The organism is Enterobacter cloacae complex sp. I1M, from assembly GCF_014982425.1.
Lineage (GTDB): Bacteria > Pseudomonadota > Gammaproteobacteria > Enterobacterales > Enterobacteriaceae > Enterobacter > Enterobacter intestinihominis.
Map to the genome: position 1 here is coordinate 114,591 of NZ_JADCLG010000019.1, position 56,869 is coordinate 171,459.

A 56,869-nucleotide genomic window follows, 5' to 3' on the forward strand; every position below is an offset into this window, starting at 1 on the left:
TCTCTTCCATGCCCGGCCTCCTTCTGTTTGCCATTATGCTGCCACAGGCAAATTCGGGGCTCGACGCTGGCGTTTCGTTCTTGCGTAGCGCCTCGCAAAGTGAATTAAGGACATCATCACCCCGTTTTAGGGATTGTGATAAAATGCCCGCTCTCTGGTGAAACCCAACAGGAAAGAATCATGATGAGCCTGGCCGGTAAAAAAATCGTTCTTGGCGTCAGCGGCGGTATTGCTGCCTATAAAACGCCAGACCTGGTGCGCCGTTTGCGCGAGCGCGGGGCCGACGTACGGGTCGCGATCACCGAAGGCGGCAAAGCCTTTATCACCCCGCTGAGCCTGCAAGCCGTCTCGGGATACCCGGTATCCGACAGCCTTCTCGACCCGGCAGCCGAAGCCGCAATGGGCCATATTGAGCTGGGGAAATGGGCCGATCTGGTTATCCTTGCCCCCGCCACGGCAGATGTAATTGCCCGCGTGGCGGCCGGGATGGCGAACGATTTGGTAACGACCATTTGCCTCGCCACGCCTGCGCCCGTCGCGGTTGTACCCGCAATGAACCAGCAGATGTATCGCAACGCCGCTACCCAGCATAATCTGGATACGCTGGCCTCGCGCGGCCTGCTAATTTGGGGACCGGAGAGCGGCAGCCAGGCCTGTGGCGACGTGGGGCCAGGGCGTATGCTCGACCCATTGACGATTGTTGATATGGCCGCCGCCCATTTCTCGCCTGTCAACGATCTGCAACATCTCAACATCATGATTACCGCGGGCCCCACGCGCGAGCCGCTGGATCCGGTGCGATACATCACCAACCACAGCTCCGGCAAAATGGGCTTTGCGATTGCTGCCGCGGCAGCCAAACGCGGCGCGAACGTGACGCTGGTGAGCGGCCCGGTGTCGCTTACCACCCCTGCGTTTGTGCGGCGTATTGATGTAACTACCGCGCTGGAAATGGAAGCCGCCGTACAGGCGCATGCTCAACAACAGCATATTTTTATCGGCTGTGCGGCCGTCGCTGATTACCGCGCCGAAACCATTGCCGACGCCAAAATTAAAAAGCAAGGTGATGAATTAACAATAAAAATGGTGAAGAACCCGGATATCGTTGCCGGTGTCGCCGCATTGAAAACTCATCGTCCTTACGTTGTTGGGTTTGCCGCAGAAACGAATAATGTGGAAGAATATGCCCGGCAAAAACGTACCCGCAAAAACCTCGATTTGATTTGCGCGAACGACGTATCGCTGTCCACGCAAGGATTTAACAGCGACAGCAACGCATTGCACCTTTTCTGGCAGGATGGAGATAAAGTCTTACCGCTTGAGCGCAAAGAACTCCTGGGCCAACAATTACTGGACGAGATCGTTACCCGTTATGATGAAAAAAATCGACGTTAAGATTCTGGACCCGCGCGTTGGCGAGCAATTTCCGCTGCCAACGTATGCCACCTCCGGCTCTGCCGGTCTTGACCTGCGCGCCTGTCTCGATGACGCCGTAGAACTGGCGCCGGGTGCAACGACCCTGATCCCGACCGGGCTGGCGATTCACATTGCTGACCCGTCACTGGCAGCGGTGATCCTGCCGCGCTCTGGCCTGGGCCATAAGCATGGCGTCGTACTGGGTAACCTGGTCGGCCTGATCGACTCTGACTATCAGGGTCAGCTGATGGTATCCGTCTGGAACCGTGGCCAGGACAGCTTCACCATTGAACCGGGCGAGCGTATCGCGCAGATGGTGTTTGTACCGGTGGTGCAGGCAGAATTTAACCTGGTGGCAGACTTCGACGCTACCGACCGTGGCGAAGGCGGCTTCGGCCATTCCGGGCGCAAATAACCGCCCGACAAACACGCATCTCACAGCGCCATAATGCAATAACAAACCGCAAACGTCAGTTTGCGGGTCGCTGTGTGGTTGCCAGCCTGACAAGTGCTTATTTTCAGGGGTATTTTGTAACATGGCAGAAAAACAAACCGCGAAAAGGAATCGTCGCGAAGAAATACTTCAATCTCTGGCTCTGATGCTTGAATCCAGCGACGGCAGTCAACGCATCACCACCGCCAAGCTGGCGGCCTCTGTGGGCGTGTCAGAGGCGGCGCTGTATCGTCATTTCCCGAGCAAAACCCGGATGTTCGACAGCCTGATCGAGTTTATCGAAGATAGCCTGATCACGCGCATCAACCTGATTCTTAAGGATGAAAAAGACACCAGCACGCGTCTGCGTCTGATTGTGCTGCTGATTCTGGGCTTTGGTGAACGTAACCCGGGTCTGACCCGTATTCTGACTGGCCACGCGCTGATGTTTGAACAGGATCGTCTGCAAGGCCGTATAAACCAGCTTTTTGAGCGTATCGAAGCCCAGCTTCGTCAGGTTCTGCGCGAGAAGAAAATGCGGGAAGGCGAGGGATATAATACGGATGAGACGCTGCTGGCAAGCCAGATCCTGGCATTTTGCGAAGGGATGCTCTCCCGGTTTGTGCGCAGCGAGTTTAAATATCGACCAACGGACGATTTTGACGCCCGCTGGCCGTTAGTGGCAGCACAATTACAGTAACGCCATCGCCGGATGGCGGCTTCGCCTTATCCGGCCTACGAACAGGTAGGCCCGGTAAGCGTAGCGCCACCGGGCAACGCAATTAAACCCCGAACTCTTCGCGATACGCTTTTACCGCCGCCAGGTGATCCGCCATCTCAGGCTTCTCTTCCAGATATGCAATCAGGTCTGTCAGCGTGATGATAGAGATCACTTTGCAGCCATAATCGCGTTCCACTTCCTGAATAGCAGAGATGTCGCCACGCCCGCGTTCCTGACGATCAAGCGAAATCAGCACACCCGCAAGCGTTGCACCGTTAGCCTGGATAATCTCCATCGATTCACGGATCGCGGTGCCTGCGGTGATCACGTCATCCACCAGCATCACGCGGCCCTGCAACGCACTGCCGACCAGATTGCCGCCTTCACCGTGGGTTTTGGCCTCTTTACGGTTAAAGCAGTACGGTACGTCGCGGTCATGGTGCTCCGCCAGCGCCACCGCCGTGGTGGTTGCAATTGGAATGCCTTTGTACGCGGGGCCAAACAGCAGATCGAAATCAATCCCGGAATCTACCAGCGCTTCGGCATAGAAGCGGCCTAACAGTGCCAGGTCGCGCCCGGTATTAAACAGCCCGGCGTTGAAGAAATACGGGCTTTTACGCCCGGATTTCAGCGTGAACTCGCCAAACTTAAGTACCTGCTTGTTAAGCGCAAACTCAATAAACTGGCGCTGATACGATTTCATGGATTTGCTCCTTTGTCTTTTCAGTCTTACAGGCAAAAAAAAGGCGACTCATTGGTCGCCTTAAAATCAATTTTCTAACGCCGCTTTCTGCGTCGCTACAATAGATTCAATACCCCCTCGGGCCAACGCCAGCAAGGTGAGCAGTTCTTCGTGAGTGAATGGCTCGCCTTCTGCCGTGCCCTGCACTTCAATGATGCGACCATCTTCGGTCATCACCACGTTCATGTCGGTTTCTGCGGCAGAATCTTCAACGTATTCCAGATCGCAAAGCGCTTCGCCGTTAACAATACCAACGGAGACAGCAGCAACCATCCCTTTCATTGGGTTGGTTTTCAGCTTACCGGCGGCAACCAGCTTGTTCAGCGCATCTGCCAGCGCCACACAGGCACCGGTAATGGAGGCCGTACGCGTGCCGCCATCGGCCTGGATCACGTCGCAGTCCAGCGTGATGGTGAACTCACCCAGCGTTTTTAAGTCAACCGCGGCGCGGAGCGCACGTGCGATCAGGCGCTGGATCTCCATAGTACGGCCGCCCTGCTTACCTTTTGCCGCTTCACGGGCATTACGGGTATGGGTTGCGCGCGGCAACATACCGTATTCCGCGGTGATCCACCCCTGCCCCTGACCTTTCAGGAAGCGAGGCACGCCCTCTTCGATGGACGCGGTGCAAAGCACCTTGGTGTCACCAAACTCAACCAGCACGGAGCCTTCAGCGTGTTTTGTATAGTTACGGGTCAGGGTGACGGGACGCACCTGGTTGGCGCTACGACCTGCTGGACGCATGATGGATTCTCCGGCTTGAAACGAATGTGGCTGCGCATTATACGGATAAAGGACGCTTATTCCTATCCTGAGAAGCCCCTGAAAGCTATAATCCCCCCATCTCTCCTTTAAAAACGGGAATGTCTATGATCCGCAGTATGACCGCCTACGCCCGGCGTGAAATCAAGGGTAGCTGGGGTAGCGCTACCTGGGAAATGCGCTCGGTAAACCAGCGCTATCTGGAAACATATTTCCGTATGCCGGAACAGTTCCGCAGCCTGGAGCCTGTGGTGCGTGAGCGTATCCGTACGCGTCTGACCCGCGGGAAAGTGGAATGTAACCTGCGTTTTGAGCCCGATGCCAGTGCACAGGGCGAACTGATCCTGAACGAAAAGCTGGCAAAACAGCTGGTTAATGCGGCGAACTGGGTCAAAATGCAAAGCGATGAAGGCGAGATCAACCCGGTTGATATTCTGCGCTGGCCTGGCGTGATGGCCGCCGGAGAGCAGGATCTGGACGCGATTACCGCTGAAATCCTGGCTGCACTCGACGGCACGCTGGATGACTTTATCGTTGCCCGCGAAACCGAAGGCCAGGCGCTGAAAGCGATGATTGAGCAACGCCTTGAAGGCGTGAGCGCCGAAGTGGCTAAAGTGCGCGCTCATATGCCAGAAGTGCTGCAATGGCAGCGTGAGCGTCTTGTCGCCAAACTGGAAGAGGCGGAAGTTCAGCTGGAAAACAACCGTCTGGAACAAGAGCTGGTGCTGATGGCGCAGCGTGTAGACGTGGCTGAAGAGCTGGATCGTCTGGAAGCGCACGTTAAAGAGACCTACAACATCCTGAAGAAGAAAGAAGCGGTAGGCCGCCGTCTCGACTTTATGATGCAGGAGTTCAACCGCGAGTCGAACACGCTGGCGTCTAAGTCTATCAATGCAGAGGTGACCAATTCAGCAATTGAACTGAAGGTCCTGATTGAGCAGATGCGCGAGCAGATCCAGAATATCGAGTAATACCTTTCAGGGTGGTGTCTGGCACATCACCCATTACTTTTTCTAATCCTTATTTATCCTTACTTTCTTTGCCTCCCGCCTTATCACAAGCCCGCCTGGCATGCGTTGATAAATTCCTTTAGGGCAAATCCCCTCGCCTTAGAAAATCTCAATCGTGATCTTGCGCACAAATCGCTAACCTCCTCCACTTCATTCCGGAGGGTTTATGCTGCTTCACATTCTCTATCTTATTGGCATTACCGCTGAAGCCATGACCGGCGCGCTTGCCGCCGGACGTCGCCGAATGGACACCTTCGGCGTGATCATCATTGCCACGGCCACTGCGCTCGGCGGCGGGTCCGTGCGCGATATCCTGCTTGGCCATTATCCGCTCGGCTGGGTTAAAAACCCTGAGTACGTCATTATCGTGGCAACGGCAGCCGTGCTAACCACGATTGTAGCCCCGGTGATGCCTCATCTGCGCCGCTTGTTCCTGGTGCTGGATGCGCTTGGGCTGATTGTTTTTTCCATCATTGGCGCACAAATTGCTCTCGATATGGGTGAAGGCCCGGTTATTGCCACCATTGCGGCGGTGATCACGGGCGTGTTTGGCGGGGTGCTGCGCGATATGTTCTGCAAACGTATCCCGCTGGTTTTCCAGAAGGAACTGTACGCCGGCATCTCCTTTGCCGCGGCAGTGCTTTATGTCGCCTTGCAGCACTATGTCACCAACCACGATGTGGTGGTTATCTCCACGCTGCTGTTTGGTTTCACGGCGCGTATGCTGGCATTGCGTCTGAAGCTTGGCCTGCCGGTTTTTCATTACAAGCACAACGCGCATTAAGGTCAGAACCCGTTAATGTGCTGCTCAGCCAGCCACCTTGCCAGCCTATCAACGGGAGGCGCATGCAGCCAGTTAACGACCTGCTGCGCCTTCTCTTCACCTGTTCCCGGCAAAGCCTGCCAGTCAGCAGCGCTCCGCTGATTCAGCGCCTGCCACGACGCCGCCCCAACCGCATTCAGCGTGGCTTTTGTCAGCGGGATCCCCATCGCTGTGACCCAGCGAATAAAAGGTTGTTTGCGCACAATATTAAAACGATGCCAGAGCGATAACCCGCGCCCGGCGGAAAAGCCAGGCGTGGACTGTAGCTGCGCCTGCGTCAGTGTTAACCACGAAAAAATATGCTCGAAACGATGCGTCTGATGAAGCGTTCGCCAGCCCGCCTCGCCTAACCCCTCGATCCCTAGCCCTTGTTTTGAGCTAAGCCACGTCAACCGGGCAAAGAACTGTTCCATACACGCTGGTGAGGCATAAAAACAGGTCAGCGAGTGGTACTGCAGGGCCGGAGGTTCTGGTTTTTCCCTGTTCGCTCCCCGCCAGACAACTCGATCGAATCGGGGGATCCCCTGCCCGGCGAGGCTTATCAGAACCTGATCGCCGGGAACAATATCCAGCCGCTGCCAGCGTGTGACCGACCCCAGGCTCACCCGCCGCACCTGTTTATCATCAAGCTTTACTGGATCCAGTTCGGCTACAACGGACACCTTGCCCGTTCGCCCGACGCCAAACTGTATCCCTCGCACTTCAGCAACCTGAGCGACATGCGTATATTTCCATGCGACAACCCAACGGCCTTCACCGGGTAACCAACCGTCGCCCGCGGGTTCATCCGCTGAACGCACCACAATGCCGTCCGTGGCAAAGGGCAATGCTGTTGTATGCCACGCTGAACGCTGCGCTTCGACCGCATTCACAGACGCGGCGGGCAGCGTATAACGCGCCGTCAGGGTGAACCCGGCTTTTGACAACGCATCCAGAGATACCTGCATCTCTTTAGGTCCATCCGGCCAGGCCCAGATAAACACGCCGAGCTGCCTGAGAAGTGCGCTATCGTTATGACGCATCATGGCGCCCGCCACTTTTGCCCGCATGTTCATCCCCCCCATCTGACGCTGGATGTGGTTTTCATGAATCCAGAACAGTTCACCCTGTAAGACGCTATTTGCCAGGGGGCCGGACAGGTTTTGCGGAACAGAGGGGATTGATCGAACCTGCGCCGTCCAGTCTTCACCTTTCACACCGTTGCCACGGCTAATGGCCCGGACAAGCTTCCCGCCCTGGTACACCAGCGTCACAGCCACGCCATCCACTTTGGGCTGCATCCAGAGATGTTGCCGGGCTCGCATCCACTGGCTGAGCTCAGCTTTACTGGCAACCTTATGCACGCCCGTATGCGCAACCGGGTGTGTCACACTACCTGTCAGAGGTGGCGGTCTCTCTTCGGAAGAGACATGACCAAAGCAGCGCTGCCACTGGTTCAACCGCGCGTTAAGCTGATCGTAAACCCCGTCATCAACGTCACTGACTCCCTGCTTCCAGTAAGCATCGTCCCAGCGTTTGATCTGCGCGCTCAGCGCTACAATTTCCTTTTCTGCTTTTGCCTGCGACCATACCGGGCATACCGCTAACCCGGTGCTACACCACAACAGCGCAAACCCGCTTATCCATCGCCACATTATTACCCCTCCTTTGCGTTGGAGGAGGTATAACCCGGTATTGAAAACGACGCGAATGGCAACGTTACGCTTTACGAGGCGTTATCCAGCGTTTCTTTTTGTTGCTGCAAACCGCAGACAAAACCTGAAAACGGCACGCAAAATTTAATCATCCACGGGAAAAAGTGTGACAAAGGCTACGTCACACAGCGGCGACGTGTATAATAAGCCCGTATGTAGGACTTCTTCGTTAACACATACAAAAGACTCTCATGGCTCAAGGCACGCTTTATATTGTTTCTGCCCCTAGTGGCGCGGGTAAATCCAGCCTTATTCAGGCACTGTTAAAAACCCAACCGTTGTACGATACGCAGGTTTCTGTTTCTCACACCACGCGAGCACCGCGTCCGGGTGAGGTGCACGGTGAACACTATTTCTTTGTGAATCACGACGAATTCAGAGCGATGATTGGCAGAGACGCGTTTCTTGAACACGCAGAAGTATTCGGTAACTACTACGGTACTTCGCGTGAAACCATTGAGCAGGTTCTGGCGACCGGCGTGAACGTGTTCCTGGATATCGACTGGCAGGGCGCGCAGCAAATTCGTAAGAAAATGCCTGATTCGCGCAGTATCTTTATTTTACCGCCATCGAAAGATGAACTGGATCGCCGCCTGCGGGGTCGCGGCCAGGACAGCGAAGAAGTTATCGCGAAGCGTATGGCACAGGCTGTTGCAGAAATGAGCCATTACGCGGAATATGATTACCTTATTGTGAATGATGATTTTGATGCCGCGCTGAGCGATCTCAAAACTATCCTTCGCGCAGAACGTCTGCGTATGAGCCGCCAGAAGCAGCGACATGACGCATTAATCACCAAACTGTTGGCAGACTGAACCCACTTTCAGTATCATGCCCAGTCATTTCTTCACCTGTGGAGCATTTTAAGTATGGCACGCGTAACTGTTCAGGACGCTGTAGAGAAAATTGGTAACCGTTTTGACCTGGTACTGGTCGCCGCGCGTCGCGCTCGTCAGATGCAGGTAGGCGGTAAAGATCCGCTGGTACCGGAAGAAAACGATAAAACCACCGTTATTGCACTTCGCGAAATCGAAGAAGGTCTGATCAACAACCAGATCCTCGACGTGCGTGAGCGCCAGGAGCAGCAAGAGCAGGAAGCCGCAGAACTGCAGGCCGTAACCGCCATTGCTGAAGGTCGTCGTTAATTAAACCTGCGGGTCGCCCTTGTATCTGTTTGAAAGCCTGAATCAACTGATTCAAACCTACCTGCCTGAAGACCAGATTAAGCGTCTTCAGCAGGCGTATCTCGTTGCACGTGACGCTCACGAGGGCCAGACACGTTCAAGCGGTGAACCCTATATCACGCACCCAGTAGCGGTGGCCTGTATTCTGGCCGAGATGAAACTCGACTACGAAACGCTCATGGCCGCCCTGCTGCATGACGTGATTGAAGATACCCCTGCCACCTACCAGGACATGGAACAGCTGTTTGGCAAAAGCGTTGCCGAGCTGGTGGAAGGGGTCTCTAAGCTTGATAAGCTGAAATTCCGCGATAAGAAAGAGGCGCAGGCCGAAAACTTTCGCAAGATGATCATGGCGATGGTGCAGGATATCCGCGTCATTCTCATCAAACTTGCTGACCGCACCCACAATATGCGCACGCTGGGCTCACTTCGCCCGGATAAACGTCGCCGCATCGCCCGTGAAACCCTCGAAATCTACAGTCCGCTGGCGCACCGTTTAGGTATTCATCACATTAAAACCGAGCTGGAAGAGCTGGGTTTTGAAGCGTTATACCCGAACCGCTATCGCGTGATTAAAGAGGTGGTGAAAGCCGCTCGCGGTAACCGTAAAGAGATGATTCAAAAGATCCTCTCTGAAATCGAAGGGCGCTTGCAGGAAGCCGGTATTCCATGCCGCGTCAGCGGTCGCGAAAAGCATTTGTACTCTATTTACTGCAAAATGGTGCTCAAAGAGCAGCGTTTTCACTCGATCATGGATATCTACGCGTTCCGCGTCATCGTCCACGACTCGGACACCTGCTACCGCGTGCTGGGGCAGATGCATAGCCTGTACAAGCCACGTCCGGGGCGCGTCAAAGATTACATCGCCATTCCAAAAGCGAACGGATACCAGTCTTTGCACACCTCGATGATTGGCCCGCACGGCGTTCCGGTTGAGGTGCAAATTCGTACCGAAGACATGGATCAGATGGCGGAAATGGGTGTCGCGGCGCACTGGGCTTATAAAGAGCACGGCGGCGAAAGCAGCACCACCGCGCAAATCCGCGCCCAGCGCTGGATGCAGAGCCTGCTGGAGCTGCAACAGAGTGCAGGTAGCTCGTTTGAATTTATCGAGAGCGTTAAATCCGATCTCTTCCCGGATGAGATTTACGTTTTCACGCCGGAAGGGCGCATTGTCGAACTGCCTGCGGGCGCGACGCCGGTCGACTTCGCTTACGCCGTGCATACCGATATCGGCCATGCCTGCGTGGGTGCCCGCGTCGACAGGCAGCCTTATCCGCTGTCGCAGCCGCTCTTCAGCGGGCAGACTGTCGAAATTATTACCGCGCCGGGCGCACGTCCTAACGCCGCCTGGCTGAACTTTGTCGTGAGCTCAAAAGCGCGCGCAAAAATCCGCCAGCTGCTGAAAAATCTCAAGCGCGACGACTCCGTTAGCCTGGGGCGTCGTCTGCTCAATCACGCGCTGGGTGGCAGCCGCAAACTGGCAGAGATCCCACCAGAAAACATTCAGCATGAGCTGGAGCGTATGAAGCTCGCCTCGCTGGATGACCTGCTGGCAGAGATTGGCCTCGGAAACGCCATGAGCGTGGTCGTGGCGAAGAACCTGCAACAGGGCGAAACGACAGCCGTTCCTGCTAACGCGCAAAATCATGGTCACCTGCCAATCAAAGGCGCTGACGGGGTGCTCATCACCTTCGCCAAATGCTGCCGCCCTATCCCGGGCGACCCGATTATTGCGCACGTCAGCCCGGGTAAAGGGCTGGTGATCCACCACGAATCCTGCCGTAACATCCGTGGCTATCAGAAAGAGCCTGAGAAGTTCATGGCGGTCGAATGGGATAAAGAGACAGCGCAGGAATTTATCACTGAAATCAAGGTGGATATGTTTAACCACCAGGGTGCACTGGCGAACCTGACGGCAGCGATCAACACGGCCTCGTCAAACATTCAGAGCCTGAATACTGAAGAAAAAGATGGCCGCGTTTACAGCGCCTTTATTCGCCTGACCGCCCGTGACCGCGTACATCTGGCCAATATTATGCGCAAGATCCGCGTGATGCCGGATGTCATTAAAGTCACCCGTAACCGAAACTAGCATTATGAATTCAACACGTTACGAGCGAATCTGCGAAATGCTCGCCAGGCGTCAGCCTGATCTGACGGTCTGCATGGAGCAGGTCCATAAACCTCATAACGTCTCTGCTATCGTTCGCACCGCAGATGCCGTCGGCGTGCATGAAGTCCACGCCGTCTGGCCAGGCGCACGTATGCGTACCATGGCCTCCACCGCCGCAGGCAGCAATAGCTGGGTATCCGTGAAAACTCACCAGACTATTGGTGAAGCGGTCTCGCACCTGAAAGGGCGTGGCATGCAGGTTCTGGCAACCAACCTCTCTGCTAAAGCCGTGGATTTCCGTGAGATCGACTACACCCGCCCGACCTGCATTTTAATGGGCCAGGAGAAAACGGGGATCACGCAGGAAGCACTGGATTTGGCTGACCGGGACATCATCATTCCGATGATCGGCATGGTCCAGTCACTCAACGTGTCGGTCGCCTCAGCGCTGATCCTGTATGAAGCGCAGCGCCAGCGTCAGAATGCCGGAATGTACGAGCGCAGCAACAGCATGCTGCCGGAAGAGGAGCAGCAGCGCCTGCTGTTTGAAGGTGGCTATCCGGTGCTGGCTCGCGTTGCGAAGCAGAAGAAATTGCCTTACCCCCACGTCAACGCGCAGGGCGAAATTGAAGCCGATGCCGAGTGGTGGTCCACCATGCAGTACGCAGGGTAAATCATGAAAGGCCGCCTGCTGGACGCCATACCGCTCAACAGCCTGACGGGCGTGGGCGCGGCACAAAGCAGTAAACTGGCGAAGATTGGCCTGCACACCGTGCAGGATCTCCTGCTCCACCTCCCCCTGCGTTACGAAGACCGTACTCAGCTTTATAAAATTGGCGATCTGCTGCCCGCTATTTACGCCACCGTTGAAGGGGAAGTGCTGAACTGCAACATCACCTTTGGCGGACGCAGGATGATGACCTGCCAGATCAGCGACGGCACCGGCATTCTCACCATGCGCTTTTTCAACTTCAATGCGGCGATGAAAAACAGCCTTGCCACTGGACGACGCGTACTTGCGTACGGTGAAGCCAAACGGGGCAAATACGGCGCGGAGATGATCCACCCGGAATACCGCGTGCAGGGCGATCTCAGCTCACCTGAGCTACAGGAGACGCTCACGCCGGTCTATCCAACCACCGAAGGCATTAAGCAGGCCACGCTGCGCAAGCTCACCGACCAGGCGCTGGAGCTGCTTGATACCTGCGCCATTAACGAGCTGCTGCCACCGGAGCTAGCGCAGGGCATGATGAGCCTGTCGGAGGCGTTGCGCACCCTGCACCGTCCGCCGCCGACGCTTCAGCTCATAGACTTAGAAAGCGGTAAACACCCCGCACAACGGCGTCTTATCCTTGAGGAGTTACTGGCTCATAACCTGAGCATGCTGGCACTGCGCGCCGGTGCGCAGCGTTTCCACGCTCAGCCTTTAGGCCAGCGTGATGAACTCAAAGATAAGCTGCTGGCCTCACTCCCGTTTAAACCCACCGGCGCACAGGCGCGGGTTACCGCCGAGATTGAACGCGATATGGCGCTGAATGTGCCGATGATGCGCCTGGTGCAGGGCGACGTGGGTTCCGGGAAAACGCTGGTTGCCGCATTGGCCGCTTTACGCGCTATCGCCCACGGCAAGCAGGTGGCGCTGATGGCGCCGACAGAACTGCTGGCCGAGCAGCACGCCAACAATTTCCGTAACTGGTTCGCCCCACTGGGGATCGAAGTGGGCTGGCTGGCCGGGAAGCAGAAGGGCAAAGCACGTCTTGCGCAGCAGGAAGCTATTGCCAGCGGGCAGGTGCAGATGATTGTCGGCACGCACGCCATTTTCCAGGAACAGGTGCAGTTTAACGGCCTGGCGCTGGTCATTATCGACGAACAGCACCGCTTTGGTGTTCATCAGCGTCTGGCGCTGTGGGAGAAAGGTCTGCAACAGGGCTTCCACCCGCATCAGCTGATCATGACCGCCACGCCGATTCCGCGCACCCTGGCGATGACGGCCTATGCCGATCTGGATACCTCCACCATCGACGAGTTGCCGCCGGGCCGAACGCCGGTGACCACGGTTGCCATACCGGACACGCGGCGCAGCGACATCATTGACCGCGTGCGCAACGCCTGTACGCAGGAAGGGCGTCAGGCGTACTGGGTCTGCACCCTGATTGAAGAGTCTGAGCTGCTGGAAGCGCAGGCTGCCGAAGCCACATGGGAAGAGTTAAAGCTCGCCCTGCCAGAGCTGAACGTCGGTCTGGTTCACGGGCGCATGAAGCCTGCCGAGAAGCAGGCGGTGATGCAGTCGTTCAAACAGGGCGAGCTGCACTTACTCGTTGCGACCACGGTTATCGAAGTGGGCGTGGATGTGCCGAACTCCAGCCTGATGATTATTGAGAACCCGGAGCGTCTGGGCCTGGCGCAGCTCCACCAGCTACGAGGCCGCGTGGGCCGTGGCGCGATCGCCTCTCACTGCGTGCTGCTCTACAAAGCCCCGCTGTCGAAAACCGCGCAGATGCGTTTGCAGGTATTACGCGACAGCAATGACGGCTTCGTCATTGCGCAAAAAGATCTGGAGATCCGCGGCCCGGGTGAACTGCTGGGCACACGTCAGACGGGTAACGCCGAATTTAAAGTGGCGGATTTGCTGCGCGATCAGGCCATGATCCCCGAAGTACAACGCCTTGCGCGTCATATTCATGAACGCTACCCCGAACAGGCGGCAGCGTTAATTGAACGCTGGATGCCGGAAACCGAGCGGTATTCCAACGCCTGACGATCAGCCAAACATTGGCAGCATCAGGTAGAGCTTAATGACCAGCGCGTTGACGATATCAATGAAGAATGCGCCCACCATCGGCACCACCAGAAACGCCATGTGCGACGGGCCGAACCGTTCGGTGATCGCCTGCATATTCGCGATGGCCGTTGGTGTCGCTCCCAGACCAAATCCACAGTGACCCGCAGCCAGTACCGCCGCATCATAGTTTTTGCCCATCATGCGCCAGGTAACAAAGATGGCATACAGCGCCATAAACACGGCCTGTACCGCCAGGATCGCCACCATCGGCAGCGCCAGCGAGGCCAGCTCCCACAGCTTGAGGCTCATCAGCGCCATCGCCAGGAACAGCGACAGGCTGACGTTACCAAGCACGGACACCGCGCGTTCGAAGACGCGGTAGAAGCCCATCTGCGCCAGACCGTTGCTCAGGATCACCCCGATAAACAGCACGCAGACAAAGGTTGGCAGTTCGAAAGCCGTTCCCGCCAGCCATTGCGCAACGATTTTGCCCACGGTGAGGCAGATGGCAATCATGGCGATGGTTTCAATCATCACCAGCGAGGTGATGCTGCGACCAACGTCCGGTTTTTCGAACGCGGTCGGCACCATTTCATCGTCTGGTCTGCCTTCCGGCGTAGTGGAATGTTTCACAAGATAGCGCGCCACCGGGCCGCCAATCAGCCCGCCAAGCACCAGGCCAAAGGTCGCGCAGGCCATAGCCACTTCCGTTGCGTTTTCAAAGCCATAGCGTTCGATGAACAGCTTGCTCCACGCCGCGCCCGTTCCGTGGCCACCTGACAGGGTAATCGACCCCGCCAGCAGACCCATCAGCGGATCCAACCCCAGCAGCGACGCCATACCGATGCCGATGGCGTTTTGCATCAGCAGCAAGCCCACCACGACAATCAGAAACACGCCCAGCACCTTGCCGCCTGAACGCAGGCTTGCGAGGTTAGCGTTCAGGCCGATAGTGGCAAAGAAGGCCAGCATCAACGGATCTTTCAGGGACATATCAAAATCAATTTCCCAGCCCATGCTTTTTTTCAGCACCAGCAGGGCAAGCGCCACCAGCAATCCACCGGCGACAGGTTCAGGAATGGTGTACTTTTTCAGAAAGGAAACACTGTGTACCAGCTTGCGACCAAGCAGAAGAACCAGCGTTGCGGCAACAAGGGTCGACAACGTATCGAGATGAATCATAAAAGGCTCCTGTTATGCGCGTGTTCCATACACACGCGGCGTTATCCTGGGCCGGGTGATGCTCGTCATGAGCCGCCGGCGCGAAAAGTGTAATTTTTTTTTCCTGTTCGTTGTAGAAAACCTGCTCACACCGGCAGATTTTCTCTCTTTTTTTTGCTGGCAATCGTTTGCTTTTACCAGGTGGTCAGCTAAAATGCCCGCTTTTCCACCGTGGGATTGCCGCCGATGTCTGTTAACACTCTGGAGTCTGCTGATGCGCAACCGATTGCGCAGAAGCAAAACAGTGAACTGATTTACCGCCTTGAAGATCGTCCCCCGCTGCCTCAAACCCTGTTTGCCGCCTGCCAGCATCTGCTGGCGATGTTCGTTGCGGTCATCACGCCGGCTCTGCTGATTTGTCAGGCGCTGGGGTTACCGGCGCAGGATACGCAACACATCATCAGTATGTCTCTGTTCGCTTCCGGTGTAGCCTCCATCATTCAAATTAAAGCCTGGGGTCCGGTGGGTTCGGGGTTGCTGTCGATTCAGGGCACCAGCTTTAACTTTGTGGCGCCGCTGATCATGGGCGGTACGGCACTGAAAACCGGCGGCGCAGATGTCCCGACGATGATGGCGGCGCTTTTCGGCACCCTGATGCTGGCAAGCTGCACAGAGATGATCATCTCCCGCGTTCTGCACCTTGCGCGCCGGGTGATCACCCCGCTGGTCTCCGGCGTGGTGGTGATGATTATCGGCCTGTCGCTGATTCAGGTGGGTCTGACCTCCATCGGGGGCGGCTACGCGGCAATGAGCGACCATACCTTCGGCGCGCCGAAAAACCTGCTGCTGGCAGGCGTGGTGCTGGCGATCATTATTCTGCTTAACCGCCAGCGTAACCCGTACCTGCGCGTGGCTTCGCTGGTGATCGCCATGGCGGCCGGTTACCTGCTGGCGTGGGCGCTGGGCATGCTGCCGGAAAACACCACCCCAACCAACAGCGCGTTGATTACCGTGCCAACGCCGCTCTACTACGGCCTGGGCATTGACTGGAGTCTGCTCCTGCCGCTGATGCTGGTCTTTATGATCACCTCGCTGGAAACCATTGGCGATATCACTGCCACCTCCGACGTGTCCGAGCAGCCGGTCTCCGGCCCGCTGTACATGAAACGTCTGAAAGGCGGCGTGCTGGCGAACGGACTGAACTCGTTTGTCTCGGCGGTGTTCAACACATTCCCGAACTCCTGCTTCGGCCAGAACAATGGCGTGATCCAGTTGACCGGCGTGGCCAGCCGCTACGTGGGCTTCGTGGTGGCGCTGATGCTGGTGGTCCTCGGCCTGTTCCCGGCGGTGAGCGGGTTTGTGCAGCACATTCCCGAGCCGGTCCTGGGCGGCGCGACGCTGGTCATGTTCGGTACCATCGCGGCCTCCGGCGTGCGTATCGTCTCCCGCGAGCCGCTGAACCGCCGCGCAATCATGATTATTGCGCTGTCTCTCGCCGTAGGACTTGGCGTCTCCCAGCAGCCGATGATTTTGCAGTTTGCCCCGGACTGGGTGAAAAACCTGCTCTCTTCCGGCATCGCCGCGGGCGGTATTACCGCTATCGTGCTGAATCTCATTTTCCCGCCTGAAAAGAACTGATCCCCACACGGCAGGCTGTCAATGCCTGCCGTGACATCTCTTTACACCATTCCCGCCTTGAGCATTGCGCATAAATCGTGCATAACACCCTTATGTGCGTTTCGCGGGAAGGAAGACCATGAAATTTATTGGAAAGCTGCTTATCTATCTTCTGGTAGCCCTGCTCATTGTAGTGCTCGCCTTTTATTTTCTGCTCCAGACCCGCTGGGGCGCATCGCAGGTCAGTAGCTGGATCACGGTGAATACCGATTACGAGCTCAACTTTGACCTGATGGATCACCACTTTTCATCCCCTTCTCACATCCTTCTGGAAAACGTTACCTTCGGACGAGATGGCAAACCGGCCACGCTGGTCGCTAAAAAAGTGGATATTGGCTTAAGCAGCCGCCAGATCACCGACCCGCTGCATATGGACGCCATCACCCTGTTCGATGGCACGCTGAATTTATCTCCACAGACGGCGCCGCTGCCGTTCCAGGCCGATCGTCTGCAACTGAATAACATGGCCTTTAACAGCCCGAATACGGAGTGGGATCTCAGTGCGCAAAAGGTGACCGGCGGCGTCAGCCCGTGGCAGCCCGAGGCGGGGAACGTACTGGGGAAAAATGCGCAAATCCAGATGAGCGCCGGGTCGCTCACGCTCAACGGCATACCGGCCAACAACGTGCTGATTCAGGGACAACTCAACGGCAAAGAGGTGGTGCTCAATACCATCGGTGCCGATATGGCGCGCGGCTCGCTTACGGGGTCGGCTCAGCGTAATGCCGACGGTGGCTGGGTTATCGACACCCTGCGTCTGAATGAGATTCGCCTGCAAAGCGACAAATCGCTGCTGGATTTCTTCGCCCCTCTCTCCACCCTGCCTTCGTTACAGATTGGGCGGCTGGAAGTGACCGATGCCCGTCTACAGGGGCCAGACTGGGCGGTAACCGACCTTGATCTTAGCCTGCGTAACCTCACCCTGAGTAAAGGGGACTGGCAAAGCCAGGAGGGACGGTTATCCATGAACGCCAGCGAATTTATCTACGGCTCGCTGCATCTTTTTGACCCTATCCTGAACGCGGAATTCTCCCCGCAGGGCATTGCGCTGCGTCAGTTCACTTCCCGCTGGGAAGGGGGCATGGTGCGCACCTCCGGCAACTGGCTGCGCGACGGGAACGCGCTGGTGCTGGACGACGTTGCCATTGCCGGGCTGGAATATACGCTTCCGGAAAACTGGAAAACGCTGTGGATGGATCCGCTTCCGGCATGGCTGAACAGCGTGACGCTGAAAAAATTCGGCCTGAGCCGCAACCTGGTGATCGACATCGATCCGGCGTTCCCATGGCAGATCACCTCCCTCGACGGTTATGGCGCTAATCTGCGTCTGGCGCAAGACCACAAGTGGGGCGTGTGGGGCGGTAACGCAACCCTGAACGGGGCGGCAGCAACCTTTAACCGCGTCGACGTGCGACGCCCGTCGCTGGCGCTGAATGCCAACGCCGCAACGGTAAACATTACCGACCTGAGCGCCTTTACCGAGAAAGGGATCCTGGAAGCGACCGCCACCGTGTCACAGCTGCCACAGCGACAAACCACCGTGAGCCTGAACGGGCGCGGTGTACCACTCAACGTTTTGCAGCAGTGGGGCTGGCCAGCGCTGCCGATTGCGGGCGACGGCAATATTCAGCTCACCGCCAGCGGAAGCGTGCAGGCCAATGCGCCGCTGAAGCCGACGGTGAACGGGAAGCTGAGCGCGGTAAATATGGATAAACAGCAGGTGCAGCAGACGATGACCGGCGGGATGGTGTCGGCGGTGGCTCCGGCACAGTAAAAAGCCGGGTGGCGGCTTCGCCTTACCCGGCCTACGAGATTTTGGTTCCCTCTCCCCGTGGGTGAGGGCATCAGACCGCATAATTACCGTAGGCCCGGTAAGCGAAGCGCCACCGGGCATTTTTCCAGCTCAGAGGTGGATCACCACCTCATCCCCCTCGGCTTTCACCACCACACCCCACTCGCTGCCCGCATGTGAACCGCCTTTCACGCCGCCAACCTTTTGCACGTTGCGCAAGCACACCGACCAGTTTTGCGCATCTCCCGCGCCGGTAAAGGTCACGACGTCGCCCTGACGTGACGCCTTCAGCGTAAACACCAAAGAACCGTCCGCCGCAGGCACTTCGCTTACCGCCGTTGCGCCATCGCTCAAGTTGAAGAGCTGGAAGGCTGTCCCCTCGTGCCACGCATAGTCCGGCTTCTGGTTATTATTGCCGAGCGCCAGCAGCGTGTTGTCGCGCACATAGACCGGCAGGCTCTGGAAATCGTGCTGCTGCTTATGCCAGCGGCTGCCCTCGATTTCATCGTTGTGCCACAGGTGCGTCCAGCGCCCTTCCGGCAGCCAGAACTGCACGTCGCCCGCCTCGGAGAACACCGGCGCCACCATCATCGAATCCCCCAGCATGTACTGGCGGTCGAGGTAATCGCACGCCGGATCGTCCGGGAACTCCAGCATCATCGCCCGCAGCATCGGCGTGCCGAACTCGCGGGCCAGCGCAGCCTGACGATACAGGTACGGCATCAGCTGGCATTTCAGCTGGGTGAAGTGGCGCACCACGTCGCAGGACTCGTCATCGTACGCCCACGGCACGCGGTAGGATTTGCTGCCGTGCAGGCGGCTGTGGCTGGAGAACAGCCCGAAAGCGCACCAGCGCTTATAGACGTGCGCCGGAGCGGTGTTTTCAAACCCGCCGATATCGTGGCTCCAGAATCCGAAGCCGGACAGGCCAATCGACAGCCCGCCGCGCAGGCTTTCCGCCATCGATTCATAGTTGGCGTAGCAGTCGCCGCCCCAGTGCACCGGGAACTGTTGCGCTCCCACGGAGGCAGAACGGGCAAACAGCACCGCCTCTTCTTCTCCCACCGTCTCTTTCAGCACGTTCCACACCAGTTCGTTGTAGATGTAGGCGTAATGGTTGTGCATCTTCTGCGGATCGGAACCGTCAAACCACTGGACGTCCGTCGGGATACGCTCGCCGAAGTCGGTCTTGAAGCAGTCGACGCCGATCTCCACCAGGCCTTTCAGCTTGTCGGCGTACCACCGGCACGCGTCCGGGTTGGTGAAGTCGTAGATCGCCAGCCCCGGCTGCCATTTGTCCCACTGCCACAGGGAGCCGTCCGGGCGCTTGAGCAGGTAGCCCTTCTCTTTCAGCTCACGGAAGATCGGCGATTTCTGGCCGATGTACGGGTTGATCCACACGCAGACCTTCAGCCCTTTCTCTTTCAGGCGGCGGATCATCCCTTCCGGATCGGGGAAGGTCACCGGGTCCCACTCGAAGTCGCACCACTGGAAGGCCTTCATCCAGAAGCAGTCGAAGTGGAACACGTGCAGCGGCAGGTCGCGCTCGGCCATGCCGTCGATAAAGCTGTTAACCGTCGCTTCGTCGTAGTTGGTGGTGAACGAGGTGGTCAGCCACAGGCCGAACGACCACGCAGGCGGCAGCGCCGGATGCCCGGTGAACTGCGTATAGCGGTTTAATACCTCTTTTGGCGTCGGGCCGTCGATCACGAAGTACTCCAGATACTCCCCTTCCACGCTGAACTGCACTTTGGAGACTTTTTCAGAGCCGACTTCAAACGAGACGTTTTCCGGATGATTCACCAGCACGCCGTAGCCGCGGTTGGTCAGGTAGAACGGGATATTTTTGTAGGACTGCTCGGTGCTGGTGCCCCCGTCGCGGTTCCAGGTTTCGACCGTCTGACCGTTGCGCACCAGGGCGGTAAAGCGCTCGCCCAGACCGTAGACCGTTTCCCCCACGCCCAGATCCAGACGTTCAAACACATAGTTGCGATCGGTGTTGGTATCCTGCACGTAGCCGTTGTTTTTCAGCTGGCTGCCGGTAATGCGCTGGCCGTTGCGCAGGAAATCCAGCGCCCAGAACTCGCCTTTGGTGACGCGCACGCTGACGCTGCCGCTTTTCAGCTCGGCAAATTCGGCGTTGTTTTCAATCTCAACTTTTACATCCTTCAGAACGTTCAGCGGATAGTGCGGGCCGTTGTTCAGCGCCCCCTGGAAGTGCTCAATGCGCACCCCGACAATCCCTTCCTGCGGGGCAAACAGGCGCACCGTGAACATCAACGTGTCGAGCTGCCAGGTGCGTTCGCGCACGTCACGCGGCGCGACGTACACCACCAGGTCATTGCCCTGCTGCTCCACGTCGAACACCTGAACCGGATACGTCACGTTAAGGCCCGGTTGGATAAGCCAGTTTCCATCACTGATTTTCATGCTTACGTCCTCTTAGTTCTGCAATTCTTTACTGACCGGCAGGTTTTCAAACTCCTGCTGATTGCGGCGCGCACCCTGCGCCAGCTCGCGCAGGATTTTGGTCAGGAAGGGGGTTTTCAGCGTGTAGTAGCGTTTGGCGATAATGGCGCTCAGCACGTAGCAGATCGCCGGAGCCAGCGTAAACAGACCGATAATGATGCTGATGGTCGCGCTGTTCTGGGTTTTGGCTGCCGCGTCGTAGCCGCCGCCTGCCAGCATCCAGCCGATCATCGCCCCGCCCAGCGCCAGGCCGAGTTTCAGCACAAACAGCGTGCCTGCAAAGCTGATGCCGGTCAGGCGTTTGCCGTTGGTCCATTCGCCGTAGTCGACGGTATCGGACATCATTACCCACTGAATCGGCGTCACCAGCTGATGCAGCACGCCGATAACGAAGATGAAGCCGAACATCAGCACGGTGGCATGCATCGGCACGAAGAACATCGCCACGCTGACCACCGCCAGCGCGGCGTTGGTCCACCAGAAGATGCTGACCTTGCACTTCCAGTCGGTGAGCGGTTTCGCCAGCGCGGAGCCAATCAGGTTGCCGACGCAGTAGGTGGTGAGGAACGCGACGAACACTTCCGGCGAGCCCATGATCCAGGTGCAGTAGTACATCATCGCCCCGCCGCGCACGCAGACGGCGAGAATGTTAAGGATGGTCAGCACGCCGACGATGCGCCACTGGTCGTTTTGCCAGATATCGCGCAGGTCTTCCCGCATGGAGGTGGTGCTTGGCGGCACCTGGATGCGCTCTTTGGTAGTAAAGAAGCAGAACGCCAGCATCAGGAACGCGACCACCGACAGCACGGCGATCCCGCCCTGGAAGCCGAACGCCTTATCGTCGCCGCCGATCAGGTTCACCAGCGGCATCATCAGCACCGTGGAGAGCATGCCGCCCGCCGTCGCCAGCACAAAGCGCCAGGACTGAAGGGAGATACGCTGCGTCGGGTCGTTGGTGATCACCCCGCCCAGCGCGCAGTACGGGATGTTGACCACGGTATAAAGCAGGGTCAGCAGCGTGTAGGTGATAGCGGCGTAAACCATTTTGCCGTTGAGGCTGAGGTCCGGCGTGGTGTAGGCCAGCACGCAGACGATGCCGAACGGAATGGCGCCGAACAAAATCCACGGGCGGAACTTGCCCCAGCGGCTGCGGGTGCGGTCGGCAATCAGCCCCATGCACGGGTCGGAGATCGCATCCAGCGCGCGCGCCAGCAGGAACATGGTGCCGACAAACCCGGCGGGAATACCAAAAATATCGGTGTAGAAAAACATCATATAAAGCATGACGTTATCAAAAATGATATGGCTGGCGGCGTCTCCCATGCCGTAGCCAATCTTCTCTTTTACTGACAGGACTTCGCTCATATTTTTATCCTTCACGCTGTAGGGGGCGCTGAGACCGGTTACCGTTTTTTAAACCATTGTTTCAGGAGCGGGTATTGCGTTTTCTGGTTAAGAGATTACGTTTCTTGTTTTTTGTGATCGGGATAAAAGTTGATGAGCACGAAATGCTAACCTGAGGATTTTCTTAAGAATTAGCTGAAACAGGGGGATTCAGGTCAAAAGAGAGGTGAAAAAAGTGGTGTGGGGTATGTGGTAAATGCCTGAAAGTAGCTATAATGCGCCCCGCCTCCATGTAGCAATGCAGGCGCGGAAGATCGTCATCTCCGGTGAGGTGGCTGGACTTCAAATCCAGTTGGGGGCGCCAGCGTTCCCGGGCAGGTTCGACTCCTGTGATCTTCCGCCAATTAGCCTCTACAGAACTCCACTGTCTCAAGCAAATCCCCTATAATACCCGCAATTAAAGCTGATTATGTTCTCCCGAGGTCTACTGTCTCTACCAGAATCAAGTGCATTCTGGGGGCATAATGGGGGGCATGATTTATAGTCCCATTTTGAGATGCCCCCAATGAAGCTCACAGTTAGACAAATCGACACAGCCAAGCCTAAAGAGAAGCCGTATAAGCTATCTGATGGTGGAGGCCTCTACCTTGAAGTAACTACCAACGGCTCACGTTACTGGCGTTTAAAGTATCGCTACGCAGGTAAAGAAAAGCGTCTTGCTTTCGGCGTTTATCCCGAGGTTTCTCTCGCTCAAGCACGCGAAAAGCGTGATGCTGCGAAAAAGCTGCTGTCTGCTGGAAGCGATCCCGGTGAAGTAAAGAAAGCAGAGAAAATTGCCCAAAAGCTTAACTATGAAAATACCTTCGAAGCTATTGCCCGTGAATGGCATCAGTTGAGAGCGGATCGTTGGTCATTACGCTATCGCGATGAAATTATTGATACCTTTGAAAAGGATATTTTCCCCTACATCGGTAAGCGCCCTATAGCTGAAATTAAGCCCATGGAATTGCTGGAAACCCTTCGTCGTATGGAAAAGCGTGGTGCATTAGAAAAGATGCGCAAAGTCAGACAGCGCTGCGGTGAAGTATTCCGTCATGCGATTGTGACCGGACGCGCTGAATACAATCCAGCACCCGATCTCGCCACAGCCCTCGCAACACCAAAGAAAACACATTTTCCATTCCTGACAGCCGAAGAACTCCCTCACTTTCTTAGGGATCTTGCCGGTTACACCGGTAGCGTTATTACCAAGACTGCGACTCAAATCATCATGCTTACAGGGGTACGAACTCAGGAATTACGTTTTGCCCGCTGGGAGGATATCAATTTTGAAAAGCGGCTTTGGGAGATCCCTGCTGAAGTGATGAAGATGAAACGACCACACATCGTTCCGATGTCGGATCAGGTTGTCGAGCTCTTTGAGTCACTTAAACCTATTACCGGGCTATACCCACTGGTATTCGTCGGACGTAACGATCGAACGAAGCCGATCTCAAAGGAAAGCGTTAATCAGGTTATTGAGTTATTGGGATATAAAGGAAGGCTGACAGGGCATGGTTTCCGCCACACGATGAGTACCATCCTCCATGAAGAAGGTTTTAACTCAGCTTGGATAGAAACGCAGCTAGCACATGTGGATAAGAACGCGATACGTGGGACTTACAACCATGCGCAGTATTTGGAGGGGCGGAGAGAAATGATGCAGAAGTATGCAGATTACGTAGAAAGTTTAGTCTCTCGAGGTGTGTGAAAATTCAGCAGTATAAAGATTCTCAACCCCTATTAGCATTCTTATAATAGAGATTGAGAATCTTTTTTTCCCTCTAGCTTAAAAGCTAAATACTTTATATTTAACTTACCCGAGCCCTGGAACGCTCCTGCTCACGAATTCGTGCCTCAATTTCGGCATAAAGATTAGCTTCAGCGTTTTCTCTGTCCGTTGCAGTAACAACTAATGCATAAGGTTCATGTTGGCTATTAAGTGGGGTGCCCCACTCACGATCATTTCTAGTTACAACCACAAACCACTTTTCATCTGGAGACCGTTGCTTAAAAGTCCAACTAGAGGATTGTACTGTACCATGATCACGTTGTTGTGCAGTAATAGAACGATTGCTTACCGCATCGTCATTCCTAGAATCAGTACCATCTTGTATATCATGATTAAAGTATTGCTGAACATCTTGCAACGAAGAACCTTTAACAAGCCTGTAAGATATTTGCGTTGCTGTATAATCTAATCGCGTTGTCCTGACTGCTGGTGAATACGCTAAAGTAATGTGCAGTTCTCTTACTGCTCGCTGAGTTCTTAAAAAAGATGTAGGTAATGGAAGCTCAAAGAATTGATGAGTATCATCAGAGATTTGCTCTTCACACATCATAACAACTACTTCCTCGGACGAGCGATATAAACCATCTTCCTCAACAATTCCATATCCAACGACATCTCGAATAACACTACGATTTCGGGTTGAAGGTGCAGATTTATAATGTTCTGTAACCTCTTCTGAGAATGTATTCTCCATCTGCGGTGTCAGCGCAGCGTGATTGACAAGCATCGCTCGCAACATATTGGCAGACATATCTGGATATTCATTGAGTAAACGTGCAGCGAGGTGCGTGATATAAGGTGCAGAAAAACTAGTTCCACTTTGTTCTGAGAAAAGTGTACTTCCTTGGAATTGATGGTGGCAGCTTAGCACACCAAGTCCTCTGGCATGTTGTCGCCATTGACCTCCAGCATTACGCATAGGTGCCGCAAAGTTTCCACCGTGCGCAACTATTTCTGGTTTAAATGCACCTTTCACAGAAGGTCCATGCCGTGTGAATGGTGAAGGTTGATATTCACCTGCAGGGCTTAAATGGCTAATTTCATCAGCACGACGTTGAGCGTCAAATGTTGCATTATGCCTTGCATAACTTCCTGCCGTTAGAACATTGAGAGCAGGAGCTGGATCAATAATAACTGAGCTATCGTGGATTAAATAGCTGGGATACTCTGCCCGCCAACTTTCTACTGGAACATCAGGGTCACTGCTACCATTAAAATTACCTGCGGAAACTACGAAAAGAATATTGTGACGCCTCGCCAGCACATCAAGCACATAAGCAATACCTCGGATGTGCTTTCCATCGTAAGGCGCATTTGCATTGCCAAGTGATAAGTTAAAAATACGACATCCTAGACCAACGAAATATTCAACTGCTTCGGTCAAAGTTGTTTCAATCGTAGCAGTATCAAATTCCCCTTGGGCATTAAGAATTTTGCCGTTATATAACCACATTGACGGTTGCCAGAAATTGCTAGCATCGCAAGCCTCAACATCACCATATAGGGCAATACCTGCAACAGCAGTACCATGTCCAAAATGGTCAGATTCATCTTCATTATCCACGAAGCAGGCACTCTCGGCTATTGCACTACGCAATAATGGATGTGCGGTATTAATTCCACTATCAAGGATGCAAACTTTTACGGCATTAGGTAATGGAGATGGGATATATTCGGGGATAAAATTGATATCTTTGTTCAGTTTCTCATAAGAGATTCCACTGACAGGAAGACGATCCACCATTCGAACATCACGGTGCTCAAGCAGTTTTTCAGCTTGCTCTAAATTTACTCTTACTCGGTACATCAGCAAACTATCAAGATTAATTCTATCCAAGCGATGAATCATATTTTCACGGAGCCAGTTTTCAAATTCTCCGCAGATCCGAGCTCGAGAAGGATGTTGTGTCGTTTCTACCGGCCACAGCTCAACATCTAGACCGAAGGAATCTGAATCAGGAAACCCATACTGTTTCACTGACCAGCTTTTGCGATCCTCATTAGTCCAAACATCAACGCTATCCAATGCGGTTAAAATTTGCTGGTAGGTTATATGAGCGTGACCAAGCTGTGAAAGGTGTTCCTCAAAAAGAGCGATTCCTCGTTCATCAGCAAAGGCAATACATATTGTTTTATCTTCTTGACTGACGAACTCTATTCCATGCCTATCCATATGAGCAATATCTAACATCCCGGTATACTGTAATTTCAGCATATACCGACCATCATTATCCCTTCCTGGAATTTGTGGATTAGCTAATTGTGTAATACTTCGTAATTGCTCAGACAAAATGCGTCCATGTAAGCGCAAGTCAGCACGCTGTGTTCTCGGAATTTTGAACTGGCGTGTGCGTCTAGGGTTCTGAAGAGATTCTTTAGCAATACTAAGATGTTGATATTGTTCCGTCATTTATTATCCCTGACGAGTTTTGTTTATATTTTCCCGTAAAAGTGCATTCTTAAGATCTTTGAGAGTCAAAAACTCTTGGCTACGTAAAATCATTCTCTTGATTGCACGTCTTACAATCCGTTCTAAATCAGCACCACTTTTTCCAAGGAATAGTGAGAGAACCTCATCGTCTTCAAGCTCAAACTGGCGGCGAATACCACGAAGTTTGAGTTTCATCAATTCTGACAACTGATGTTTATCGGGTAGTGGAAACTCGATAGCATCGTCAAAACGCCTCCAAATAGCACTATCCAGGATATGTTCATGGTTTGTTGCTGCAAGAATTAAGCTTTTTCCTTGGTATGCATCCATCATTTGTAAAACAGCATTTACAACTCGTCTTAACTCACCATGATCCCCACTATCCCCACGTTCTTTACCTATAGCATCAAACTCATCGAAGAGTACAACCATTGGGTATTGAGAGATAAAATCAAATATTTGGCGTAGGTTAGCAGCAGTTTCACCAAGATATGAAGAAACCAGAGTATCAAGCCTGACGATGGCCAACGGCATATCCAATTCACAAGCCACTACTTCTGCAGCAAGAGTTTTACCGCACCCAGGAGGACCAAAAAAAATAACTTTACTGATAGCTTTCATTCCGTAAGTGCGTAACACATCAGCCCTACGATTTTCTTCAAGTATCTCTTCGACAGCATCTGAACTTGATTCAGGTAGTACGATTTCATCTAAAGAACGACTTGGCTGTCTAATATCTAGCAAGGGCAAGCCTCGCTCTTTGTCCACTGGCACTGGCGGTGCAGCGGGCACTCGAGAGGTTTGTATCGCATGATCACCATAAAGAATATGTTCAAGGTCATTGGCAAGAAGATGATGTTGTTTTTGTCGTTCTTCTTCAATGATCACTTCCGAAACACGACGGAAGGCCGCGACATCACCTGTCGCTCCAGCTTTTATAAGCTGTCTGAGAACCTTACCGTTAGCCATCTTTTTCCCCTGAGCATACCCATACAAATAAAACCTTTAGTTCAGTTTAGCATCGGCGTAACGCCATAAGAAGTTCGTTCTATCAACATTTCTTGAATCCCTGAAGATTTTGTTTGCATATCAGAATGGGGGTTACATCCTTTAGGGAATTTTATAAAAATATGAATATCAATAAGTTAAGCAACTTACTGATATCATGATAAAAAAATCCCACAACAAAAGTTATATATGATTTTTCGAATGTATTGTTGCGATTTTAGACCTACAGAGTATCCTGTTATTAAACTAACCGGAGGACAGATGCTACTAACATCCTTACAACTCTTCAAAAATCTCTCCGATGAAACCCGCTTGGGCATCGTGCTGCTGCTCAGGGAGATGGGAGAGCTGTGCGTGTGCGATCTTTGCGCGGCGCTGGAGCAGTCGCAGCCCAAGATCTCCCGTCATCTTGCAATGCTCAGGGAAAGTGGTCTATTGCTGGACCGTAAACAGGGCAAGTGGGTTCACTACCGCTTATCCCCGCATATTCCTTCCTGGGCCGCTCAGGTGATTGAGCAGGCCTGGTTAAGCCAACAGGACGACGTACAGGCCATCGCCCGTAAGCTGGCATCGGCAAACTGCTCAGGTAGCGGTAAGGCTGTTTGCATCTAAAAAAATTTGCCTGAACATATATGATTTTACGAATGTGAGGTATTTAGAATGAAGACGTTAACGGTGTTTGACCCGGCAATGTGCTGCAGTACCGGCGTATGTGGCTCAGATGTCGATCAGGTTCTGGTTGATTTTTCTGCTGATGTGCAGTGGCTGAAAGGACGTGGCGTACAGGTTGAACGTTACAACCTGGCGCAGCAGCCCATGAGCTTTGTTGAGAATGAGAAAGCGAAAGCATTCCTCGAAGCATCTGGAGCAGAAGGGCTTCCGCTACTGCTGTTGGACGGTGAAACTGTGATGGCAGGGCGATACCCAAAACGTGCAGAGCTGGCTCGCTGGTTCGGTATTCCTCTGGAGAAGGTAGGGTTAGCTCCCACCAGTTGCTGTGGTGGTAATACTTCCTGTTGCTGAGTATGTCAGGAGGACATATGAAATTCTTACAGAATATCCCGCCTTACCTGTTTTTTACCGGTAAGGGAGGTGTAGGAAAAACTTCTATTTCCTGCGCGACGGCAATCCGCCTTGCTGAACAGGGTAAGCGGGTTTTGCTGGTCAGTACCGATCCAGCCTCCAATGTAGGCCAGGTATTCGATCAGGCTATCGGTAACACCATTCGCCCTGTGGCAGCAGTTCATGGACTTTCCGCTCTGGAAATCGACCCGCAGGAAGCCGCCAAACAATACCGCTCCAGAATCGTTGATCCTATCAAAGGTCTTTTGCCTGATGACGTTGTTAACAGTATCAGCGAGCAGCTTTCAGGAGCCTGTACCACTGAGATTGCGGCGTTTGATGAGTTCACCGGCTTATTGACAGACGCTTCCCTGCTGACCCGCTTCGATCATATCATTTTTGATACAGCGCCGACGGGCCACACGATTCGCCTTCTCCAGCTTCCCGGAGCCTGGAGTAGCTTCATTGAAAGTAATCCAGATGGTGCTTCCTGTCTTGGCCCAATGGCCGGGCTGGAAAAGCAGCGTGAGCAGTATGCTCATGCGGTAGAGGCGTTATCCGATCCTGAACGTACCCGCCTGGTTCTGGTTGCGCGACTGCAAAAATCTACGCTGCAGGAAGTCGCCCGCACCCATGAAGAACTCGCCGCAATTGGCCTGAAAAACCAATACCTGGTGATTAATGGTGTGCTGCCTAAAGCCGAAGCTGAACATGACGCCCTGGCCGCTGCGATATGGCAACGTGAGCAGGAGGCACTGGCAAATCTTCCTGCCGGTTTATCTGAGCTACCGACAGATACCCTATTACTACAGCCAGTCAATATGGTTGGTGTTTCAGCCTTGAAGGGACTGCTGGATACCGGTTCTGAGGCATTACCGCTCCCGGTAACGAACATCCAGTACACGCCTCAAAACTTATCGCTCTCTGGCCTGGTCGATGATATTGCTCGCAGTGAGCACGGCCTGATTATGTTGATGGGCAAAGGTGGCGTAGGTAAAACCACGATGGCAGCGGCTATCGCCGTCAGGCTGGCAGACATGGGATTTGACGTGCATCTCACGACCTCTGATCCTGCTGCGCACCTGAGTAAAACGCTGAACGGCAGCCTCAAAAACCTTCAGGTCAGCCGCATCAACCCTCACGATGAAACCGAACGCTATCGCCAGCATGTTCTTGAGACGAAGGGAAGAGATCTGGACGAAGCAGGGAAACGGCTACTGGAGGAGGATTTGCGCTCTCCCTGTACTGAAGAAATTGCCGTGTTTCAGGCCTTTTCCAGGGTGATTCGTGAAGCGGGTAAACGGTTTGTTGTCATGGATACCGCCCCTACCGGACACACGCTGTTGCTGCTGGATGCGACCGGGGCTTACCACCGAGAGATTGCCAAAAAAATGGGGAGTAAAGGTCATTTTACTACCCCAATGATGCAGCTTCAGGATCCGGATAGAACCAAAGTTCTGCTTGTTACGCTTCCTGAAACCACACCGGTTCTGGAAGCGGCAAACCTGCGGGCTGACCTTGAAAGAGCGGGGATTCATCCGTGGGGCTGGATTATCAATAACAGCCTTTCCATTGCGGATACGCGTTCTCCGTTGCTTTGCCAGCGCGCCCGGCAGGAACGGCCTCAGATTGAGGCTGTTAAGAATCAGCACGCTGAGCGTATAGCGCTTGTTCCGGTGCTGGCGTCAGAGCCCGCCGGTATTGAAAAGCTCAGAGAGTTGATGAGTTAATTTTTTGGCATATACAGGGCGGCAAAGTCGCCCTGTCAGGAGGTTTTATGTTACTGGCAGGCGCTATTTTTGTCCTGACCATTGTTTTGGTTATCTGGCAACCGAAGGGATTAGGGATCGGCTGGAGTGCAATGCTGGGCGCGGGACTGGCTCTGATATCAGGCGTTGTGCATGTGGGCGATATTCCGGTGGTGTGGAATATCGTCTGGAACGCGACGGCGACCTTTATTGCCGTAATTATTATCAGCCTGCTGCTTGATGAGTCCGGTTTTTTCGAATGGGCAGCGCTGCACGTTTCCCGCTGGGGTAACGGTCGTGGACGTTTGCTCTTTACGTATATCGTTCTGCTCGGTGCGGCGGTGGCGGCACTGTTTGCCAACGATGGTGCGGCACTTATTCTGACGCCGATAGTCATCGCCATGCTGCTTGCATTAGGGTTCAGCAAAGGCACCACGCTGGCATTCGTCATGGCTGCCGGTTTTATTGCCGATACGGCCAGCCTGCCGCTTATCGTGTCGAACCTGGTGAATATCGTCTCGGCGGACTTCTTTGGACTGGGCTTCACTGAGTATGCGTCGGTAATGGTGCCGGTGGATATTGCCGCTATTATCGCCACGCTGGTGATGCTGCATCTGTTCTTCCGCAAAGATATTCCACCGACTTACGACCTGGCTCTCCTGAAAGCACCGGCAAAGGCGATTAAAGATCTGGCAACCTTCAGAACCGGCTGGATAGTTTTAATTCTTCTGCTGGTTGGGTTCTTTGTCCTCGAGCCGCTCGGTATTCCCGTTAGTGCAATTGCGGCTGTTGGAGCTGTGATCCTGTTTGCAGTAGCTAAACGAGGCCATGCCATTAACACCGGCAAAGTGCTGCGCGGTGCGCCATGGCAGATCGTCATCTTCTCATTGGGGATGTACCTGGTGGTCTACGGTCTGCGCAACGCCGGGCTAACCGAATACCTTTCCGGTGTGCTGAACGTACTGGCGGATAAAGGACTCTGGGCTGCGACGCTGGGTACTGGCTTCCTGACGGCTTTCCTGTCTTCCATCATGAACAACATGCCTACCGTGCTGGTTGGCGCTCTTTCTATCGATGGAAGCACCGCAACAGGCGTTATCAAAGAAGCGATGATCTACGCCAACGTGATTGGCTGCGATCTGGGCCCGAAAATTACACCTATTGGTAGCCTGGCAACGCTGCTCTGGCTGCATGTCCTTTCACAGAAGAATATGACCATCACCTGGGGATACTATTTCCGCACCGGGATCGTCATGACTCTGCCTGTGCTGTTTGTAACGCTAGCCGCGCTGGCGCTACGTCTCTCTTTCACTTTGTAATGAGATACCGATATGAGCAACATCACCATTTATCACAACCCAGCCTGCGGCACGTCGCGTAATACGCTGGAGATGATCCGCAACAGCGGTAATGAACCGACAGTCATTCATTACCTTGAAAATCCACCGTCACGCGATGAGTTGGTCAAACTTATCGCAGATATGGGGATTACAGTACGGGCGCTGCTGCGTAAAAATGTCGAGCCTTATGAAGAACTGGGGCTTGCCGAAGACAAGTTTACTGACGATCAGTTAATCGATTTTATGCTTCAGCATCCGATCCTGATTAACCGCCCGATTGTGGTGACACCGTTGGGAACGCGCCTTTGCCGCCCTTCCGAAGTGGTACTGGATATTCTTCCGGATGCGCAAAAAGGCGCATTTGCTAAGGAAGACGGCGAGAAAGTCGTTGATGAAACAGGTAAGCGATTGAAATAAACATAAAGGGGGCAGACGCCCCCTTATTCCTGCCTCAGAGCATAAGATCTGAATCTTCTGGCAGAGTACTATTCCCTTCACCCAGTTTCATTTGCAGCAAAACCGTGTCAAGCCAGCGGCCATGTTTGAAACCAATGTCCTTTAACGTGCCTATTTCAGTAAATCCTGCGCGGATATGCAGCGCAACAGAAGCGACGTTAGCGCTGTCACCCACAACAGCAATCATCTGACGATATCCCTGAGATTCGGCCCATTTTAATGCATGATCGAGCAGTGCTTTTCCGACGCCCTGTCGCTGATAAGCCGGATCAATATATATCGAATTTTCAACCGTGAACCGATAAGCATGGCGTTCGCGGTAACGGGAAATATAACAGTAGCCGATGACCTTATCGCCCTGCAGGGCGACATACCATGGGAATCCTCGAGACTGAATGTTCCTCAGTCGGTTAAGCATTTCCTGCGTATCCGGAGGTTCGGTTTCGAAGCTACCTGTACCATGCAGAACATGGTGAGCATAGATATTGCGTATCGCGGTAATGTGCTGTTCTTCAGCTTTGATAATGTGCATGGAATTGCTCCAGTAATGGTGTTTTACAAACTACCGGAATTCGCGACAGCAGGTTAAGCACTTAAACTTATAATCTGTATAAGCAAAAGTTTGGCTACAGAAGATGGGGCCGCAGCCCCATCTATTAGTCTGCCATTTTTGCCAGCAGAGCTGCACCCACTGGTTCTTCGTTCTGCAGTGGTGTTAATGCAATACGCTTTGCATGTTGCTCTGTAATGTCATTTATCAATGACAGTTCGCGACTCGCTCGGGTTACGAGGAACGGTGAGGACGGTTTCGCAGCAGCCAGACTGCTATTAATTACCCATGCCCATGGCTCAATTTCAGCCCGACGCAAATCTTGCTGCAGGTTTGCTGCTTCCAGTACAGGTGTCGTTTCGGCAAGCGTCACGATAATCACCTTCGTCTTCTCCGGGTCCTGCAATTGCATCATTGGTGTCATCACATGGTCATGTGTTTGCCCCATCTGACGCACCATTTCCCGGTGATAGGCTCCTGTTGCATCCAGTAGCAGAAGCGTATGGCCCGTTGGCGCAGTGTCCATAATGACAAAATGGTCGTCTGCCTCTTTGATTATCCGCGAGAATGCCTGGAAGACGGCGATCTCTTCAGTACAGGGAGAGCGGAGATCTTCCTCCAGCACCGCTAGCCCTTCTGCATCTAACCCTTTCCCCTGATTTTCCAGAACAAAGCGACGATAACGTTCAGTCTCTACTTTCGGGTCAATACGGCTGACCTGAAGGTTTGGTAGCGAGCCATCCAGCGTGTAAGACAGATGTGCTGCCGGATCTGACGTCGTCAGATGGACTTTATGGCCGCGTTTTGCCAGAGATACCGCCACCGATGCCGCAACAGTCGTTTTGCCCACACCGCCTTTACCCATCGTCATGACCAGACCTTTACCTGTCAGGCTGAGTTCATCCACCAGCGAGGCAAGTTTCGGTAAATCCAGAGTATTTAGCGTGGTAGTTGGGAGAGACATCGAGGCTTCGCTCTCTGTAAATAACTCACGCAGGGTTTCGAGACCGACCAGATTAAATGGCTTCAGAAACAGCTGCGAGCGGGGAAGGTTCGCCAGATTCTCTGGCATAGCAAGTAGTGCTTTTCCCTCCCGAGCCAAAATACTTTGCGCCAGCGGATCATTCTCACCCACAAATGGTGGCAAGACACCATTAATGGCAAGGTGTTGATGCTGCAAACCGATAGCAGACAGCTCATCATGCGTATGGGAAACCTCTTTAAGTGTCGAAACCTGGGCACGGGCAACCAGAACCAGACGCGTGAGTGCAGCATCAGAGAGAGCCTTAACCGCGTCTGAGTACTGGTGCTGTTGTTTCTCCAGCCCCACCAGCGGCCCGAGGTTAGCGGCGGCATCAGGGTTCGCTTCGAGATAACCGCTCCAGGCCCCCGACAACTCAAGCATGCGGATAGTGTGGCCGGTTGGCGCGGTATCAAATACGATATGGTCATACTTTTCCCGCAACTCATGGTTGGTAAGAAGACCAGTAAACTCATCAAATGCCGCGATTTCCGTAGTACAAGAACCGGAGAGTTGCTCTTCAATACTGCTGACTACATCGGCAGGCATCAGCCCGCGAACAGGGTCGAGCACTCGGTCACGATAGGCTTGTGCTGCAGCCATCGGGTCAACTTCCATCGCCGCAAGATTTTGGACGGTACTGATATCTGTTATTCGGTGGCCGATAGTCTGGCTAAATACCTGACCGACATTGGAAGCCGGATCGGTACTCACCAGAAGCGTTCTCTTACCCTGATCGGCCAGCCACACCGCAGTAGCACAAGCGAGGGATGTTTTACCCACGCCACCTTTACCGGTGAAGAAGATGAACGGGGGAATGTCTTTTAAAAATGGCATATTCATCAGCGATAGCTCCTCTGGAATTAAGGCATACGTGGAATGCAGCAGCAGCTTGGTTGCGCGCTGTCTTCACTCCAGTCCTGAGGAAGCTGAATACCGGCCCAACGGGCGATATCTTCACGAGTCGGCAGTTTGCCTGCCATTACCAGCTTGCCGTCAAGTAAGGTGACAGGAAGGGATTCCATCCCTGATTTGTTCAGGAACTCTTTGATGACAGGCGTATTCAGGAACTGCTGCGGATTCTTCGCGAGGCTGTAGCGCTGAATATCAACGCCATTTTTTTTCGCCCATTCGGCGCTGGCGTTCCATTTGACGGCTTCGTCACTGACCACAACGCTACTGGTTGCGCAGCAGCCTGCAGCTTCAAAGATCTCAATTTTTGACATGGACTGTTTACCTCTGTGTTTAGTCATTTGGCTTTACACTGAGGTAAACGAAGGTGGTGGGAAAAAGATGCGCGATTAATTCATTTTTTTGTGGCAGCAGACGGGAGACGTGTCATCCGCCTCAATCTGACAAAGTTCTGTCATCGTTTCTTTCAGGTGCTTTCTGGCCCGAAGCAAACGGGATTTAAACGCCGTAAGCGTAATTCCCAGTTCATCGGCCAGAGACTGCTGGGGACGCCGGTTAAGGTCGGACTCTTCAATCAACCACCGATCATCTTCGGATAAAGCCTGTAATGTTTCAGGCAGGCAGATATCCAGCGTTGAGATTGCATCAGGGGATGCGTCTGTTAATGGGGCATCTTCTTCCAGATCAACAAACTCCCTGGTGGTGCGGTACTCATCAATCAGCAGATTCCTCGACGCCCGGTACAGCCAGGCTCGCGGATTATCCATCTCGCAGAAACTGTCTGAATGAGCGCGGGCACGCAGGAATAGCTCTTGCAGAAGGTCTGCTGCTTTTTCGCTATCGCCAGTCTTTGATGTCAGAAAGCGAGAGAGTTCGGCTTCATGTTGCCGCCAGAACACGCTCATGCAGTTGTTGAATGCTGTTACATCACTCATACCAGCCCTCAAATTTTGCTCTGATTAACCCGCCGGGAAAGTTCTTCTGCAGACTCTTTTCGTTCGCTGTAGCGATCAACGAGATAGGCTGAGCTACCTCTGGTCAGCAGAGTAAATTTCACCAGTTCTTCCATCACATCCACGATCCGGTCGTAATAAGACGACGGCTTCATGCGTCCATCTTCATCAAACTCCTGCCAGGCTTTTGCGACAGAGGACTGATTCGGGATGGTGATCATCCGCATCCAGCGGCCAAGAATGCGCATCTGGTTTACGGCATTGAAAGACTGAGAGCCACCGCAGACCTGCATAACGGCCAGTGTCTTACCCTGTGAAGGGCGAACTGCACCTTCTGATAACGGTATCCAATCAATCTGGGCCTTCATGATGCCGGTCATCGCACCATGGCGTTCAGGGGAACACCACACCATCCCTTCGGACCAACGAACCAGCTCGCGCAGTTCCATGACTTTAGGATGCGAGTCAGGCGCATCATCAGGAAGAGGCAAGCCAGAAGGATTGAAGATCCGCACTTCTGCACCCATGGCGGTCAGCAGCCTTGCAGCTTCCTCAGTTGCCAGTCGGCTGTAGGAACGTTCGCGTACAGAGCCGTACAACATGAGGATACGTGGAGGATGGGGAACGGCAGGAACGCCGAATCTTGCCTCTGTGATTGAGGTGTCGAACAAACCCGAATCAACATTCTTAAGATCACCTGTCATTTTACTTCTCCGTCTTCTGGGGCATGGTGAGGCAGTCGTCAGTTCCTGAGCAGCATTCTTCCGTCAGGAAGGCAATCAGAGCGTCAAGATTTTCATATCGAGCATGGCAAAAAAGCGTTCTGCCCTGACGTTCCTGGCGTACCAGAGAAACTGATATCAGCGATGAGAGATGATGGCTCAGCGTAGAGGCAGGGATGTCGAGCCGTTTCTGCAGTTCGCCAACCGGTAAACCTTCATGTCCGGCTTTAACCAGCTCTCTGTACACGCTCAGTCGTGTAGGATGTCCCAGCTCTTTCAGGGTGTCTGCTGCTTTTGAAAGTTCCATTTGCATCTCGTTTCTATATTTCCGGAATTGTAGAAATATATCTAATTTACTTTCCTGGTAAAAGAGGGGCAATGGTAGATGTCGGCACGCTCAGATTTAACCTACGAACTCTAACGACCGAAACTGTCTCTTAAACGTCTAACACATAAATCAAGTCGCGACATTTCGGACAAACCTTGTCCCCATGCCAGTGAGTATCGCACCAGCAGCATCGCCATTGCCGTATCGTCGTGTTAGTAGGTAGAAGGCGCATTTCTGGAGGTGGGATAGTTTTTGGCGAGGTTTGTTCTGGTACTGTTTGGAGCTTGTTAAATCGACATGTTTTAAGCCGAGCAACATTGTTGATATGCCTCAGTATGTGCACAAACGTTCTTGTAGATGTCAGAGGATCAAACTGAACACCGATCTGCAGTTTGCAGTAAATACAAAGCAATGAATCAAAATCAACCTGTTGAACAGATTCTGGTGTAACCCATTCACCATCTACGGTGACGGCGTGAGTGGCTAAGACGAAGTAATTCATCATGAACTCCGTAACAAATGAAAAAAGCCAACATGGTTAGCTGGCTTTGTAGATAGAAGGGGGAAGGAAGCATTACCAACTGTTTCAGCAGGTTAGGTTTACCGGCCTGTTTATGCTCTCTTCCTTTTTTTCAATGAACGTACTTCTCCGCGACCAAAGGTTCTGGCATTACCCGGAAGAACCAGACGTGCACAGGCATCGATTTTGGTGATGTAACTTAGCGCCTTAAGTAACCCCTTGTCCTTACTATTGTCACCGCGTTTCAGTTTGCCGAGGCAGCAGTCCTCATAACGCTCTTTGTAAGCGTTGCAGTTGTAGAACATGCCTTTACCTTTAGTAATAGTTTCATTCCAATATCTCCCGAAAGCATGAGCAATCACGCCATCCTGTTGTGCCTTATTACCATTTAAGATAAATAGCATGTGGTAATGAAATTTACGTTGTGGGCCATATTCCAGTTTCCATACCGTCCCGAGGACATGGCGAAAGATTGGATTCTTTTGCATATTGCGAAACAGCTGCTGACGGTGCTTACGGGCATCATCAGCAGTGATATCAGCTTTGTGCTCATTTGCCCATGATAAATCAACCCGCAAGACCAGCAGCCGGGAATGACGCTCCTGCAGATGTCTGATGTAATTCATCACTCCCTTCAGATTTTTAACCGAAGCCCTCTGGTACTTTCTGCATGCTTTTTTAAATCCTGCCTGGCTCACAGTAAACCGGTAATCCTGTATCAGCTTATTCAGCATTTCTGCTGTGGTAACAGTGTCTGCCCCTGCTATTTTCCCGTTATGGACACGCGAATATAAATCGGTGCTAGTAAATAAACGCTGGAAGGTAGCTATACGTGGATTAGCTATTCGTACTTTCATTGCATCTTGTGGCAACATATTGAGATAACGGATAGCATCAAGAATGGTGACTGACTCAGCACTCTCTTTGTATCCTGAACGGTTATACAGAATAGCGAAAGGTAACTTACGTCCTCTGCTGATAGTTTTAAGACAACTGTCCAGTTGTTCTAATCTGAATCTGAATTCATTGTCATCGGATATGGTGACATAGGGAGTGTTATTCTCAATGTGATATTCAGCATGAGATAACAGGAATGATTCTGGTAAGGCCATAATGTATTTCTCTGAGACCGGTCAGCCATTACTGACCGGCAATGTATTAGTGTGGTTATTGGATGAGTGTCTTTATCTAATATTCAGTATGAATAGTTATATCAGAGGTAGTGTCTGTGTGATAACAAAGTATAAGTGTATAACACCTCAATGAGATGGGTATAAAGTGTTTAAATGGAGTGATATTGTTTGATGATTGAGTACATTAATGAATAATTCATAATGAATTAAATACAATAATAAATAAACCGCCTTTATAAATCACATAAAACCCATGTGCAACAAGGTACGGAAGTATAAAAGCATGGTGTAAAGTTAGTGACCTTTTTATCACTATCTTTAATTTTCTTTATACTCTCGAGTCATTAATGCGGGCTTCTAACCATTCTTTTACTTCACGTTCAATCCAGCGGGAACTGCGGCCAAACTTTACAGGTTTTGGAAATTTCCCTTGTTGTGCCATTTTATAAAACCACTTATCAGACAGATTGGTCAGTTCGGTAATGAAAACCATATCAACGAACCGGTCTTTATAAATATCAATCTCTTTCATGACTTCTCCAAAAGAATTTAACATGAGGACGCCGGGCGGCATCCTTTCAAATGGATAGGTCAGGTATGTATGGATTTACATTTCTATGGAGAGTCTCCATAGTGGTTGAAGAGTCATTACTGAAAGCATGCAGGGACAGGTTACGGCCTTTCACTATTGCGATAAGGAAACTCTCCTTACATCCCTGTCTAAAAAAAGCCACTTTCTATGTAATTTGTCAGTAATACTGGACCTTTCATCAAAAAAAACACTACAAAAAAACTACGAAAAATCTACTTATTGACTACGTGATACACTACATCTAGTATCAGTATAAAAATAATGGATATGCTGTAAATTGAGTCCGGCATTCAAAGAGGTAAAAGATGAGTTTAAGCAAAGGAAAGAATGAGGATTACAGACTAAAAATAAAAACGAAAAGAGAACTATCCGTTTTTTATTGGTTTGTAATGGAAAATAAATCTATGATCGATCGCTACCGTTCCTCACCTCTAAAAAACATGAAAAGAATAAATTCAATTTACCGAATGAATATACGGGATGCCTCTTTACTATTATCTGAAGTTGTCAGCGACTATTATTCAGGTGTCCTTGACGCTATACTTCATTATGAAGGAAAAATAGAAATTTTTCTTGACTCACTTCTTCCAGAATCAGAGTTTGAATGGTTCAGGAAAAATGAGCATGCTTGTTATTTTGTTTGGCTAAGTATAAAAAAACACTACCCTCAACTATCTTCTGAAATGCTCAATATTCAACAGGAGGTTGCGCCACAAAAATTTAGTAATGTCCATTCTCTGGTTGGCCTATCAGGTCTTGATAATTTTAGCCAAAATATTCAGCATGCAATTGCATCAGAACCTTTTCTTTCAGAAATAAACTCGCTGCATGTACATCCCGCATCACACAAAGAACGTTATAACTCTATCCTGTATTTCATGGATCTAGTTCCATCATACTTCATTGATAAATTGTCATTTATAAAAAACATAAGGTCTCAATGGGATGTTAAGTTTAAAGCAAAACGTAAGTTAAATATCCCCGTGGAAAATACAGGTCTATGCCAGTGGGCCTGGGACTATATGAAAAATAAACCATCCATGAGGAAGCGCGTTTACATTCAAGGCACAGAAGCGCCAGAGGGAGGCATTAAATTATCTGGTGAAGATTATTCACTCTCAATATGTTCTGCTGATGACAAAGATGGCATCTGCAATAAGAATATGTCAGAAAGTACGGCACAGGAGGATTACAATAAATCAGCTAACAATGACGCCGATAATGACAAGAGTTCAGAGCATGAAAGTGGCATAAAAAAGGTGAGTTACAAAACCATAGACCTTTCTCCGGAAAACGGCAGTTCTCTATCCAGTATTAACAGAATTGGCTGGCATGATGCATTTGAGATCATTCAGCCATCGACGCCAAGAGAAACATATTTAGCTATCCATGCAGTCTGGATTTTCTATGTTGGAGGAACTTTCTTGGAACCCGAACTATATAACCAGTTTAAGCGTGCCAGGGATACATACCTTACCCGTAAAAGAAAAAAAATAAAAATAATCAGAAATAAATTACAGGAGATTAATTAGTCTGTGGGCAACTGGTGAACTTATAACTTTGTATAAATTACCCAATAAAAGTTCCTTGAAAGTATTCCAGATCATTTCACATCTATATTACCCACATGAAGCCGTGCCAGTATGTATTACTGGCACGGCTTCTTCACATTGATCTATTGCACCGATCGATACTCAAGCAGTGATAGCTTTTAGCTATTAATAGAGAAGGATTGATCGCTTTATCAATAGAATATAACGATCGATTCCAGGGAACTGATCTGTAGTAACGATTATCCCATTCTCTCTCAAATGCATACGATCAGGTGGCCTTTTGTACAGCAAAGGGCCATTTTTCGTTTGTAAAACAACAGTAAGGAATCTCTATGTTTAAGGTCACTTCTGCACTCTTTCTCAGTGCAACTTTGTTCACCACCGCTGCGCACGCGACCATTCAGGAACAGCAGTGGGGTAACTGGTTTGGTAATACCAGCGGAATGGAATTTGGTATTAATGCCGACAATGATGTTGGTGAGCGCATTACCTTCACTTGCATCGGAGGCCACCTGGGCATCACCTACAGCGTCCCAGCAAAGAACTATTCCATTTCTTCTGGGGCAGGTCTGAAAAAGCCAGGGTTGATCATCAACTCAACCCACTATCAATTAGGCGAAGCTGCATTTATGGCGCTCAAAAACACCAGTGATGAAGGAGTGCTGGAAATCACTGAAGCCAAGAAACTATTGTCCAAACCGTTCAAAACCGAAGGTCTTCAGGAAGCGCTGAAAGAGGTAACCTGGCAGGACTGCATCAGCCGTTAAGCACCTTCTTCGCCTATTTCTCAAAACAGCACAGTTTGCTGTTTTAGCTACTCGTTGCTGGAGTTCAGATACGTCCAGCAGAGCCAATGACAAACGTCCTCAGGGTGTCATCATGACAGAATTTATTTCTCGCTTATTTATTATCTCAGTGCTTTCATTTCCGGCCCTAAGTTTTGCCATCACAATTCCCGGTAATATCCACCCAGAGCGATACACATTCTTTCTAACAGATAGAGGCGGTGAAATGCTTCGCGAAATGAACGATGCGGCAGTCAGCGTAAAACTCAACAATAAAGTTGGTTTTAGCGCTGAGGCACAGAGCAAGGCTGCTGTTGCGAACATATCTCCTTTGCTGTACGCATCATCACCCCTTGAACAGAACTTTATCCGCTACGACAGTAAACCAGTTAAGGCTCTGACTTGTCTCGTAACGGCCCGCACTATGCCGAGTCAGAATAAAAATTACTCATGGGAGGAAACCTACTGCCTTGATGAAACCGGTGCTGCCTACATCGGCACAAAAGGCTGGCCGTCACGTGCTATCGTCGAAAAGAGCTGCGAGGTGGGTGCCTCCAGTTGTCCTGTATATCTTGGTCTGAACAATGATCCACCGACCATGCGGAATGATGCTGCGCAATATATTCCTTATAGCAGCGATCGGGCAAGCGGGCAGAAAGAACTTAACTCTGAGCCAAAATCAACGACCGCTGAAACCGTCGCAGAGCAGGACGGTTATGTGGTGAGTTTTGTTAAAGCCAGCAACTGTGCAGACAACAAACTGATTGTCAAAAACACAAGCACTGGGAAAACCGCTGCAATTGCAGGATTAAGTGGTTGCTCTTTTGATCCGAAGAAAAATGCAGTAATTATCTTCCCTCAAAATGAATATGTCGGCGTTTACAGTGGTCCTACAAACGCTTCTGAGGAAATAGCCTCAGTCGATCTCCCCTAATTACTCTTCCAGTCCGGTATTAGCTTCCTGCGATACCGGACGCCTTTTGGATCAACCTATGAAAACTAAAAAATCCCCGGACGATACAACGCCAGATGCAGAATCATTTGGGCTGACCTGGCCCGTTGTTTTCAGCGTCACAGGCCTCACTCTGCTGAGAAGTAAGTCGGTCATATGCCAGACAATGGGAGCCAGCCTGATGACCTATAGCCTGATAAGACTCATAAAAAAACTCGCCACGCTTGCCTGAAAAGTCCCAATCAGGCAAAACGGTTTGTGTTCTAACACCTGTACCAGACGTACTATCACCTTTCGAAACCCACCTGGAAGCTAGCTCTCGACAAAAGCTGAAGCGTTCCTTTATCAAAGGGCTGGCTGCAATAGTAGAGGACAGAATCAATGATGATGCCTTTGTTTTATCGGTGTGCAGCAAAGCGTATGAATGCTTACCTCTGAACATAAGGCGAGTCGTTAAATACAAATGGTGTCTTCGATACTTCCAATACAGTAAACCCTTTATTCTGCAGCGATTACAACATCACCAGGCCGAAAAGCTAATTTCACCGGCATTACCTGACAGAGAACTCTCGCCACAGCAGAGTCAGCCACCAGCCTCTCCCTGAACATTTTATCTTCCATCCAATGCCACTCTACTGGAGTGGCTTTTATGCCCGTTTTAAAAGGAACCAACTATGACCCGTTTAGTCAGTCGCTTTGGTGCAGTCAACCTGGTTCGTCGTGACCGCCCGTTAACTCGCGACGAACTGGCTCATTATGTGCCCAGTGTCTTCAGCGAAGAAAAGCATGAATCCCGTAGTGATCGCTATACCTACATCCCGACAATTACCCTTCTCGATAACTTGCAACGCGAAGGCTTCCAGCCATTCTTCGCGTGTCAAACCAGAGTCCGCGACCAGAGCAAACGAGAGCATACGAAGCACATGCTGCGCCTGCGTCGTGAAGGCCAGATTACTGGCAAACAGGTTCCCGAAATTATTCTGCTGAACAGCCACGACGGCTCCAGCTCATATCAGATGCTACCGGGGTTATTCAGAGCAGTTTGCCAAAATGGGCTGATTTGCGGTGAGAGTTTTGGCGAAGTACGCGTGCCGCATAAAGGCAACGTAGTAGAGAAAGTCATCGAAGGGGCCTACGAAGTACTGAGAATATTTGACCGCGTAGATGAGAAACGCGATGCCATGCAGTCGCTTTTGTTGCCGCCGCCCGCTCAGCAGGCTATGGCGAAAGCGGCGCTGACATATCGCTTCGGCGAGGAGCACCAACCGGTGACAGAGACGCAGATACTTTCCCCACGCCGCTGGCAGGATGAGAGTAACGACCTGTGGACCACTTATCAGCGCATTCAGGAAAACCTGATTAAAGGCGGGCTATCGGGGAGAACAACCAAAGGAAAGCGCGCCCATACCCGAGCAGTGAAAGGTATTGACGGTGATGTGAAGCTCAACCGGGCCCTCTGGGTGATGGCTGAGAATATGCTGCAGCTTGCTTCATGATCTCTTCCACTATTTTCCCTTAACGCCTTTCCGAAGATTCGGAAGGGCTTTTCTTTCTAAGGAGCAACCATGTCTACGATCAATTTATCCCCGGTATTTCCTGCGAACGAACAGCGAGTCATCCAGCGAGCATTACGTCTGCTGGAGAAATACCAGCGTCAACCGAGTGAGTCATTTACCTCTGCCAGCCTTACAAAAACCTGGCTGCAACTGCAGATGGCTCACTTGGAGCGGGAAGTCTTCATCGTAATGTATCTCGACAATCAGCATTGCCTGCTGGAGCGAGAAACACTGTTTACCGGCACGCTCAGCCATACCGAAGTGCATCCCCGCGAAGTGGTTAAATCAGCCCTGAAACATAACGCTGCTGCGGTCATTTTGGCGCATAACCACCCGTCCGGCACGACAGAAATCAGCCAGCAGGATAAACATGTCACTCAGCGAATTGCTAAAGCCTTGGCTCTGGTGGAAGTGCGTGTGCTGGATCATCTTGTGGTCGGGAACGAAGTGGTGTCTTTTGCTGAATGTGGCTTGTTATGAGGTGCAGAATGAAAATCATCAGTAAGCGCCAGGCGATGCATATTTATCGTCAGCATCCCGAATCCAAGTTATCTGCCTTCTGTACAGGTCACTACCAGTGGCATGGCAGTGTCTGCCATTACTACGGACGTGAAGTTCAGGATATCAGCGGCGTTCTCGCTGTTTTTGTTGAACGTCGTCAGGGCCGGGCAGGCCCGTACGCCATTCTGCGCAGCGTGACAGTGAACTAATCAACCCACTCAGTCATTAAGGAATATACTAATGCAGTCGACCACCTTATCCGGCACATCGGCGGAGAACGCATCCTGCCTTCAGTGGGGTTTAAAACGTAATATCACGCCATGCTTTGGCGCTCGCCTGGTACAGGAAGGCAACCGCCTATACTTTCTGGCTGACCGGGCAGGATTTAATGGCTCATTCACTGACGATGAAGCTTTGCGTCTGGACCAGGCATTTCCACTGATGATGAAACAGCTTGAGCGGATGCTGACGGCTGGCGAGCTTGATCCTCGCAGCCAGCACTGCGTCACACGGCATCACAACGGACTTACTTGTGAAGCTGACACTCTCGGCTCTCATGGTTACGTTTACATTGCCATATATCCCCAGTCAGCTCTAACCAGATAACACCTTCCTCTTCTTTTATCAGGGACTCAACTCATGCATATTTCAACTGTACCGGCAACGGTGACGGTTTCGTCACGCCTGTCTCCTGTCCAAGTTTGGCAAAAACTATTAACGTATATTTTAGAGCATCATTACGGCCTCACGATCAACGATACACCGTTCAGTAACGATACGACGATTCAGGAACATATAGAGGCTGGAGTGAATCTTACTGATGCTGTTAATTTCCTTGTGGAACGATTCGAGCTTGTGCGCATTGACCAGAAGGGTTTCTCCTGGCAGGATCAAGAACCTTGGATAACATCTTTGGATGTTCATCGGGCACAGTTCAACCTTGGCTTGAAACGCTCATAAATCAGCCAACTGATCATTAAGGAAAAACATGTGGGGGCATAATCGGGGGCATGTCAGTAAAGCACATCGTAAAATAATCAATAAATTCAACATGATTAACCACCAAATGCGACTCCTGTGATCTCCGCCAAAAATGTCCACTCTTTTAATAAAAACACGTCCAACATTAAATCGTCCCACCTTGCAGTTCCCTTATGTGAACATGATCACTTATTGATTTTAGTATTGAGTGTTATCCTTTCCTTTATTTTGAAATAATATTCTAGGGAAGCTGTTATGGAATGGATTGTAGGTGCTGTAATTTTAATAGCAATACTTGTTGCCATATTAAAACCAAGACAATGTGATATCTGCCATACTTATTTCAAGAGAAAATACTACACATGGAAAATAGATGGAGAGAAACAACATTTGTGTCCTAATTGCAATGGTAAAATGCAACGAAAAGTTAGTTCGCAAAAATTTAAAAGCAGATTCGGTTAAAAATAAATTAATAAAGTTTTATTTCATAATGTTTACAAATGATAAGTTCGGACTATGCATTTCAAACTTATCATTTAATTATTCCTTACCGCTATCAAAAAAGTTTTGATTGCTACTTACTCAAAAGCCTAAGCCTACAAGCCTCTTTGACCCACTTACTAAAGTTCCCTTTCCCCGCAGCCTTCTCAATCTGCTCCAAAAGCTCATCCTCGAACCGAATATTCTTCATCGTGCTCTTAGTGCGGTCAAAATTTGGTTTCTTTTTCTCTTGCATGGTAGGTACCACTTCGGTTAATTTATCTGCATGTGGTACCTACCACATGGATTCGGAATTCTGCAACGCCCAGCAGTGTTGGAGCACTAAAGGGCGTCTAACCTCACCAACTATCAAGGAGTTGATTATGGCTGATTCGCATTCTACCCCAGACACCGACCAATCCGGAACCGAGCATTCGTTAATTGTGGGATACCGCCCGAATGTTTACGACAAATCTACGCCGAGAATCATCCTTTCCGGAAAGTGGCTGCGCGCGGCGGGGTTTGATACCGGACAGCAGGTCACGGTAAAGGTCATGAAAGGATGCATCGTTCTGGTGGCGTATAACGAGCAGGAGCAGCGTTTGCAGGACGATTATAAACGGACGAAAGCAAAGCTTATTGAGATAGAGGACGCGCTTGCAGCGATCCAAATTCCACATGCTGGAAAGCGCCTCGCAAAATCAAATACAAACCACCTGGCTTAGCGGCTGTTTCTGGCATACTACGAGCTTACAGACATTATCCTTATGAAGCATTTCTGATAAGGGTGGACGGGTCGAAAATGCAGTTGTTCGGTTTTATCGAACAACTGCCAGCGAGGCAGCCAAGTGAAAACCTTAAATGAAGTGATTGCGTCACGCTCACCGGAAAGCCAACAGCGCATTCAGGAGATGGCAGAGGAAATGTTCCTCGAAACCGGTCTGCAACTTCTGCGTGAAGAGCTCCAGCTTTCGCAAAAACATGTCGCCGATCTTATGGGCGTAAGTCAACCTGCGGTAACACAGCTGGAGCAGCGTGGAAACGATCTGAAGATTGCTACGCTTAAGCGTTACATCGAAGCGATGGGCGGAAAACTTAGCATTAACGTGGAACTACCCACTGGCAAGCAGGTTGCGTTTCATCTCTAGCGCGATTGTATCTGTAGTTGATGGCGCAACTACATAAGCCGCATTTTACATCCACCTCAGAAAATTAATTCTGCGACGTGCGCCACACGCCAGGCGTACAGCCATACTCCATCTGAAAATGACGAATAAAGTGCGCGCAGTCGCTGAATCCCATCCGCTGCGCAATATCCGTCACGCTTTGCTGCGAGTTCTTCAGCAGCCAGCAAGCATAGCGCAGTCTGGCGCTGCGGATAAATTCGCGGGCCGTTTTGCCGAATTCTGCGTGGAACAGACGGTTGAGCTGGCGTTCACTCAATGCCACTTCTCGCGCAAGCCCGGCGGTGGTGAGCGGCCGGGTCAGGAACTGTTCTATCAGCATGACGGCGCGGCGCAACCGCGAGTCAGGGATAAGCGCAAGATTCGCCGGACGTGGGGTGGCAATTTCATGCGGAACGAGCGACAAACGCTGACAGGTGGTGCTGGCGATATCATCCCCGGCATGGGCGCGGATAAGCTCAGTTGCCAGCGTCAGGGTGGAAATACCGCCCGGGCAGGTCAGCACATCGCCATCGTCGATGAAATCATACCCTTGCTCAGCATAAACCAGCGGGAAAGCCTGCCGAAATGCATCAAGGTGGAAAGGATGGATGGACGCTCGTCGTTCATTCAGCAATCCTTCCTGTGCGAGGACAAAACTGCCGGTGCCAATGCCAATGAGCGGAACCCCGGCATGGTGGGCATGTGCCAGATACGCTTTATCCCCCTGATACCCTAAGTCCAGATACTGCAATTCACCGCCGATAACAGCAAGGTAGTTAAAACTGTCCGGCGGCCCATGGGGAGAATCCGGCCTCATGATAATCCCCGCATTGCTGATAATCGGGATATCAGGAAATTCACTTATCAGGCTGATTTTAAATGCCAATTTATCCTGCGCTTTCGCTGCATAACGCAGCGCCTCCAGCAACCCGGAGACGGCCAGAAGTGAATAACGGGGCCATAATATCAACCCAATATGCAGACACTTTTCCGGTACTGATTTCCCCCCATCGGAGGAGTCAAATACAGTTTTCATTTACTTGCCAAATTTAAAATTAATTACATTATCGCAACATGATCTGTCGCACTTTATATTTCTAAGATAATCCTGATATTTTAAATCAAGCATAAATGAGACGGGAGGAAAATATAATGCTTTTCTCGTTTACATCATTCTTTTTTTGAACCACGACACACATATGTCGGTAATGTTCCTAAGGTAAAGATATAGTTACCATTATGTTGTTCATTGATACGCATATAAATACTCTTGCCCGGATAGACAAAAAATTGCGGTTCATATTTTTCCAGCCAGCTGTCTTCGACATTATCGTCCGGGAACGTCATATTTTTTTCTGACGTCAGCAAATAGAGGCGATCTTTTCTCTCCACCCGAAAGGAAATTTTCCTGTCGATGGTTTTACCCGGATCGCTCTTTGCCCGGCCATTCATGCTCAGGGTGCCGAATTTCCCGTCGAAGGTGTAATTCAGCCAGACCGTCAGCGTCTCATCCGGATGGTGCTGTACCAGATTAGCCTGGCATGAAAAAGGCTGAACGTAAGATCGGTGCCACAGGTAATAGCCCGTCAGCACGCCTGCCGTGACGAGGCCCGTCACGATGACATACAGCATCTGCCGAAAACGAGTCATGCTAGCTATCCTTCAGGAAATAATCAGATATACAGCGGTTCGGTTCTTTCATTGGCCGGTCGCAGCGAATAACCGACGCACGAGGAAGCAGGGCGTACCAGCTGATGTAAACCCAGGGATATTGCGCGCATTCAGCCTTGAATTGTTCTACATAGGTCAGCGCGGAAGCGCGTTCAGCGTGAGTCTGAATGTCGTTCGCAAGATAAACGCGACAGGCCCCGACGGATGCCGCAAAACGGTAATCCTCAACAAAACGGTTTTCCCTGGCGCTCATATATCCCGTCACGCCTGCCCCGGCCAGGATGACCAATAGCCCCATGACGACAGCCAGCCAGCGCGTGGGCTTCCTGGCAACGGGCGCTGCTGGCTCAGAGGATGCAGAGACCTCCTCGATCGCTGGCGCCTCCACACATTGTCCCTCTGCGGGTTGAGGCGTGACAGGCGAAGACTCTCTGACGGTTATTTGCGTGTCGCTTGCCAGCGTCAGCCCAATACGGGGAATGGTAACGATAGGGTCAGTTTCAAAACCAATCTTTTTGAGCCCTTTGCGCAGAATGGAGATGTTCTGGTAATAGGTATTGGAGGAGACAAGCATGCCGCGGCTTTGCCAGACAATATCAAGGAACTCTTGCTGAGTGACAATCGACCCCGCTCTGTCGATTAATAACAACAGGCATCGGCCTGCTGGCGAATTTAACACAACCACACGGTCAGGATTGTTGATATCACGTAACGTGCTGGCCGCAGGATGAAATTCGACGATATTATTTATAATGTAATGCTTATGCATAGGGGCAGTATGAATTCTCCGGTTAACAGATGTTGAACCTGAGTCACCGCATGTATGTGATGACATTCGCGTCGGGATTAATGTGACTGATTAACGGCATGCTGTATATCTTCGCCATTGGCGAAAAATCTTAATTTATATTTCATCCCTTAAGCTTCACTGAACCTGCATAAGAACTCAACCCTTGTAGAATGCGGCTTGCAGAGCCGCTTCATCCGCGATCATCCTCATTATGATGTTTTGTGAAGTGAATTTCCGCTCCACAGAAGTATCTGACTATCGACAGCATCTCTTTTATCAGAGCCTCTCCTTTTGGCGCACTCCTCGCCTCTTGACATTGACAAATATCTACATAAAAAAACATTGTACGCCACGGACATGCGTGTCTGAAATATTCAGTACTCTTAAGCCTTAAGTTTTCTCAACCTGACAAATATCAATAAGTTACATGGTTTTTGTATGCTTTTCACCCACCTCTCTATCAGTTTTTATCGATGATAACATTCGTAAATTGTTATTCCCCGTCAGCAACTTCACACCCGCACTGACACCAGACGACAAACTCCTTACAAAACATTTATCAAAGCTAAATTTTCATTAAAAATAGCGGCTATCATAATTTACAGAAAGCGAAGCGGAATAAGACCAATCAGAGGGAAGCGTCGTAACCGGTCTCGATCTCAGTAATTAATACAATTTTAGATTAATTCAGATTACCTCTTTATTGGCCGACGTATAGTAGGCCTACACTATGCAATACGTCATTGCTTCGAGAATACTGGCGATACCCTTATAAATAATTCGCCTGATTACTATTATAAATCGAGGAATAACATGACGAACAATAACCAAATAACACAGCATATTACTGTTGCATTGATGGGCGGCGATCATTATGCAAGAAACGGCATTAAAACGTTATTACGCAGCATCCGCGACGACCTTCACATCATTATCATCGAAGGAGGTTATCAGGAACTGGATAAGGCGCTCTCATCGATTCGTATCGATATCTTATTTATATCCGGCGCAGAGAAATACCATACAGGGTATGGCTCACTGAAATATTTAAAAAAAATCAAAGCCACGCATCCAGAGGTGATTATCTGCCTGTACTCAACCTCTGCCCATTCCCTGTTATGGGCCAGGGAAGATATTGATGCCTATATCTCGCTACAGAACACGGTTTATCAGTGGCGGATAAAGCTAGCAAAAATGGTCGATAGCCATTATCGGCCCCAAAAGCAGCCAGCGGCGTTATCGCTGACGCCTGGAGAAAGGAGGGTATTAAAGGAACTCAGGAACGGACTGGATATACGTTACATCGCAGAACTGGAGAAACTTTCTTATCGCCGCGTGAGCGCTTTAAAAAGCTCAGCGATAAGAAAACTCGGGCTCAGGAATAAGACAGATTTGCTGGTCTTTTTAACCAGTTAGACCTGCCGCTTTCAGAGCAAATCTCGTAATAAAAAACCAAGGAACCATGAAATGAAAGCACGCCTTACTTGCCATTCTCTGCTGGCATTAAGCATTGCCGCCCTGCTGCCAGCGGGCTCAGCACTGGCCACCACCACCAGCGGCGGCACGGTTAACTTCAGCGGTAAAGTGGTGACCTCCGCCTGTGCCATCAGCGCCGGTAGCGCGAATATCGACGTCGACATGGGTGAAGTGCGTACCGCCACGCTGGCTGCCGCAGGCAGTGAAGCCAGTACCGCAAAAGCCTTCTCCATCACGCTGGAGGATTGCGAAATCGCCGATACCTCCGCGTCCACGGAAGATAACCCCATTGCCGCAACGACCGTGGCTATCACCTTCACCGGTACGCCGGACAGTACCGATGTGAATAGCCTGGCTGCGGGAGTAAACGGCGGCGCGGGCTCGGCGCAGCATGTCGCTATCCGTCTTTATGATGAACAGGGCAACGTCGTCAGGCTGGGTGAGCCGGCAGCAGCGATCCCCCTGCGTGCGGGGGCGAACACCCTGAACTTCAGCGCGAAATATTACTCCCCACTGGGCAACGCCACGGCGGGTGATGCCAGCGCGGTCGCAACCTACACCGTGACCTATTCGTAATCTTCAGGCCCGGTCTGCTGGCCGGGTCTGAGTCAGCTTTCAGGAGACGCACAATGCGCGTAAACACATGGATTTGTCTGGCTGGCACGTTATGTTCATCCGCCGTGTATGCAGGCGGCGTGGGGTTGGGTGCAACGCGGCTGGTCTACGCAGGCGCGACGACGCAGACGATGATGCAGGTAAGAAATACCCACCCTGATGCCACGTTCCTGATCCAGTCATGGATGGAAGACGAGAAAGGGAGCCGTACCAACGACTTCGTCATCACGCCGCCGCTGTACGTCATGAAGCCCGCCAGCGAAAGCGCGGTGAAAATCATATTCAGCGGCAACGCACTGCCAGCCGATCGCGAAACGCTGTACTGGATGACGGTCAAAGCTATCCCACAGCAGGTTAAAAACGGTTCCGGCAATTCGCTGCAATTCGCCTCTGCCAACCGCATCAAGGTCTTTTATCGCCCTGAGTCGCTTCGGGAAGGCGCAGGAGAGGCATGGAAAAACCTTGCCGGCGCCTACCGCGCGGGCAAGGTCACGCTGACCAACCCAACGCCGTATTACCTCACCACCATTAACCTGAAAATTGATGGCAGGCCGGTGTCGCCCGTCATGGTGCCGCCGAAAGCCAGCGTGACGCTGGCAGACACCTTCAGCCATGCGAGCAGCATGAACTACCAGACGATTAACGATTATGGGGCCTGGACGCCCGTTACCCGCACGTCATTGTCCCAATAATAAAAACAGTAAGGCGTGACCACATGAAAATTAAAATCCTGTGCGCCACGGCGATCGCCCTGGTGATTCGGCAAGCCGTGGCTGCCGAAAGCGAGCTGCACTTTAATCCTGCGTTTCTCAACGGCGAACAGGCAAACAGCGCCGACCTCGCCTGGGTCAACGCCGGGAGCGCGTTGCCGCCGGGCGAGTACAATCTTAACGTGTATATCAACACCCAGTTCGCGTTCACAGGTAACGTCACGTTTCGCGTCGCTGAAAACACCGCCGGTGAAGCCCTGCCGTGCCTTACACCTGCGCATTTCGCCGCACTTGGCATTGACAGCCGTCAGGCGAAAGGGGGTGAGCTGTCGCCTGCGCAGCGCTGCATTTTTTTAACCCGGTCGTTCGCCGATACCCGGTTTGATTTTGACCAGAGGACGCTTACCCTCAACTTCACCGTACCGCAAAGCGCGATGCGCGCTCTGCCGCGCGGGTACGTCAGCCCGGAGAGCTGGGAATCCGGCATCCCTGCCGCGTGGCTGAACTATGTGGTCAATGGCGCGAATAATGACTACCGGGGCGAGACGCGCACGCGGGAACAACAGCTGTTTGTGAGCCTGAACAGCGGCGCCAACCTGGGCGCATGGCGGCTGCGTGATTTCACCACGTGGACCAAAGAGAGTAACGAGCTCACCCACGTCCAGACCTGGCTACAGCGGGATATCCGCGCCCTGCGTGCCCAGGTTTATGCCGGTGAAACGTTCACCTCATCGCAGGTGTTTGACGCCGTTGGCCTGCGTGGGATTGCCCTGAAGACCGATGACAATATGTTGCCCGCCAGCCTGAGCGGTTACGCGCCTGAAGTGCGCGGCATTGCGCGCAGCAATGCCACGGTGACGGTTCGCCAGAACGGTAACGTTATCTATCAAACCTCGGTTCCGCCGGGGGCGTTTGTGCTGAAAGATCTCTATCCGACCTCTTCCGGCGGCGATCTCGCGGTCACCATTCAGGAGAGCGACGGCAGCCAGACGCAATACACCCTGCCCTTTGCCAGCGTGCCGAATCTGGTGCGTAACGGTCAGGTCAAATATGCTCTGGGGGCCGGGAAATACCGCCCTGCGGGCAATCAGATTTCGCCCTCCTTCGCGCAGGGCGAGCTGTTCCTGGGCTGGCGATACGGTCTCACGTTTTATGGCGGGGCGCAGTTTTCCGATCGCTACAACGGCCTGGCCTTAGGTATAGGGCAGAATCTCGGCCGCTTTGGCGCCTACTCCCTCGACCTCACCCATGCCCGCAGCCAGCTGGCTGATAATCAGCACTACACCGGGGATTCGGTGCGCCTGCGGTACAGCAAGCTGCTGAACGATATCGGTACGCGGGTCAATTTCTTCTCGCTGCGTTACTCAACGGCAGGGTTTTATACCCTCAGCGATACCACTTACAAAGGCATGGCGGGCGGAGCGCCAGAACAGACCGTAGAAGACGATGGCACCGTCACCACCCGCTACGACACGGTTTACAACCTGCATATGTCGCGTAAGGCAAAAAATCAGCTGCTGTTGTCGCAGCCGATGGGCGAATACGGCGCGCTGTCGCTGTCCTGGGATCAACAAACCTACTGGAATACGTCAAAAACCACGCAAAGTTTGCAGTTCGCGTGGAACGCAACGTTTCGTAATCTGTCGCTTGGCATCAGCGCCCAGAGTAGCTCTAGCCTGTACGACAACAAGAAAGACAATATCCTCGCGTTGTCCCTGTCGGTGCCGCTGGGTAACCCGGCGCTGTCGACCCGCCTCCGTTTTACCGCTACCCATGCGGATCCCGCTGGCACCACCGCGAGTACCGGTGTCAGTGGTTATCTGCCAGGACAGGAGAATCTTTTCTATAGCGTCAACCAGCGCTACAGCGCGCAGCAGCACTACGGCGGCGATGCCGCGCTGCAATACGAGGGCGCGTGGGGAGACTATAACCTGGGCTACAGCTACGCCGGTGACTCCCGCAACCTCAGCTACGGGATGAGCGGCGGTGCGGTGCTGCATGAGGATGGCCTGACGCTGAGCCAGCCGCTCGGGAACACCAATATCCTGGTGAAAGCCCCGGGCGCCAGCCATGTCGCCGTGCTCAACCACAAGGGCATCAAAACCGACAGCCGGGGCTATGCGGTGATCCCGTACGCCACGCCGTATCGCGTTAATCAGGTTGCGCTGGATGTCACCACCGTGGGCAATGACGTGGAGCTTGAGAACGCCATCGCCAATAAAATCCCCACCGACGGGGCACTGGTTCGCGCCACCCTCACCACGCGTCAGGGGGCAAAAGCGATGTTTATCGTGCGTCACGCTAAAGACGTGCTCCCCTTCGGCACGCTGGTCTCGTCAGAGGATGACAACGCCAGCGGTATCGTCGGCGATGGCGGCAGCGTGTATCTGACCGGCCTGTCAGCGAAGGGAACATTGCATGCCGTATGGGGACGCGACAGCGCCCAGCGCTGCACGATCCGCTATGCGTTGAACCCGAAAAATTATCAGGCCCGCACCGGGCTGTATTCCCAGGAGGTCATATGTCAGTAACCGTCCGGTTTCTCCCCCTGATCCTGCTGATGTTCATCACCGTCCCCGTACGCGGCTATGACGTGCTGGTTTCCGTGACCGGCAACGTGATCGGCAATACCTGTATTGTCTCGGAAGATTCGAAGGAGCAAAACGTGCCGCTGGGCACCCTCGGCGTAAAGCAATTTAGCGAGGCGGGGGCAGTCAGCAATATCAAAACGCCCTTCACGCTCACCCTTGAAGCGTGCGGCCCTACCTTTGCTGGCGTGAAAATCCGCTTCAGCGGTACGCCGGATGACGAGAACCCGCAGCTTCTGAAAGTCGCTGACGGCGGCGCGACCGGCGTGGCGGTGCAGATTCTGGATAAAGACAGCGTACTTATCCCGCTGGACACCCAAACCACTGCTTACGGCGCGGCGGGGGATGACAGCGTAAAAATGACCTTCTATGCGCGACTGGCCGCCACGGGTGCGCCGGTCAATGCCGGAGACGTTTCGGCAGTGGCGACCTGGACGACGGAGTATCAATAATGCGTTTACTGTTTTTAGGCCTGTTTTTCATGACCTCTCAGGCGCTTGCCCTCTCCTGGACATCGGATATCACCCTTTCGCCAACACCCATGTCATGGTCCGGCCCGGCAGATTCCATCGTGCCCGGAAATACGATCGGCTCTGAATGGAGCGCCACTGCGAGCGTCTCGGAAGTGTTCTGGTGCGGCCTGGTATTTACCTGCTCCAAAGGGACGCTGGAGCCGAGCAGCAGCGTAACGGCCACCGGCATCACGGTTATTCTTGATGGCGCCAGTTACATGGTATTTGAAACGGGCGTGCCCGGCATCGGCTTCATTCTTGGGCTTAAAGATTATAACGGCACCACCTATGTCCCGATGCAGACGGGCATTACGCAGAGTTATCCGGCCGACGGGACTAACGGTTACGCCTCCACACTGGGCTGGTCGGCAAAAGTGACGTTTATCAAGACCGGCGTTCCGCTGAAATCCGGCGTATACCAGACCCCCACCATTAATGCGGCGATCCTGACGGCCTATAACAACGAAGTGAAAACCGCGCAGGTGATCATCAACCCGACCACCATCACGGTGACGGCAAGCGGCTGCACGGTAGGCACGAAAAGCGCCAACGTCGACCTGGGCACCATTGATGTTCACACGCTACCCAGCGTAGGCAGCACCTCGCCATCGGAGGCGTTTAACGTCAGCCTGACCTGCGATGAGAACGTGGCGGTTAACGCAGTAATGACCGATCAGACCACGCCGTCAAATACCTCGTCGGTCGTGACGCTGACCGGGGACTCCACGGCCTCCGGCATTGGCGTGCAGTTTTTCTATAACGGTACCGGGCCGCTGATGATGGGACCAGACAGCTCGGCCGCAGGCACGACGGGACAGTTTTTCATCCAGACCACCAGCGCAGCACAAACGCTGTCGCTGCCGTTCCAGGCGCAGTACATCCGAACCGGAGAGCTGGTCCCCGGCTCGGCTAACGCCCTGGCGAGCATTACGTTTTCGTATCAGTAGGTCAGTGTTTAACCCACACCAGCTGATCGACCCGGAAGCCCAGATCGCGTGCGGTATTCAGGTTGTCCTGTTTTACCGCATCCGGAATGGTCGGGGTGCGCGATAAAATCCACAGGTAGTCGCGGTTCGGGCCGCTGACCAGCGCGTACTGGTACTTATCGTCCAGCTTGATCACGTTATAGCCGCCGTAGAACGGGCCGAAGAACGATACCTTCAGCGCAGCCGTAGTCGGTTCGCCGGTAAAGTACGCCTTTCCTTCGCTCTCATTCCACTTGTTCTTCACCGGATCATAGCCACGATTCAGTACGCTGATACCGCCATCGCTGCGCTTGCCGTACGTCGCGGTCACCTGTTCCAGACCGCGCTCGAAGCGATTTTCCAGTCGGGCGACTTCATACCATTTGCCGAGATAGCGGCTGGCATCAAAGCCGGTAATGGGCTGCACGCCTTTCGGCGGCGTGGGAGATTTACAGGCAACCAGCGTCAGCGCAATGGCGACACCGGTAACGACAGGCCATAGCCTCATGAGAACTCCTTTCAATTACGCGGTTGGACGTTAAGTGTAGCGCACCCGTGCGGCGCTTCATCCCGTCGGGGAATATTCGTAGTATATTGAGACTACTCCTTCTCTTCGGATGCAGACATGGCTTACTCCATCGGCGAATTCGCCAGACTCAGCGGCATCACCGCCACCACGCTGCGGGCGTGGCAGCGACGCTATGGATTACTCAAACCCGAGCGTACGGACGGCGGTCACCGCCTGTACAGCGATGAGGACGTTCAGCAGGCGCTGAAAATCCTCGACTGGGTTAAAAAAGGCGTACCCATCGGCCAGGTAAAATCACTGCTGGAA

59 protein-coding genes and 1 tRNA gene (2 of these 60 only partly in view) are annotated in these 56,869 nt (G+C 52.2%); 37 read left to right on the forward strand and 23 right to left on the reverse strand.

The genetic code is table 11. From position 1 onward, the window contains the following. A protein-coding gene (gene radC / locus INF86_RS11850) for a DNA repair protein RadC (protein WP_022646621.1) crosses the window boundary here: on the reverse strand, nt 1-10 show its start. It extends 656 nt beyond the left edge of the window; 10 of the gene's 666 nt are visible here — the first part of the coding sequence; the start codon lies at nt 8-10; its stop codon lies beyond the left edge, outside the window. Nucleotides 11-183: 173 nt separating this feature from the next. Here radC (INF86_RS11850) and coaBC point away from each other — a divergent pair, with 173 nt between their 5' ends. The 3 genes from coaBC (at nt 184) to slmA (ending at nt 2,549) form a co-directional block, all read left to right on the forward strand. Then, on the forward strand, nt 184-1,395 hold the full coding sequence (coaBC, locus tag INF86_RS11855; protein WP_087878399.1) for a bifunctional phosphopantothenoylcysteine decarboxylase/phosphopantothenate--cysteine ligase CoaBC: 1,212 nt from the start codon (nt 184-186) through the stop codon (nt 1,393-1,395). After that, nucleotides 1,373-1,831, forward strand: coding sequence for a dUTP diphosphatase (gene dut / locus INF86_RS11860; protein ID WP_015570042.1), 459 nt, complete (start codon nt 1,373-1,375; stop codon nt 1,829-1,831). The genes coaBC and dut overlap by 23 nt, the downstream gene beginning before the upstream one ends. 121 nt (nt 1,832-1,952) lie before the next feature. Next, nucleotides 1,953-2,549, forward strand: coding sequence for a nucleoid occlusion factor SlmA (gene slmA, locus INF86_RS11865; RefSeq protein WP_003860901.1), 597 nt, complete (start codon nt 1,953-1,955; stop codon nt 2,547-2,549). Nucleotides 2,550-2,631: 82 nt separating this feature from the next. On the opposite strand, the gene pyrE is transcribed toward slmA, so the two are convergent. Together pyrE and rph are read right to left on the reverse strand one after the other, a co-directional pair. Beyond that, the gene (gene pyrE, locus INF86_RS11870; protein ID WP_023305206.1) at nt 2,632-3,273 is read right to left on the reverse strand and encodes an orotate phosphoribosyltransferase; all 642 of its coding nucleotides are present in this window, start codon (nt 3,271-3,273) and stop codon (nt 2,632-2,634) included. Nucleotides 3,274-3,339: 66 nt separating this feature from the next. After that, complete coding sequence (gene rph / locus INF86_RS11875) at nt 3,340-4,056, reverse strand: ribonuclease PH (protein WP_015570044.1); 717 nt, start codon at nt 4,054-4,056, stop codon at nt 3,340-3,342. A 125-nt stretch (nt 4,057-4,181) separates the two neighbouring features. Here rph and INF86_RS11880 point away from each other — a divergent pair, with 125 nt between their 5' ends. Then, the gene (locus INF86_RS11880; protein ID WP_003860907.1) at nt 4,182-5,045 is read left to right on the forward strand and encodes a YicC/YloC family endoribonuclease; all 864 of its coding nucleotides are present in this window, start codon (nt 4,182-4,184) and stop codon (nt 5,043-5,045) included. 205 nt (nt 5,046-5,250) lie between these two features. Next, nucleotides 5,251-5,868 (forward strand): trimeric intracellular cation channel family protein, encoded by a 618-nt coding sequence (locus INF86_RS11885; protein ID WP_023299016.1) that lies wholly within the window; start codon nt 5,251-5,253, stop codon nt 5,866-5,868. A gap of 2 nt (nt 5,869-5,870) precedes the next feature. On the opposite strand, the gene ligB is transcribed toward INF86_RS11885, so the two are convergent. After that, the gene (ligB, locus tag INF86_RS11890; protein ID WP_193543559.1) at nt 5,871-7,541 is read right to left on the reverse strand and encodes an NAD-dependent DNA ligase LigB; all 1,671 of its coding nucleotides are present in this window, start codon (nt 7,539-7,541) and stop codon (nt 5,871-5,873) included. Between the two features lie 251 nt (nt 7,542-7,792). Between ligB and gmk the strand changes: the two genes are divergently transcribed. Genes gmk through recG form a run of 5 tightly spaced genes read left to right on the forward strand, consistent with a single transcriptional unit; the run spans nt 7,793 to nt 13,659 of the window. Beyond that, nucleotides 7,793-8,416: a guanylate kinase gene (gene gmk / locus INF86_RS11895; protein WP_006177710.1), complete on the forward strand. Its 624-nt coding sequence runs from the start codon at nt 7,793-7,795 to the stop codon at nt 8,414-8,416. Between the two features lie 54 nt (nt 8,417-8,470). Next, nucleotides 8,471-8,746 carry a DNA-directed RNA polymerase subunit omega gene (gene rpoZ / locus INF86_RS11900; protein ID WP_000135058.1) on the forward strand — a complete coding sequence of 92 codons (276 nt, stop codon included), beginning with the start codon at nt 8,471-8,473 and terminating at the stop codon, nt 8,744-8,746. 19 nt (nt 8,747-8,765) lie between these two features. Next, nucleotides 8,766-10,880 (forward strand): bifunctional GTP diphosphokinase/guanosine-3',5'-bis pyrophosphate 3'-pyrophosphohydrolase, encoded by a 2,115-nt coding sequence (spoT, locus tag INF86_RS11905; protein ID WP_022646616.1) that lies wholly within the window; start codon nt 8,766-8,768, stop codon nt 10,878-10,880. Nucleotides 10,881-10,884: 4 nt separating this feature from the next. Beyond that, nucleotides 10,885-11,574: a tRNA (guanosine(18)-2'-O)-methyltransferase TrmH gene (gene trmH, locus INF86_RS11910; RefSeq protein WP_032622047.1), complete on the forward strand. Its 690-nt coding sequence runs from the start codon at nt 10,885-10,887 to the stop codon at nt 11,572-11,574. A gap of 3 nt (nt 11,575-11,577) precedes the next feature. Then, complete coding sequence (gene recG, locus INF86_RS11915; protein ID WP_193543560.1) at nt 11,578-13,659, forward strand: ATP-dependent DNA helicase RecG; 2,082 nt, start codon at nt 11,578-11,580, stop codon at nt 13,657-13,659. Between the two features lie 3 nt (nt 13,660-13,662). On the opposite strand, the gene gltS is transcribed toward recG, so the two are convergent. Next, entirely contained in the window at nt 13,663-14,865 is a 1,203-nt protein-coding gene (gene gltS, locus INF86_RS11920) for a sodium/glutamate symporter (RefSeq protein WP_006812438.1), read from the reverse strand. A gap of 225 nt (nt 14,866-15,090) precedes the next feature. Between gltS and xanP the strand changes: the two genes are divergently transcribed. Beyond that, nucleotides 15,091-16,482 (forward strand): xanthine/proton symporter XanP, encoded by a 1,392-nt coding sequence (xanP, locus tag INF86_RS11925; protein WP_015570053.1) that lies wholly within the window; start codon nt 15,091-15,093, stop codon nt 16,480-16,482. A gap of 118 nt (nt 16,483-16,600) precedes the next feature. Further along, nucleotides 16,601-18,295 carry an AsmA family protein gene (locus tag INF86_RS11930; protein WP_023305200.1) on the forward strand — a complete coding sequence of 565 codons (1,695 nt, stop codon included), beginning with the start codon at nt 16,601-16,603 and terminating at the stop codon, nt 18,293-18,295. Nucleotides 18,296-18,424: 129 nt separating this feature from the next. Here INF86_RS11930 and yicI read toward each other — a convergent pair whose 3' ends face one another. Together yicI and INF86_RS11940 are read right to left on the reverse strand one after the other, a co-directional pair. After that, nucleotides 18,425-20,743 carry an alpha-xylosidase gene (yicI, locus tag INF86_RS11935; protein ID WP_193543561.1) on the reverse strand — a complete coding sequence of 773 codons (2,319 nt, stop codon included), beginning with the start codon at nt 20,741-20,743 and terminating at the stop codon, nt 18,425-18,427. A 12-nt stretch (nt 20,744-20,755) separates the two neighbouring features. After that, nucleotides 20,756-22,147: a glycoside-pentoside-hexuronide family transporter gene (locus tag INF86_RS11940; RefSeq protein WP_015570055.1), complete on the reverse strand. Its 1,392-nt coding sequence runs from the start codon at nt 22,145-22,147 to the stop codon at nt 20,756-20,758. A gap of 287 nt (nt 22,148-22,434) precedes the next feature. Here INF86_RS11940 and INF86_RS11945 point away from each other — a divergent pair. Both INF86_RS11945 and INF86_RS11950 read left to right on the forward strand, forming a co-directional pair. Then, nucleotides 22,435-22,529: transfer RNA gene (locus tag INF86_RS11945), tRNA-Sec, on the forward strand. Nucleotides 22,530-22,691: 162 nt separating this feature from the next. Continuing rightward, nucleotides 22,692-23,876, forward strand: coding sequence for an integrase arm-type DNA-binding domain-containing protein (locus tag INF86_RS11950; RefSeq protein WP_023305197.1), 1,185 nt, complete (start codon nt 22,692-22,694; stop codon nt 23,874-23,876). 100 nt (nt 23,877-23,976) lie between these two features. Here the strand turns inward: INF86_RS11950 and INF86_RS11955 are convergent, their stop codons facing one another. Together INF86_RS11955 and INF86_RS11960 are read right to left on the reverse strand one after the other, a co-directional pair. Then, the gene (locus tag INF86_RS11955) at nt 23,977-26,367 is read right to left on the reverse strand and encodes a S8 family peptidase (protein ID WP_023305196.1); all 2,391 of its coding nucleotides are present in this window, start codon (nt 26,365-26,367) and stop codon (nt 23,977-23,979) included. A gap of 3 nt (nt 26,368-26,370) precedes the next feature. Then, the gene (locus INF86_RS11960; protein WP_023305195.1) at nt 26,371-27,357 is read right to left on the reverse strand and encodes an AAA family ATPase; all 987 of its coding nucleotides are present in this window, start codon (nt 27,355-27,357) and stop codon (nt 26,371-26,373) included. Between the two features lie 300 nt (nt 27,358-27,657). Between INF86_RS11960 and arsR the strand changes: the two genes are divergently transcribed. The 5 genes from arsR to arsC are packed head-to-tail and all read left to right on the forward strand — an operon-like array spanning nt 27,658 to nt 31,963. After that, entirely contained in the window at nt 27,658-28,008 is a 351-nt protein-coding gene (gene arsR, locus INF86_RS11965) for an As(III)-sensing metalloregulatory transcriptional repressor ArsR (protein WP_023305194.1), read from the forward strand. 48 nt (nt 28,009-28,056) lie between these two features. After that, nucleotides 28,057-28,419: an arsenite efflux transporter metallochaperone ArsD gene (gene arsD / locus INF86_RS11970; protein WP_023305193.1), complete on the forward strand. Its 363-nt coding sequence runs from the start codon at nt 28,057-28,059 to the stop codon at nt 28,417-28,419. A 17-nt stretch (nt 28,420-28,436) separates the two neighbouring features. Further along, nucleotides 28,437-30,188: an arsenite efflux transporter ATPase subunit ArsA gene (arsA, locus tag INF86_RS11975; protein ID WP_032676722.1), complete on the forward strand. Its 1,752-nt coding sequence runs from the start codon at nt 28,437-28,439 to the stop codon at nt 30,186-30,188. Between the two features lie 47 nt (nt 30,189-30,235). Continuing rightward, nucleotides 30,236-31,525 (forward strand): arsenite efflux transporter membrane subunit ArsB, encoded by a 1,290-nt coding sequence (gene arsB, locus INF86_RS11980; protein ID WP_023305191.1) that lies wholly within the window; start codon nt 30,236-30,238, stop codon nt 31,523-31,525. 12 nt (nt 31,526-31,537) lie between these two features. Continuing rightward, nucleotides 31,538-31,963 (forward strand): glutaredoxin-dependent arsenate reductase, encoded by a 426-nt coding sequence (gene arsC / locus INF86_RS11985; protein WP_017880248.1) that lies wholly within the window; start codon nt 31,538-31,540, stop codon nt 31,961-31,963. Nucleotides 31,964-31,997: 34 nt separating this feature from the next. Here arsC and INF86_RS11990 read toward each other — a convergent pair whose 3' ends face one another. From INF86_RS11990 to INF86_RS12030, 9 genes are all read right to left on the reverse strand, one after another. After that, complete coding sequence (locus INF86_RS11990) at nt 31,998-32,534, reverse strand: GNAT family N-acetyltransferase (RefSeq protein WP_023305190.1); 537 nt, start codon at nt 32,532-32,534, stop codon at nt 31,998-32,000. Nucleotides 32,535-32,658: 124 nt separating this feature from the next. Next, entirely contained in the window at nt 32,659-34,416 is a 1,758-nt protein-coding gene (arsA, locus tag INF86_RS11995; protein ID WP_032676723.1) for an arsenical pump-driving ATPase, read from the reverse strand. Between the two features lie 20 nt (nt 34,417-34,436). Continuing rightward, complete coding sequence (locus tag INF86_RS12000; RefSeq protein WP_032676724.1) at nt 34,437-34,799, reverse strand: arsenic metallochaperone ArsD family protein; 363 nt, start codon at nt 34,797-34,799, stop codon at nt 34,437-34,439. 75 nt (nt 34,800-34,874) lie between these two features. Continuing rightward, a complete protein-coding gene (locus tag INF86_RS12005) occupies nt 34,875-35,420 on the reverse strand; it encodes a sigma-70 family RNA polymerase sigma factor (RefSeq protein ID WP_032676726.1) in 546 nt (181 codons plus the stop codon). An 8-nt stretch (nt 35,421-35,428) separates the two neighbouring features. Next, the gene (gene arsH, locus INF86_RS12010; RefSeq protein WP_023305188.1) at nt 35,429-36,142 is read right to left on the reverse strand and encodes an arsenical resistance protein ArsH; all 714 of its coding nucleotides are present in this window, start codon (nt 36,140-36,142) and stop codon (nt 35,429-35,431) included. 1 nt (nt 36,143) lies between these two features. Continuing rightward, complete coding sequence (locus INF86_RS12015; protein ID WP_032660967.1) at nt 36,144-36,467, reverse strand: helix-turn-helix transcriptional regulator; 324 nt, start codon at nt 36,465-36,467, stop codon at nt 36,144-36,146. A 130-nt stretch (nt 36,468-36,597) separates the two neighbouring features. Further along, nucleotides 36,598-36,993, reverse strand: a complete 396-nt coding sequence (locus INF86_RS22635) for a putative zinc ribbon protein (RefSeq protein ID WP_106418061.1) — start codon at nt 36,991-36,993, stop codon at nt 36,598-36,600. Between the two features lie 107 nt (nt 36,994-37,100). Beyond that, nucleotides 37,101-38,120 carry an inovirus-type Gp2 protein gene (locus INF86_RS12025; protein WP_023305186.1) on the reverse strand — a complete coding sequence of 340 codons (1,020 nt, stop codon included), beginning with the start codon at nt 38,118-38,120 and terminating at the stop codon, nt 37,101-37,103. A gap of 349 nt (nt 38,121-38,469) precedes the next feature. Further along, complete coding sequence (locus tag INF86_RS12030) at nt 38,470-38,673, reverse strand: AlpA family transcriptional regulator (RefSeq protein WP_023305185.1); 204 nt, start codon at nt 38,671-38,673, stop codon at nt 38,470-38,472. Nucleotides 38,674-39,038: 365 nt separating this feature from the next. On the opposite strand from INF86_RS12030, the gene INF86_RS12035 reads away from it, so the two are divergent. From INF86_RS12035 to INF86_RS12075, 9 genes are all read left to right on the forward strand, one after another. Beyond that, on the forward strand, nt 39,039-40,265 hold the full coding sequence (locus INF86_RS12035) for a hypothetical protein (RefSeq protein WP_032676727.1): 1,227 nt from the start codon (nt 39,039-39,041) through the stop codon (nt 40,263-40,265). A 353-nt stretch (nt 40,266-40,618) separates the two neighbouring features. Continuing rightward, a complete protein-coding gene (locus INF86_RS12040; protein ID WP_023305183.1) occupies nt 40,619-41,053 on the forward strand; it encodes a hypothetical protein in 435 nt (144 codons plus the stop codon). Between the two features lie 112 nt (nt 41,054-41,165). Continuing rightward, a complete protein-coding gene (locus INF86_RS12045; RefSeq protein ID WP_050582604.1) occupies nt 41,166-42,005 on the forward strand; it encodes a hypothetical protein in 840 nt (279 codons plus the stop codon). 692 nt (nt 42,006-42,697) lie between these two features. Then, nucleotides 42,698-43,519, forward strand: coding sequence for a DUF932 domain-containing protein (locus tag INF86_RS12050; RefSeq protein WP_023305180.1), 822 nt, complete (start codon nt 42,698-42,700; stop codon nt 43,517-43,519). Nucleotides 43,520-43,588: 69 nt separating this feature from the next. Then, entirely contained in the window at nt 43,589-44,059 is a 471-nt protein-coding gene (gene radC, locus INF86_RS12055) for a DNA repair protein RadC (RefSeq protein ID WP_023305179.1), read from the forward strand. Nucleotides 44,060-44,067: 8 nt separating this feature from the next. Further along, complete coding sequence (locus INF86_RS12060; protein ID WP_023305178.1) at nt 44,068-44,289, forward strand: DUF987 family protein; 222 nt, start codon at nt 44,068-44,070, stop codon at nt 44,287-44,289. Between the two features lie 31 nt (nt 44,290-44,320). Beyond that, complete coding sequence (locus INF86_RS12065; RefSeq protein WP_032660963.1) at nt 44,321-44,686, forward strand: type IV toxin-antitoxin system YeeU family antitoxin; 366 nt, start codon at nt 44,321-44,323, stop codon at nt 44,684-44,686. A gap of 33 nt (nt 44,687-44,719) precedes the next feature. Beyond that, nucleotides 44,720-45,040 carry a TA system toxin CbtA family protein gene (locus tag INF86_RS12070; RefSeq protein ID WP_023305176.1) on the forward strand — a complete coding sequence of 107 codons (321 nt, stop codon included), beginning with the start codon at nt 44,720-44,722 and terminating at the stop codon, nt 45,038-45,040. A 276-nt stretch (nt 45,041-45,316) separates the two neighbouring features. Beyond that, nucleotides 45,317-45,523: a hypothetical protein gene (locus tag INF86_RS12075; protein WP_071788007.1), complete on the forward strand. Its 207-nt coding sequence runs from the start codon at nt 45,317-45,319 to the stop codon at nt 45,521-45,523. A gap of 112 nt (nt 45,524-45,635) precedes the next feature. On the opposite strand, the gene INF86_RS12080 is transcribed toward INF86_RS12075, so the two are convergent. Next, the gene (locus tag INF86_RS12080; protein ID WP_064720300.1) at nt 45,636-45,797 is read right to left on the reverse strand and encodes a YlcI/YnfO family protein; all 162 of its coding nucleotides are present in this window, start codon (nt 45,795-45,797) and stop codon (nt 45,636-45,638) included. A 127-nt stretch (nt 45,798-45,924) separates the two neighbouring features. Here INF86_RS12080 and INF86_RS12085 point away from each other — a divergent pair, with 127 nt between their 5' ends. Together INF86_RS12085 and INF86_RS12090 are read left to right on the forward strand one after the other, a co-directional pair. Continuing rightward, complete coding sequence (locus INF86_RS12085; RefSeq protein ID WP_063150631.1) at nt 45,925-46,266, forward strand: SymE family type I addiction module toxin; 342 nt, start codon at nt 45,925-45,927, stop codon at nt 46,264-46,266. Between the two features lie 123 nt (nt 46,267-46,389). Then, on the forward strand, nt 46,390-46,689 hold the full coding sequence (locus INF86_RS12090; RefSeq protein WP_023299004.1) for an XRE family transcriptional regulator: 300 nt from the start codon (nt 46,390-46,392) through the stop codon (nt 46,687-46,689). 64 nt (nt 46,690-46,753) lie between these two features. On the opposite strand, the gene INF86_RS12095 is transcribed toward INF86_RS12090, so the two are convergent. The 3 genes from INF86_RS12095 to INF86_RS12105 all read right to left on the reverse strand — a co-directional run bounded on the left by INF86_RS12095 (nt 46,754) and on the right by INF86_RS12105 (nt 49,147). Next, entirely contained in the window at nt 46,754-47,635 is an 882-nt protein-coding gene (locus INF86_RS12095; RefSeq protein WP_193132330.1) for a GlxA family transcriptional regulator, read from the reverse strand. Nucleotides 47,636-47,877: 242 nt separating this feature from the next. Then, nucleotides 47,878-48,357, reverse strand: coding sequence for a hypothetical protein (locus tag INF86_RS12100; RefSeq protein ID WP_022646606.1), 480 nt, complete (start codon nt 48,355-48,357; stop codon nt 47,878-47,880). Nucleotide 48,358: 1 nt separating this feature from the next. Beyond that, nucleotides 48,359-49,147, reverse strand: a complete 789-nt coding sequence (locus tag INF86_RS12105; protein WP_063842149.1) for a winged helix-turn-helix domain-containing protein — start codon at nt 49,145-49,147, stop codon at nt 48,359-48,361. An 834-nt stretch (nt 49,148-49,981) separates the two neighbouring features. Here INF86_RS12105 and INF86_RS12110 point away from each other — a divergent pair. From INF86_RS12110 to INF86_RS12135, 6 genes are read left to right on the forward strand one after another with little or no spacing between them, the layout of a single operon-like run. Next, a complete protein-coding gene (locus INF86_RS12110) occupies nt 49,982-50,584 on the forward strand; it encodes a helix-turn-helix transcriptional regulator (RefSeq protein ID WP_022646604.1) in 603 nt (200 codons plus the stop codon). 51 nt (nt 50,585-50,635) lie between these two features. After that, nucleotides 50,636-51,220: a fimbrial protein gene (locus INF86_RS12115; RefSeq protein ID WP_058646788.1), complete on the forward strand. Its 585-nt coding sequence runs from the start codon at nt 50,636-50,638 to the stop codon at nt 51,218-51,220. A 53-nt stretch (nt 51,221-51,273) separates the two neighbouring features. After that, nucleotides 51,274-51,951, forward strand: coding sequence for a molecular chaperone (locus INF86_RS12120; protein ID WP_193543562.1), 678 nt, complete (start codon nt 51,274-51,276; stop codon nt 51,949-51,951). A 23-nt stretch (nt 51,952-51,974) separates the two neighbouring features. Then, entirely contained in the window at nt 51,975-54,500 is a 2,526-nt protein-coding gene (locus INF86_RS12125; RefSeq protein WP_193543563.1) for a fimbria/pilus outer membrane usher protein, read from the forward strand. Next, the gene (locus INF86_RS12130) at nt 54,491-55,009 is read left to right on the forward strand and encodes a fimbrial protein (RefSeq protein WP_038415006.1); all 519 of its coding nucleotides are present in this window, start codon (nt 54,491-54,493) and stop codon (nt 55,007-55,009) included. The genes INF86_RS12125 and INF86_RS12130 overlap by 10 nt, the downstream gene beginning before the upstream one ends. After that, nucleotides 55,009-56,016 (forward strand): fimbrial protein, encoded by a 1,008-nt coding sequence (locus INF86_RS12135; protein WP_161177361.1) that lies wholly within the window; start codon nt 55,009-55,011, stop codon nt 56,014-56,016. The genes INF86_RS12130 and INF86_RS12135 overlap by 1 nt, the downstream gene beginning before the upstream one ends. A gap of 1 nt (nt 56,017) precedes the next feature. Here INF86_RS12135 and INF86_RS12140 read toward each other — a convergent pair whose 3' ends face one another. After that, complete coding sequence (locus INF86_RS12140) at nt 56,018-56,542, reverse strand: lipocalin family protein (RefSeq protein ID WP_193543564.1); 525 nt, start codon at nt 56,540-56,542, stop codon at nt 56,018-56,020. 117 nt (nt 56,543-56,659) lie between these two features. Between INF86_RS12140 and INF86_RS12145 the strand changes: the two genes are divergently transcribed. Continuing rightward, on the forward strand, nt 56,660-56,869 hold the start of the coding sequence (locus INF86_RS12145; RefSeq protein WP_022646597.1) for a MerR family transcriptional regulator. It continues 516 nt past the right edge of the window; only the first 210 of its 726 coding nucleotides appear in the window; the start codon lies at nt 56,660-56,662; its stop codon lies off the right edge, out of view.

Bases quoted from the DNA above. Each gene is read 5' to 3' on its own strand.
- arsC (WP_017880248.1), top strand. From the start codon at position 31,538: ATGAGCAACATCACCATTTATCACAACCCAGCCTGCGGCACGTCGCGT.
- INF86_RS12035 (WP_032676727.1), top strand. From the start codon at position 39,039: ATGAGTTTAAGCAAAGGAAAGAATGAGGATTACAGACTAAAAATAAAA.
- INF86_RS11930 (WP_023305200.1), top strand. From the start codon at position 16,601: ATGAAATTTATTGGAAAGCTGCTTATCTATCTTCTGGTAGCCCTGCTC.
- INF86_RS12005 (WP_032676726.1), bottom strand. From the start codon at position 35,420: ATGAGTGATGTAACAGCATTCAACAACTGCATGAGCGTGTTCTGGCGG.
- INF86_RS12015 (WP_032660967.1), bottom strand. From the start codon at position 36,467: ATGGAACTTTCAAAAGCAGCAGACACCCTGAAAGAGCTGGGACATCCT.
- INF86_RS12115 (WP_058646788.1), top strand. From the start codon at position 50,636: ATGAAAGCACGCCTTACTTGCCATTCTCTGCTGGCATTAAGCATTGCC.
- INF86_RS12085 (WP_063150631.1), top strand. From the start codon at position 45,925: ATGGCTGATTCGCATTCTACCCCAGACACCGACCAATCCGGAACCGAG.
- arsR (WP_023305194.1), top strand. From the start codon at position 27,658: ATGCTACTAACATCCTTACAACTCTTCAAAAATCTCTCCGATGAAACC.
- INF86_RS12060 (WP_023305178.1), top strand. From the start codon at position 44,068: ATGAAAATCATCAGTAAGCGCCAGGCGATGCATATTTATCGTCAGCAT.
- arsH (WP_023305188.1), bottom strand. From the start codon at position 36,142: ATGACAGGTGATCTTAAGAATGTTGATTCGGGTTTGTTCGACACCTCA.
- gltS (WP_006812438.1), bottom strand. From the start codon at position 14,865: ATGATTCATCTCGATACGTTGTCGACCCTTGTTGCCGCAACGCTGGTT.
- INF86_RS22635 (WP_106418061.1), bottom strand. From the start codon at position 36,993: ATGATGAATTACTTCGTCTTAGCCACTCACGCCGTCACCGTAGATGGT.
- yicI (WP_193543561.1), bottom strand. From the start codon at position 20,743: ATGAAAATCAGTGATGGAAACTGGCTTATCCAACCGGGCCTTAACGTG.
- INF86_RS12000 (WP_032676724.1), bottom strand. From the start codon at position 34,799: ATGTCAAAAATTGAGATCTTTGAAGCTGCAGGCTGCTGCGCAACCAGT.
- INF86_RS12025 (WP_023305186.1), bottom strand. From the start codon at position 38,120: ATGGCCTTACCAGAATCATTCCTGTTATCTCATGCTGAATATCACATT.
- INF86_RS12030 (WP_023305185.1), bottom strand. From the start codon at position 38,673: ATGAAAGAGATTGATATTTATAAAGACCGGTTCGTTGATATGGTTTTC.
- INF86_RS11940 (WP_015570055.1), bottom strand. From the start codon at position 22,147: ATGAGCGAAGTCCTGTCAGTAAAAGAGAAGATTGGCTACGGCATGGGA.
- INF86_RS12100 (WP_022646606.1), bottom strand. From the start codon at position 48,357: ATGACTCGTTTTCGGCAGATGCTGTATGTCATCGTGACGGGCCTCGTC.
- INF86_RS12075 (WP_071788007.1), top strand. From the start codon at position 45,317: ATGGAATGGATTGTAGGTGCTGTAATTTTAATAGCAATACTTGTTGCC.
- INF86_RS11880 (WP_003860907.1), top strand. From the start codon at position 4,182: ATGATCCGCAGTATGACCGCCTACGCCCGGCGTGAAATCAAGGGTAGC.
- pyrE (WP_023305206.1), bottom strand. From the start codon at position 3,273: ATGAAATCGTATCAGCGCCAGTTTATTGAGTTTGCGCTTAACAAGCAG.
- xanP (WP_015570053.1), top strand. From the start codon at position 15,091: ATGTCTGTTAACACTCTGGAGTCTGCTGATGCGCAACCGATTGCGCAG.
- INF86_RS11960 (WP_023305195.1), bottom strand. From the start codon at position 27,357: ATGGCTAACGGTAAGGTTCTCAGACAGCTTATAAAAGCTGGAGCGACA.
- INF86_RS11950 (WP_023305197.1), top strand. From the start codon at position 22,692: ATGAAGCTCACAGTTAGACAAATCGACACAGCCAAGCCTAAAGAGAAG.
- gmk (WP_006177710.1), top strand. From the start codon at position 7,793: ATGGCTCAAGGCACGCTTTATATTGTTTCTGCCCCTAGTGGCGCGGGT.
- INF86_RS12045 (WP_050582604.1), top strand. From the start codon at position 41,166: ATGACAGAATTTATTTCTCGCTTATTTATTATCTCAGTGCTTTCATTT.
- INF86_RS12040 (WP_023305183.1), top strand. From the start codon at position 40,619: ATGTTTAAGGTCACTTCTGCACTCTTTCTCAGTGCAACTTTGTTCACC.
- trmH (WP_032622047.1), top strand. From the start codon at position 10,885: ATGAATTCAACACGTTACGAGCGAATCTGCGAAATGCTCGCCAGGCGT.
- INF86_RS12050 (WP_023305180.1), top strand. From the start codon at position 42,698: ATGACCCGTTTAGTCAGTCGCTTTGGTGCAGTCAACCTGGTTCGTCGT.
- INF86_RS12125 (WP_193543563.1), top strand. From the start codon at position 51,975: ATGAAAATTAAAATCCTGTGCGCCACGGCGATCGCCCTGGTGATTCGG.
- slmA (WP_003860901.1), top strand. From the start codon at position 1,953: ATGGCAGAAAAACAAACCGCGAAAAGGAATCGTCGCGAAGAAATACTT.
- rph (WP_015570044.1), bottom strand. From the start codon at position 4,056: ATGCGTCCAGCAGGTCGTAGCGCCAACCAGGTGCGTCCCGTCACCCTG.
- INF86_RS11955 (WP_023305196.1), bottom strand. From the start codon at position 26,367: ATGACGGAACAATATCAACATCTTAGTATTGCTAAAGAATCTCTTCAG.
- INF86_RS12135 (WP_161177361.1), top strand. From the start codon at position 55,009: ATGCGTTTACTGTTTTTAGGCCTGTTTTTCATGACCTCTCAGGCGCTT.
- ligB (WP_193543559.1), bottom strand. From the start codon at position 7,541: ATGTGGCGATGGATAAGCGGGTTTGCGCTGTTGTGGTGTAGCACCGGG.
- arsA (WP_032676722.1), top strand. From the start codon at position 28,437: ATGAAATTCTTACAGAATATCCCGCCTTACCTGTTTTTTACCGGTAAG.
- rpoZ (WP_000135058.1), top strand. From the start codon at position 8,471: ATGGCACGCGTAACTGTTCAGGACGCTGTAGAGAAAATTGGTAACCGT.
- dut (WP_015570042.1), top strand. From the start codon at position 1,373: ATGATGAAAAAAATCGACGTTAAGATTCTGGACCCGCGCGTTGGCGAG.
- arsD (WP_023305193.1), top strand. From the start codon at position 28,057: ATGAAGACGTTAACGGTGTTTGACCCGGCAATGTGCTGCAGTACCGGC.
- arsA (WP_032676723.1), bottom strand. From the start codon at position 34,416: ATGAATATGCCATTTTTAAAAGACATTCCCCCGTTCATCTTCTTCACC.
- INF86_RS12065 (WP_032660963.1), top strand. From the start codon at position 44,321: ATGCAGTCGACCACCTTATCCGGCACATCGGCGGAGAACGCATCCTGC.
- coaBC (WP_087878399.1), top strand. From the start codon at position 184: ATGAGCCTGGCCGGTAAAAAAATCGTTCTTGGCGTCAGCGGCGGTATT.
- INF86_RS11990 (WP_023305190.1), bottom strand. From the start codon at position 32,534: ATGCACATTATCAAAGCTGAAGAACAGCACATTACCGCGATACGCAAT.
- INF86_RS11885 (WP_023299016.1), top strand. From the start codon at position 5,251: ATGCTGCTTCACATTCTCTATCTTATTGGCATTACCGCTGAAGCCATG.
- recG (WP_193543560.1), top strand. From the start codon at position 11,578: ATGAAAGGCCGCCTGCTGGACGCCATACCGCTCAACAGCCTGACGGGC.
- INF86_RS12110 (WP_022646604.1), top strand. From the start codon at position 49,982: ATGACGAACAATAACCAAATAACACAGCATATTACTGTTGCATTGATG.
- INF86_RS12105 (WP_063842149.1), bottom strand. From the start codon at position 49,147: ATGCATAAGCATTACATTATAAATAATATCGTCGAATTTCATCCTGCG.
- INF86_RS12080 (WP_064720300.1), bottom strand. From the start codon at position 45,797: ATGCAAGAGAAAAAGAAACCAAATTTTGACCGCACTAAGAGCACGATG.
- radC (WP_023305179.1), top strand. From the start codon at position 43,589: ATGTCTACGATCAATTTATCCCCGGTATTTCCTGCGAACGAACAGCGA.
- INF86_RS12070 (WP_023305176.1), top strand. From the start codon at position 44,720: ATGCATATTTCAACTGTACCGGCAACGGTGACGGTTTCGTCACGCCTG.
- INF86_RS12130 (WP_038415006.1), top strand. From the start codon at position 54,491: ATGTCAGTAACCGTCCGGTTTCTCCCCCTGATCCTGCTGATGTTCATC.
- INF86_RS12140 (WP_193543564.1), bottom strand. From the start codon at position 56,542: ATGAGGCTATGGCCTGTCGTTACCGGTGTCGCCATTGCGCTGACGCTG.
- arsB (WP_023305191.1), top strand. From the start codon at position 30,236: ATGTTACTGGCAGGCGCTATTTTTGTCCTGACCATTGTTTTGGTTATC.
- INF86_RS12120 (WP_193543562.1), top strand. From the start codon at position 51,274: ATGCGCGTAAACACATGGATTTGTCTGGCTGGCACGTTATGTTCATCC.